The organism is Bradyrhizobium sp. CB2312 (assembly GCF_029714425.1).
GTDB lineage: Bacteria > Pseudomonadota > Alphaproteobacteria > Rhizobiales > Xanthobacteraceae > Bradyrhizobium.
Window position 1 is genome coordinate 3117512 of record NZ_CP121668.1, and the last position, 53375, is coordinate 3170886.

At 60.6% G+C, this 53375-nt stretch carries 63 protein-coding genes and 3 pseudogenes (2 of these 66 running past the window's edge); 23 read left to right on the forward strand and 43 right to left on the reverse strand.

Annotated features, from left to right (window positions below; genetic code table 11):
- Nucleotides 1-219, reverse strand: partial view of a hypothetical protein gene (locus tag QA642_RS14870; RefSeq protein ID WP_283085319.1) — the 5' portion only. It extends 132 nt beyond the left edge of the window; 219 of the gene's 351 nt are visible here — the first part of the coding sequence; the start codon lies at nt 217-219; its stop codon lies off the left edge, out of view.
- 466 nt (nt 220-685) lie between these two features.
- On the opposite strand from QA642_RS14870, the gene QA642_RS14875 reads away from it, so the two are divergent.
- Entirely contained in the window at nt 686-1285 is a 600-nt protein-coding gene (locus tag QA642_RS14875; RefSeq protein WP_283085320.1) for an RNA ligase family protein, read from the forward strand.
- 64 nt (nt 1286-1349) lie between these two features.
- On the opposite strand, the gene QA642_RS14880 is transcribed toward QA642_RS14875, so the two are convergent.
- The 3 genes from QA642_RS14880 to QA642_RS14890 form a co-directional block, all read right to left on the reverse strand.
- On the reverse strand, nt 1350-1541 hold the full coding sequence (locus QA642_RS14880) for a CsbD family protein (RefSeq protein WP_283085321.1): 192 nt from the start codon (nt 1539-1541) through the stop codon (nt 1350-1352).
- A gap of 200 nt (nt 1542-1741) precedes the next feature.
- Complete coding sequence (locus tag QA642_RS14885) at nt 1742-3061, reverse strand: GAF domain-containing sensor histidine kinase (RefSeq protein WP_349253840.1); 1320 nt, start codon at nt 3059-3061, stop codon at nt 1742-1744.
- Between the two features lie 874 nt (nt 3062-3935).
- The gene (locus QA642_RS14890; protein ID WP_283086894.1) at nt 3936-4115 is read right to left on the reverse strand and encodes a hypothetical protein; all 180 of its coding nucleotides are present in this window, start codon (nt 4113-4115) and stop codon (nt 3936-3938) included.
- Nucleotides 4116-5008: 893 nt separating this feature from the next.
- Here QA642_RS14890 and QA642_RS14895 point away from each other — a divergent pair.
- Both QA642_RS14895 and QA642_RS14900 read left to right on the forward strand, forming a co-directional pair.
- Entirely contained in the window at nt 5009-5146 is a 138-nt protein-coding gene (locus QA642_RS14895; protein ID WP_283085322.1) for a hypothetical protein, read from the forward strand.
- 22 nt (nt 5147-5168) lie between these two features.
- Nucleotides 5169-5399, forward strand: a complete 231-nt coding sequence (locus QA642_RS14900) for a hypothetical protein (protein ID WP_283085323.1) — start codon at nt 5169-5171, stop codon at nt 5397-5399.
- A gap of 271 nt (nt 5400-5670) precedes the next feature.
- Here QA642_RS14900 and QA642_RS14905 read toward each other — a convergent pair whose 3' ends face one another.
- The 3 genes from QA642_RS14905 to QA642_RS14915 all read right to left on the reverse strand — a co-directional run bounded on the left by QA642_RS14905 (nt 5671) and on the right by QA642_RS14915 (nt 8423).
- Nucleotides 5671-6432: an outer membrane beta-barrel protein gene (locus tag QA642_RS14905; protein ID WP_283086895.1), complete on the reverse strand. Its 762-nt coding sequence runs from the start codon at nt 6430-6432 to the stop codon at nt 5671-5673.
- Nucleotides 6433-7241: 809 nt separating this feature from the next.
- Nucleotides 7242-7646: a nuclear transport factor 2 family protein gene (locus QA642_RS14910; RefSeq protein ID WP_283085324.1), complete on the reverse strand. Its 405-nt coding sequence runs from the start codon at nt 7644-7646 to the stop codon at nt 7242-7244.
- Between the two features lie 294 nt (nt 7647-7940).
- On the reverse strand, nt 7941-8423 hold the full coding sequence (locus tag QA642_RS14915) for a hypothetical protein (RefSeq protein ID WP_283085325.1): 483 nt from the start codon (nt 8421-8423) through the stop codon (nt 7941-7943).
- Between the two features lie 86 nt (nt 8424-8509).
- On the opposite strand from QA642_RS14915, the pseudogene QA642_RS14920 reads away from it, so the two are divergent.
- Both QA642_RS14920 and QA642_RS14925 read left to right on the forward strand, forming a co-directional pair.
- Nucleotides 8510-9393 (forward strand): annotated as a pseudogene (locus QA642_RS14920) (IS5 family transposase); the annotation flags it as partial.
- Nucleotides 9394-9626: 233 nt separating this feature from the next.
- Nucleotides 9627-9836: a hypothetical protein gene (locus QA642_RS14925; RefSeq protein WP_027562369.1), complete on the forward strand. Its 210-nt coding sequence runs from the start codon at nt 9627-9629 to the stop codon at nt 9834-9836.
- A gap of 130 nt (nt 9837-9966) precedes the next feature.
- Here QA642_RS14925 and QA642_RS14930 read toward each other — a convergent pair whose 3' ends face one another.
- The 5 genes from QA642_RS14930 to QA642_RS14950 are packed head-to-tail and all read right to left on the reverse strand — an operon-like array spanning nt 9967 to nt 13623.
- The gene (locus QA642_RS14930) at nt 9967-10314 is read right to left on the reverse strand and encodes a hypothetical protein (RefSeq protein ID WP_283086896.1); all 348 of its coding nucleotides are present in this window, start codon (nt 10312-10314) and stop codon (nt 9967-9969) included.
- A gap of 28 nt (nt 10315-10342) precedes the next feature.
- Nucleotides 10343-11137, reverse strand: coding sequence for a pentapeptide repeat-containing protein (locus QA642_RS14935; RefSeq protein WP_283085326.1), 795 nt, complete (start codon nt 11135-11137; stop codon nt 10343-10345).
- Between the two features lie 48 nt (nt 11138-11185).
- Nucleotides 11186-11914 (reverse strand): ABC transporter ATP-binding protein, encoded by a 729-nt coding sequence (locus tag QA642_RS14940; protein ID WP_283085327.1) that lies wholly within the window; start codon nt 11912-11914, stop codon nt 11186-11188.
- Nucleotides 11904-12641, reverse strand: a complete 738-nt coding sequence (locus QA642_RS14945) for an ABC transporter permease subunit (protein ID WP_283085328.1) — start codon at nt 12639-12641, stop codon at nt 11904-11906. Before QA642_RS14945 ends, QA642_RS14940 begins: the two co-directional genes overlap by 11 nt.
- Before the next feature lies 1 nt (nt 12642).
- On the reverse strand, nt 12643-13623 hold the full coding sequence (locus QA642_RS14950; RefSeq protein WP_283085329.1) for an ABC transporter substrate-binding protein: 981 nt from the start codon (nt 13621-13623) through the stop codon (nt 12643-12645).
- A gap of 87 nt (nt 13624-13710) precedes the next feature.
- Here QA642_RS14950 and QA642_RS14955 point away from each other — a divergent pair, with 87 nt between their 5' ends.
- Nucleotides 13711-14070, forward strand: coding sequence for a hypothetical protein (locus QA642_RS14955; protein WP_283085330.1), 360 nt, complete (start codon nt 13711-13713; stop codon nt 14068-14070).
- A gap of 264 nt (nt 14071-14334) precedes the next feature.
- On the opposite strand, the gene QA642_RS14960 is transcribed toward QA642_RS14955, so the two are convergent.
- Together QA642_RS14960 and QA642_RS14965 are read right to left on the reverse strand one after the other, a co-directional pair.
- Nucleotides 14335-14910, reverse strand: a complete 576-nt coding sequence (locus QA642_RS14960) for an SLATT domain-containing protein (protein ID WP_283085331.1) — start codon at nt 14908-14910, stop codon at nt 14335-14337.
- Nucleotides 14911-15031: 121 nt separating this feature from the next.
- A complete protein-coding gene (locus QA642_RS14965; protein WP_283085332.1) occupies nt 15032-15772 on the reverse strand; it encodes a nucleotidyltransferase in 741 nt (246 codons plus the stop codon).
- 114 nt (nt 15773-15886) lie between these two features.
- Here QA642_RS14965 and QA642_RS14970 point away from each other — a divergent pair, with 114 nt between their 5' ends.
- The 4 genes from QA642_RS14970 to QA642_RS14985 all read left to right on the forward strand — a co-directional run bounded on the left by QA642_RS14970 (nt 15887) and on the right by QA642_RS14985 (nt 17221).
- On the forward strand, nt 15887-16279 hold the full coding sequence (locus QA642_RS14970; RefSeq protein ID WP_283085333.1) for a hypothetical protein: 393 nt from the start codon (nt 15887-15889) through the stop codon (nt 16277-16279).
- Nucleotides 16280-16355: 76 nt separating this feature from the next.
- Nucleotides 16356-16670 (forward strand): hypothetical protein, encoded by a 315-nt coding sequence (locus tag QA642_RS14975; protein WP_283085334.1) that lies wholly within the window; start codon nt 16356-16358, stop codon nt 16668-16670.
- Between the two features lie 159 nt (nt 16671-16829).
- Nucleotides 16830-17039 (forward strand): hypothetical protein, encoded by a 210-nt coding sequence (locus tag QA642_RS14980; protein WP_283085335.1) that lies wholly within the window; start codon nt 16830-16832, stop codon nt 17037-17039.
- Complete coding sequence (locus QA642_RS14985) at nt 17039-17221, forward strand: hypothetical protein (RefSeq protein ID WP_283085336.1); 183 nt, start codon at nt 17039-17041, stop codon at nt 17219-17221. The genes QA642_RS14980 and QA642_RS14985 overlap by 1 nt, the downstream gene beginning before the upstream one ends.
- A gap of 2 nt (nt 17222-17223) precedes the next feature.
- On the opposite strand, the gene QA642_RS14990 is transcribed toward QA642_RS14985, so the two are convergent.
- The 4 genes from QA642_RS14990 to QA642_RS15005 all read right to left on the reverse strand — a co-directional run bounded on the left by QA642_RS14990 (nt 17224) and on the right by QA642_RS15005 (nt 19020).
- Nucleotides 17224-17787 (reverse strand): hypothetical protein, encoded by a 564-nt coding sequence (locus QA642_RS14990; protein ID WP_283085337.1) that lies wholly within the window; start codon nt 17785-17787, stop codon nt 17224-17226.
- 97 nt (nt 17788-17884) lie between these two features.
- Nucleotides 17885-18379, reverse strand: a complete 495-nt coding sequence (locus tag QA642_RS14995) for a hypothetical protein (RefSeq protein ID WP_283085338.1) — start codon at nt 18377-18379, stop codon at nt 17885-17887.
- A gap of 31 nt (nt 18380-18410) precedes the next feature.
- Nucleotides 18411-18545, reverse strand: a complete 135-nt coding sequence (locus QA642_RS15000) for a hypothetical protein (RefSeq protein ID WP_283085339.1) — start codon at nt 18543-18545, stop codon at nt 18411-18413.
- A gap of 322 nt (nt 18546-18867) precedes the next feature.
- Nucleotides 18868-19020: a hypothetical protein gene (locus QA642_RS15005; protein WP_283085340.1), complete on the reverse strand. Its 153-nt coding sequence runs from the start codon at nt 19018-19020 to the stop codon at nt 18868-18870.
- Between the two features lie 568 nt (nt 19021-19588).
- Between QA642_RS15005 and QA642_RS15010 the strand changes: the two genes are divergently transcribed.
- Genes QA642_RS15010 through tnpB (QA642_RS15020) form a run of 3 tightly spaced genes read left to right on the forward strand, consistent with a single transcriptional unit; the run spans nt 19589 to nt 20640 of the window.
- On the forward strand, nt 19589-19963 hold the full coding sequence (locus QA642_RS15010; protein WP_283085341.1) for a response regulator: 375 nt from the start codon (nt 19589-19591) through the stop codon (nt 19961-19963).
- Nucleotides 19964-19987: 24 nt separating this feature from the next.
- On the forward strand, nt 19988-20386 hold the full coding sequence (locus QA642_RS15015; protein WP_283085342.1) for a transposase: 399 nt from the start codon (nt 19988-19990) through the stop codon (nt 20384-20386).
- Nucleotides 20383-20640, forward strand: coding sequence for an IS66 family insertion sequence element accessory protein TnpB (gene tnpB, locus QA642_RS15020; RefSeq protein WP_283085343.1), 258 nt, complete (start codon nt 20383-20385; stop codon nt 20638-20640). The genes QA642_RS15015 and tnpB (QA642_RS15020) overlap by 4 nt, the downstream gene beginning before the upstream one ends.
- A gap of 254 nt (nt 20641-20894) precedes the next feature.
- Here the strand turns inward: tnpB (QA642_RS15020) and QA642_RS15025 are convergent, their stop codons facing one another.
- The 3 genes and pseudogenes from QA642_RS15025 to istA form a co-directional block, all read right to left on the reverse strand.
- On the reverse strand, nt 20895-22001 hold the full coding sequence (locus QA642_RS15025) for an IS110 family transposase (protein ID WP_283085344.1): 1107 nt from the start codon (nt 21999-22001) through the stop codon (nt 20895-20897).
- Nucleotides 22002-22164: 163 nt separating this feature from the next.
- Nucleotides 22165-22977, reverse strand: coding sequence for an IS21-like element helper ATPase IstB (gene istB / locus QA642_RS15030; protein WP_283085345.1), 813 nt, complete (start codon nt 22975-22977; stop codon nt 22165-22167).
- Nucleotides 22974-24523 (reverse strand): annotated as a pseudogene (gene istA / locus QA642_RS15035) (IS21 family transposase). The gene istB and the pseudogene istA overlap by 4 nt, the downstream one beginning before the upstream one ends.
- 179 nt (nt 24524-24702) lie before the next feature.
- On the opposite strand from istA, the gene QA642_RS15040 reads away from it, so the two are divergent.
- The gene (locus tag QA642_RS15040) at nt 24703-24852 is read left to right on the forward strand and encodes a hypothetical protein (RefSeq protein WP_194483008.1); all 150 of its coding nucleotides are present in this window, start codon (nt 24703-24705) and stop codon (nt 24850-24852) included.
- 70 nt (nt 24853-24922) lie between these two features.
- The gene (locus QA642_RS15045; protein ID WP_283085346.1) at nt 24923-26551 is read left to right on the forward strand and encodes an IS66 family transposase; all 1629 of its coding nucleotides are present in this window, start codon (nt 24923-24925) and stop codon (nt 26549-26551) included.
- 468 nt (nt 26552-27019) lie between these two features.
- On the opposite strand, the gene QA642_RS15050 is transcribed toward QA642_RS15045, so the two are convergent.
- The 3 genes from QA642_RS15050 to QA642_RS15060 form a co-directional block, all read right to left on the reverse strand.
- Nucleotides 27020-27769 (reverse strand): hypothetical protein, encoded by a 750-nt coding sequence (locus QA642_RS15050; protein ID WP_283085347.1) that lies wholly within the window; start codon nt 27767-27769, stop codon nt 27020-27022.
- 361 nt (nt 27770-28130) lie between these two features.
- Nucleotides 28131-29348: a hypothetical protein gene (locus QA642_RS15055; protein WP_283085348.1), complete on the reverse strand. Its 1218-nt coding sequence runs from the start codon at nt 29346-29348 to the stop codon at nt 28131-28133.
- Nucleotides 29349-30513: 1165 nt separating this feature from the next.
- Nucleotides 30514-30741, reverse strand: a complete 228-nt coding sequence (locus QA642_RS15060; protein WP_283085349.1) for a hypothetical protein — start codon at nt 30739-30741, stop codon at nt 30514-30516.
- 650 nt (nt 30742-31391) lie between these two features.
- Here QA642_RS15060 and QA642_RS15065 point away from each other — a divergent pair.
- Both QA642_RS15065 and QA642_RS15070 read left to right on the forward strand, forming a co-directional pair.
- Nucleotides 31392-31829, forward strand: a complete 438-nt coding sequence (locus QA642_RS15065; protein WP_283085350.1) for a hypothetical protein — start codon at nt 31392-31394, stop codon at nt 31827-31829.
- On the forward strand, nt 31826-32092 hold the full coding sequence (locus QA642_RS15070) for a hypothetical protein (RefSeq protein ID WP_283085351.1): 267 nt from the start codon (nt 31826-31828) through the stop codon (nt 32090-32092). The genes QA642_RS15065 and QA642_RS15070 overlap by 4 nt, the downstream gene beginning before the upstream one ends.
- 46 nt (nt 32093-32138) lie before the next feature.
- On the opposite strand, the gene QA642_RS15075 is transcribed toward QA642_RS15070, so the two are convergent.
- A complete protein-coding gene (locus tag QA642_RS15075; RefSeq protein WP_283085352.1) occupies nt 32139-32321 on the reverse strand; it encodes a hypothetical protein in 183 nt (60 codons plus the stop codon).
- 784 nt (nt 32322-33105) lie between these two features.
- Here QA642_RS15075 and QA642_RS46525 point away from each other — a divergent pair.
- The 3 genes from QA642_RS46525 (at nt 33106) to QA642_RS15090 (ending at nt 33918) form a co-directional block, all read left to right on the forward strand.
- The gene (locus QA642_RS46525) at nt 33106-33312 is read left to right on the forward strand and encodes a hypothetical protein (protein ID WP_349253841.1); all 207 of its coding nucleotides are present in this window, start codon (nt 33106-33108) and stop codon (nt 33310-33312) included.
- Between the two features lie 218 nt (nt 33313-33530).
- Nucleotides 33531-33728, forward strand: a complete 198-nt coding sequence (locus tag QA642_RS15085; protein WP_283085353.1) for a hypothetical protein — start codon at nt 33531-33533, stop codon at nt 33726-33728.
- Between the two features lie 13 nt (nt 33729-33741).
- The gene (locus QA642_RS15090) at nt 33742-33918 is read left to right on the forward strand and encodes a hypothetical protein (protein ID WP_283085354.1); all 177 of its coding nucleotides are present in this window, start codon (nt 33742-33744) and stop codon (nt 33916-33918) included.
- 804 nt (nt 33919-34722) lie between these two features.
- Here QA642_RS15090 and QA642_RS15095 read toward each other — a convergent pair.
- The 6 genes and pseudogenes from QA642_RS15095 to QA642_RS15120 all read right to left on the reverse strand — a co-directional run bounded on the left by QA642_RS15095 (nt 34723) and on the right by QA642_RS15120 (nt 40554).
- Entirely contained in the window at nt 34723-35325 is a 603-nt protein-coding gene (locus QA642_RS15095; RefSeq protein ID WP_283084040.1) for a plasmid pRiA4b ORF-3 family protein, read from the reverse strand.
- Nucleotides 35322-36886: pseudogene (locus QA642_RS15100) on the reverse strand (IS66 family transposase). Before QA642_RS15100 ends, QA642_RS15095 begins: the two are co-directional and overlap by 4 nt.
- A 50-nt stretch (nt 36887-36936) precedes the next feature.
- The gene (tnpB, locus tag QA642_RS15105; RefSeq protein ID WP_271597244.1) at nt 36937-37281 is read right to left on the reverse strand and encodes an IS66 family insertion sequence element accessory protein TnpB; all 345 of its coding nucleotides are present in this window, start codon (nt 37279-37281) and stop codon (nt 36937-36939) included.
- Nucleotides 37282-37283: 2 nt separating this feature from the next.
- Entirely contained in the window at nt 37284-37706 is a 423-nt protein-coding gene (locus QA642_RS15110; protein ID WP_283079831.1) for a transposase, read from the reverse strand.
- Nucleotides 37707-38005: 299 nt separating this feature from the next.
- Complete coding sequence (locus QA642_RS15115; protein ID WP_283085355.1) at nt 38006-38527, reverse strand: Phasin protein; 522 nt, start codon at nt 38525-38527, stop codon at nt 38006-38008.
- A 521-nt stretch (nt 38528-39048) separates the two neighbouring features.
- Nucleotides 39049-40554, reverse strand: coding sequence for a tetratricopeptide repeat protein (locus tag QA642_RS15120; RefSeq protein WP_283085356.1), 1506 nt, complete (start codon nt 40552-40554; stop codon nt 39049-39051).
- A gap of 483 nt (nt 40555-41037) precedes the next feature.
- On the opposite strand from QA642_RS15120, the gene QA642_RS15125 reads away from it, so the two are divergent.
- Nucleotides 41038-42297 (forward strand): serine hydrolase domain-containing protein, encoded by a 1260-nt coding sequence (locus QA642_RS15125; protein WP_283085357.1) that lies wholly within the window; start codon nt 41038-41040, stop codon nt 42295-42297.
- A gap of 419 nt (nt 42298-42716) precedes the next feature.
- On the opposite strand, the gene QA642_RS15130 is transcribed toward QA642_RS15125, so the two are convergent.
- From QA642_RS15130 to QA642_RS15160, 7 genes are all read right to left on the reverse strand, one after another.
- Nucleotides 42717-43442, reverse strand: coding sequence for a Crp/Fnr family transcriptional regulator (locus QA642_RS15130; protein ID WP_283085358.1), 726 nt, complete (start codon nt 43440-43442; stop codon nt 42717-42719).
- Between the two features lie 278 nt (nt 43443-43720).
- Nucleotides 43721-43927 (reverse strand): ABC transporter substrate binding protein, encoded by a 207-nt coding sequence (locus QA642_RS15135; protein WP_283085359.1) that lies wholly within the window; start codon nt 43925-43927, stop codon nt 43721-43723.
- A gap of 73 nt (nt 43928-44000) precedes the next feature.
- Nucleotides 44001-44219 (reverse strand): hypothetical protein, encoded by a 219-nt coding sequence (locus QA642_RS15140; protein ID WP_283085360.1) that lies wholly within the window; start codon nt 44217-44219, stop codon nt 44001-44003.
- Between the two features lie 359 nt (nt 44220-44578).
- Nucleotides 44579-44728 (reverse strand): hypothetical protein, encoded by a 150-nt coding sequence (locus tag QA642_RS15145; protein ID WP_283085361.1) that lies wholly within the window; start codon nt 44726-44728, stop codon nt 44579-44581.
- Nucleotides 44729-45042: 314 nt separating this feature from the next.
- Nucleotides 45043-46401, reverse strand: a complete 1359-nt coding sequence (locus QA642_RS15150; protein WP_283085362.1) for an integrase arm-type DNA-binding domain-containing protein — start codon at nt 46399-46401, stop codon at nt 45043-45045.
- A gap of 326 nt (nt 46402-46727) precedes the next feature.
- Nucleotides 46728-47546: a quinoprotein dehydrogenase-associated SoxYZ-like carrier gene (locus tag QA642_RS15155; RefSeq protein ID WP_283085363.1), complete on the reverse strand. Its 819-nt coding sequence runs from the start codon at nt 47544-47546 to the stop codon at nt 46728-46730.
- 74 nt (nt 47547-47620) lie between these two features.
- On the reverse strand, nt 47621-48547 hold the full coding sequence (locus QA642_RS15160) for a quinoprotein relay system zinc metallohydrolase 2 (RefSeq protein ID WP_283085364.1): 927 nt from the start codon (nt 48545-48547) through the stop codon (nt 47621-47623).
- 127 nt (nt 48548-48674) lie between these two features.
- Here QA642_RS15160 and QA642_RS15165 point away from each other — a divergent pair, with 127 nt between their 5' ends.
- Together QA642_RS15165 and QA642_RS15170 are read left to right on the forward strand one after the other, a co-directional pair.
- The gene (locus tag QA642_RS15165; protein WP_283085365.1) at nt 48675-49559 is read left to right on the forward strand and encodes a substrate-binding domain-containing protein; all 885 of its coding nucleotides are present in this window, start codon (nt 48675-48677) and stop codon (nt 49557-49559) included.
- Nucleotides 49556-50113, forward strand: a complete 558-nt coding sequence (locus tag QA642_RS15170; RefSeq protein ID WP_283085366.1) for a PQQ-dependent catabolism-associated CXXCW motif protein — start codon at nt 49556-49558, stop codon at nt 50111-50113. Before QA642_RS15165 ends, QA642_RS15170 begins: the two co-directional genes overlap by 4 nt.
- Nucleotides 50114-50241: 128 nt before the next feature.
- On the opposite strand, the gene QA642_RS15175 is transcribed toward QA642_RS15170, so the two are convergent.
- The 5 genes from QA642_RS15175 to QA642_RS15195 form a co-directional block, all read right to left on the reverse strand.
- Nucleotides 50242-50541, reverse strand: a complete 300-nt coding sequence (locus QA642_RS15175) for a copper-binding protein (RefSeq protein ID WP_283085367.1) — start codon at nt 50539-50541, stop codon at nt 50242-50244.
- A gap of 137 nt (nt 50542-50678) precedes the next feature.
- Nucleotides 50679-51293: a hypothetical protein gene (locus QA642_RS15180; protein ID WP_283085368.1), complete on the reverse strand. Its 615-nt coding sequence runs from the start codon at nt 51291-51293 to the stop codon at nt 50679-50681.
- Nucleotides 51290-52138 (reverse strand): ABC transporter permease, encoded by an 849-nt coding sequence (locus QA642_RS15185; RefSeq protein WP_283085369.1) that lies wholly within the window; start codon nt 52136-52138, stop codon nt 51290-51292. Before QA642_RS15185 ends, QA642_RS15180 begins: the two co-directional genes overlap by 4 nt.
- Nucleotides 52135-52941 (reverse strand): ABC transporter ATP-binding protein, encoded by an 807-nt coding sequence (locus tag QA642_RS15190; RefSeq protein ID WP_283085370.1) that lies wholly within the window; start codon nt 52939-52941, stop codon nt 52135-52137. Before QA642_RS15190 ends, QA642_RS15185 begins: the two co-directional genes overlap by 4 nt.
- A protein-coding gene (locus QA642_RS15195) for a YVTN family beta-propeller repeat protein (RefSeq protein WP_283085371.1) crosses the window boundary here: on the reverse strand, nt 52938-53375 show its 3' end. It continues 510 nt past the right edge of the window; 438 of the gene's 948 nt are visible here — the last part of the coding sequence; its start codon lies off the right edge, out of view; the stop codon is at nt 52938-52940. Before QA642_RS15195 ends, QA642_RS15190 begins: the two co-directional genes overlap by 4 nt.

Below are 53375 nucleotides of genomic sequence, written 5' to 3' on the forward strand. Positions count from 1 at the left end.
CTTGCCGGGTTTCAGCGGGCCGAGCACTTCCTTCCAGTCTGCAGAGCCGGACTTGGTCGCCTCTAGCTGGATCAGATCCGCTTTGCGCGAGTTCGTCACTGTGACGGTGACCGCGCCCGCTTGGTTCGCCTTCGCCTTCGGTTTAGGCGCGGCGTGCGCGGCGCTAAAGCCGAACAGAGTTGCTCCCACGAGCGCTGCAGCAAGTGTCCGAGTGTACATCGGATTGTCTCCGTTTGGCCCCCAGCAGCGACGGTCTCATTCTTCAACGCGAAACGGTCCCGACTATGGCCAGTTCGCGTGTTTCATAGATCAAGGTGAAGAAATCCCTTCACCCAGTAGTCCAGCGCTCCCGGCGCGCAGTGCGGCCTTCCTGCGGGCCTCTGACCTGCCCATCGCCTGTCTCGCCGTGATGGGAGCTGCGCTCGATGGTGACGCCGTGAGACGAGATAGCTCGATCCAGCTACGTGCGTTTTGTCGGCGGTGCAGAAATTTCTTGCTGATGCGACCCTTTCGCCATGTACTCGTCCCGGCACACACAAAAAATGGGAACCGCACCAATGATCGATCCAGCGCGGCACTACCGTTGCAACGTGCAGGACTTCGTGTTCGATCTGACCGACTTCGTCAAAGAGCGGATCGGCCGGGCGCGTTGCGATGTCCCGCCCCGGTACATAGATCGCGGCTTATGGTATCGCGTACTGAGTTCGCCCTCCCGGTCAAGGGCATCAAAGTCCCGACTGGTGACAACTGGCTCCACGAGATCAAGCACGACGGCTACCGCATCAAACTGATGCGGGAGGGCAAGCGCGTGCGCCTCATCACCCGGGGCGGCAACGACTGGACCGACCGCTATCCCTGGATTGTCGAGACCGCGCTGACGCTCCGCAGCGAGCAGTTCATTCTTGATGGCGAGGCGGTCGTGCTCGGCGTCGATGGCAATTCCGACTTCAGCGCGCTGCATTCGCGCAAGCACGACCACGAGGTGCAGTTCTACGCCTTCGACATCCTGAGCGCCGATGGTGACGACTATCGCCTCTTGCCGCTCTCACTCCGCAAGACGAACCTTGCGCGGCTGTTGCGCAACCGAGCCGAGGGCATTGCCGCCGCTCCGTTCGAGCAGGGCGGGATCGGACCCGACCTGTTCCGGCACGCTTGCATCATGGGGCTGGAGGGCATGGTCTCGAAGCAGGTTGATCGCGCCTATCGCGAGGGCCACTGCGACCACTGGATCAAGAGCAAGAACCCGAAGCATCCCGCCTACCGCCGGGTGCAGGATCAGTTCTGATCTAGGGCGAAAAGAAAAGGCCGCCCCGAGGCGGCTAGTCCAAGATCGATCTTCCTTCTTCTACTTATTTCTTGAGGGCGTCAGCGGCGTCCCGCGCTGCGTCCTTCACATCTCCTGCAGCCTGGTGGGCCGATCCCTTAGCCTTATCCATCTTGCCTTCGCCTTCGAGGTCCCTGTCTCCGGTAAGCTTGCCAGCGCCCTCTTTGATCGCGCCTTTTGCCTTGTCGGCAGCGCCCTTCACATGTTCGCGGTCCATGATCGTGTTCCTTTGCCGTTCTTAAGACGGCACAACGAAAGCGTAGCAAAGAGGTTCCTTGAGAACGTGCGCCGTGGTGGTCTGCTGCTGGCCTGAGCCCAAAGCCGGACGCAGGGCAGCGTACCGTCACAAGCCCCCTCGTGACCGAGGGGAAGTATTGGGTGAATGCTCACTCTTCTGCGACGAGAGTGGCTGCGCCTTCATCGCTTCTGTTGGTCGGTGCGTGCTGCAAAGGTTGCCGTGAAAATCGTGCTGTCGTCCGTCGAAGTGGCAGAGATCTGTCCACCATGCGCCCTTGCGATTTCCTGTGAGATATAGAGACCAAGCCCCAATCCCTTCTGGTTAGGCAGAACGTCACCTCGGTGAAAGGCGGTAAAAAGGTGCGGCATCGCTTGCGCTGGGATCGGCGGTCCCTTGTTGATCACCTGGATCCTAAAGCCCGCATCACTGGACCTCGCAACAATATTGATGGGCTCGTCGGGCGCACCATAGGTAATCGCGTTGCCGAGCAAATTGGATATCATCTGACTCAATCGACCCGCGTCAACGTTTACCGCCGCTGGTGCGTCAACATCCAACAAAATGCGGCGCTCTGAGTGCACGCTTTCGAACTCGGATACGATCTGAATTATGATGGGTCGCAAGTCCTGGCGTTCGGACCTCAGTTGCATCCCGGCACCCAGGCGGAAGCGGGCGAAATCCATGACGTTGTCTATCAAACCCGCCATCCGATTGACGCTGCCCTGCAAAAGCGCGATCCAATCTTTCCCTTCCTGATCGACCTTCTTGTTTAAGAGCCGCAGGCCGCCCTGAATCGAGGCAAGTGGATTTCTGAGGTCATGGCCGAGGACGGCGATGAATTGCTCACGAAGCTCCGCATTCTTCCGTTCCGCTGCAAGCTTGCTTTCGGTCAATTCCATTCGTTCGGCTGCGTCGAGATGAGCTGCAATCAGCTCCGCAAACAGCTTGAACATGCCAACGACTTCAGGGGTATTTAGCTTGCGCGGTTTCGGGTCGATTGCACAGAGCGTTCCGAAGAATGAGCCATCCGGAAGAACAATCGGGACCGAGATATAGCTCTGAAAACCGTACTGAGCCGGAGTATGGTGGTTGCAGTACTCTGAGTCCTCGCTGACATTGTCGATGATCACAGCCTCGCGGCTTTGGCGAATTTCGTGGCAAATCGTGCTCTCGATCTTCAGCTCGTCGCCCGGCTTCAGCCCGAAGGCGAGGTCGTCTCGCGATGCACAGGTGATCCATCTGTCCTCGGTGACGCGGGCAACTGCGGTAAACCCCATGCCCGTCGTTCGACTCACCACGTCAAGAATGGTCGAGACAGCGGCAATTCCGCTGACTTTCGTGATGTCATGTTCGAATTCCATCCAGTCCCCCACGCACAGGAACTCTTTGTTCCAGTCTGAACGCTGCTTCAGCCTAACCAAATAAATACCCGTCTGCACAGCGCGAAAAGTGCCTGGGGTGCCGTGCCTGCCATCGAATTGTGCCCGCTGCTTGGCCATCGGACCAAGTTTTGCTTGTGCCCCATCGGCGAAGTTGCGCCTCGTCTGCCGAAGGTCCGCTAACTGCGCCCGCGCGGACCGGATTTGCTCAATCTGAGTTCTTCGCACTTGACCCAAAGCAGTCAAATTAGGGCCAGACCACCCGTGGCTGGGCCGATGCTCCACCGTCGTGCTTAAGAACATTTCTCCCGTCGCAGCGTTAGCCGTCAGGAGCAATCATGAATCATCAGGACTGGCGCTTTTACGGATTTGTGGGCGGATGCCTACTGGCCGCCGTCATATTCGTCGCAGCGGTTGTCGGCGGCCAGGTTGGTGGAACACGAGTGGCTGAATTGCCTCAAAATTCGTACAGTAAGCCGAGTCAGAACCCGGGAATGTAGTGATGAATTACGGCGCGCGATGCAATCTGCGGAAATAGTAGTAAGGTTGTTAGGGCTGTCCGGCCAATGAAGATGCTGAAAATTCAGGTCAGCTTTTTGGGGTAGATCGGACGCAACTAGTCTTCCTTTCCGAGGGGCGCTCGTGACCCGAAGCGGTCCTGACCCACTCGCGTTGCAGCGTTCGCACCTGTGCAACTACCGACGACCCTCAGTTTTTGATGAGGATCGAACGAACCGGCGGGATTTTATTGCGGGTAGTGCGGCACTGCTTGTCTCGCCGCGCATTCGTGGGCAGAGGGGCCGACATCGCCGGATTGGCTATCATGATGGTGCGACCCTGTAGTTGCCACTCTTCAAAGGTGTGGCAGTGAAGTTTGCGCGATCATGGTCGGATTGAAGGGAAGAACCTGATCATTGACTACAGATCGCCTGTCGCGATTAGACATACTCTCCGAGCGTCAATGCAAGACGCGGGAAAGGCTCGCCGATGCACACTACCAGTTAGACCAGTCCTGACGCTCTTCGATGGCGAGTTCCACCTTGGTGGTGAGCCACAATAGGTTTGAGGAGAGATCAGCAAACAACTCCTTCTTCGATTGGTCGGCTGCATGGCGTCTGCTGATAAGCGCGCACTCCTCCGCTTCGGTGAGGAGTTTTTCTAGGTGGGTTTGCATGTCGTGCAAGGCTGTACCCTTGCGGCACTAACGTGTCGGCACGCCAGCGTGTCGCGGAACTGACGTCGCTCATCTTCAATCGGCCGCCGGGTTGGTCGTTCCTAAAGTGAATTAGGAATTCGGGAGGATCTTGTGTGCGATATGACACCAATGCCGCGTAGTTCGCATACTTGAAAGACAGCTTATGGCCCTTCAGCGAAGTTGTGCCTCGTCTGGCGGAGGCCCGCTCCTTGCGGATAAGCGGAGTGGATTTGCTCGCTCTGAGTTCTTCGCATTTTTGGGGGGCGCCGAGCGCCGCCCTGGTGCTAGGATCGACCGAGCAGACCACGGTTCCCGGAAAGTATACCTGCCTCACCGTGTGGATCACGGGCGGTACGCACTGCTCTACGCTCGCTACGTTAGGGCCTACCGGGAGAGCCTTGAGACGTTGAAGCTCCCCAAGCCTGACACTTTCCTAGGCCTGAAGACACAAGAGCCGTTCCCGCTGGAACCGCAACCGGCGGAGCCAGCGGACAGAGGCTTGAAGCCCAGCAACTAATCCTCAACGCGGCTGGTCCTCATCACCGGCTTCGGCTCTGCCCGTAGGTGTCGGTGGCTGAGAGACCCAGCGCGCTCCCGCCTGCTAACAGGGGAGTGCTGCTATATCGGAGTATTCTCGAAAAATTTCAGTTCAGACCGCCCTCATCGCCGAAGAGATTGAGCGAACCAGGGAAATATGTGCGCAGTCGCTGGCGCTTCTCCGGTTGCCCATTCCGAGCACGTTTCTCGGCAACAAACTGCACCCACCGCCTAAGACGGAAGAGGACGAGTAGCCGCCTCAGTCTGCTAAGGTCGAGCGTAGTGTAGGAACGACTTTAACTGCTGCTCTGTTGCACACCCGCTGGGAGAACTTCATGTGCGACAAATGCGTAGAACTCGACATCCAGATTGCTCGCTATCGCCTGCTCGACCGGAAGCTGGAGGTGGCGGCAATGGAAATGGTAGCCGACCTCGAGGCGCAAAAGGTCGCGCTCCACCCCCTCAGTGAGTAATGACCCGAACGAGGGCCGATTGATGCCGAGATACTTCTTCAACGTCCACGATACAAAACCAATCATCGACACCGAAGGGGAAGAGTTGCCGGATGCTGAGGCTGCTTGGCGGGAAGCAATAAAGTTTGCTGGTGCAATCTTCCACGACGTGGACGGAAAGTTTCGACCTGGGCAGGAGTGGTCACTCGAAGTTGCCGACGAAGCCCGGCGGCCGGTCTACTTCATCGTCATAAGCTCAAAGAGAATGCAGTAAAGCGTCTCAAACGCGACTTCGATTGGCCTCTTGGAGGCCGCGCGGCCCTAGCGGGCGGCTTCGTTCTTTCGAATGTCTCCTGATGGCCCGAGGCTGACCAAGCCCAGGGCGTAGCGACGTCTGCTTGCCGAAGGAAAGCTGACCACTGTCGGACCGGCTTCGAAGGCAGCCTTTGACCCAACTCAGACATCGCAAATGCAGCAATCGCGAGCAGTTCATAACCAAAAAAGCCCCGGCGCGCCGGGGCTTTGGTTGGCGCAGACTGAAGCGATTAGTATCTGGTCGGAGAGCCGTAACCGCCGAAGCGATAGTTCAACCGGACGGTGACCATGTCGACGTCCTGGCTGAACCTTTCGCCAACGAGAGTGACACCACCGGGCGTGACCAAGCCTGCACCCACGAATGTGCGGGTGTCATTCCCCATCCAGAGGTGGTCGTATTCAACACCAACCGTCCAGTTGGGCGTGAAGCCATATTCCCAGCCGACGCCCAAGGCGCCGCCCCAGCGCGTATGACTTGCCGAGTCCAGGCCCACTCCGGTGAAGTTGTTGAAGACATCAAGACGATTGTGGGTCACGGCCGCACCACCCTTCACGTAGAGCAGCGAGGCGTTCCACGCCCAACCGAGTTGAGCCGTGAACAGCCCAATAGCGTCGGTTTTCCCTGTGGTCGAAATGAGCGGATCGACTAGGCTCACGCGCGTGTTCGTGATGTCGGCCCAATCGCCCTGCGCCTCCAATCCGAAAACGAACTGGTTGGTTTGCCAGCGATACCCGATCTGTCCGCCGACAAGGCCGCCGGAGCGATCCGCGCAACGACCTGCGACTGTTCCGAGAGCAGTTACGAAATCCACGCAACCGCGGCTTTGGCCCCATCCGCCGTTGGCGCCAATGTAGAAGCCAGTCCAGTCATAGACTGGAGAGACCATCGGGGGCGCCTTGGTGTAGGGGCGTGCCGCCATGTCAGCCGCCGACGCAGGAGCAGATAGACCCACTGCCATCATCCCCGCGGCGGCAATTAAGAGCTTTTTCATTACGAGAAATCTCCCCAGAAAGAAGTTCGAAAAAGGCACGAGGCCCACGCGAGGAATCAATGCTACCCGCTTCGCCTGCAGGTTGATGTAACCGAGGCGCAACACTCGAGTCGAATGCGGGGCAAGAATTTCTTAATTTTATTAACGACTTACGGGGAACCAAATGCACGCCAACGTGTACATCGCGGGAAATGAAAAACCGCGGACCTTGAAGAGCCAGCGGGTTGAATTGGAGATTGCGAGCTGACCTCCAACTTAGCGCTGCGGCACGGCAGACGCGTCACAAACCTGTGGCATGACCGTTGCACAATTGGAGGTAGCTGGTATTTTGGCACCCAGTTAGAGAATAGGCGCGGCCGGGACGCATATTTCGAGCCCGGCGACGCTTCACTTCCTTTCCCCTCGCGCCATCGCTACGGCGCATATTGTTTCGACGACCGGGATATTTGGCGCATGGCATACGACACAGCGACAGTAGATATGCTCCGCAACGTTCTAGATGATGTTCTTTCCCACCCGTCGTTCACTCGTCAGCAGCAGCGATCTGCCGTGGAAGTGGCCGAGCGCGTCCTCTGGCTCGCTTCGCAAGGGGAGCGTGAACCGATTAGGATCAAGCGGCACCTGCTGAATGAGTTCTTGGTGTCTGGATCGACTGCTAGCGACTAAGCTCAAAGTCCGTTTGTGGCTCGCAACTGAACACCCGACTGGCCGTGGCAACGTCGCCTGTGGAGGGTCAACCAGACCATAAGAATTCGCGGCCGACCGCTGCTTTTGACTCCGAAGGGAGGCCGGAAAGGAGAGCCAGCGTCTCAGGACCAGAACCGGTCCTCCCGCTGCTCATCGCCTTGATACTCGCGGAAGTCGGTCGCCTTTCCGTTCTTCATCCGCCAGACGTGGATCTCCGGAAACGACGCGGAAAGCCCGTTTCGTTCTGCTTTCACAGTGACCAAGGCGACAACGAGATCGTGGTCAGCCAGCACATTGTGAACATCAATTCCGAACGCGCCTCCGGAAAGCTCCATCGTGCGTTGAAAGAAGCCTCCGACCTGATCGTGGCCGGTATAGTTGCCTGAGAGCAGACTATGACCGGGAACGTGCCAGGTGATGCTCGCGTCGAGGACCGCAAATACGGAAGGAATGTTTCCTTGCGCAAAATCTTCACAATCACCGAATTCGGATCGCTCATTGTTGCCTCCTACATAAGGGTTAAACACCTCTTCGGGACTTATCGTGATCGCTGATTAGCGCGGAATTATAGCAGGCGAGGGGCCACCTCGAAATGTCTCCCCTTGGCCCGTTGCTGACCACCGCTCTCGGCCTCGCACCGTCCGCTTCCGAGGGTTGAGCGGAAAGTCATCCTGGAGACGCCGGGCCAGCCTTTGACCCTAAGCAGACTTAGGTGCTGCCCGGTCTGGACTTCGTGCGCACGATCATACTTGCCTGCCAATGGCCCAGGAAGTTGCGGATGCGCTGCATCGGCTTGCCCGATGCAGCGCCAGGCACGTTCCTCACTGCCTTTCGTAGATGGCAACGCTGCTAATGGGCTGACCGTTGGCGCCGGTGCCCTCGGTAGTAACTGTGAAAGTCTTTCCGTCGGGCGAAATCTCGTTGGAGCCGGTTTGAATCGGCTTTTCGGCTTTGGACCGGACCCACTTCACGTGGTGATCATCGACTGATGTGTAGGTCGTCGCATCAAACAAGGGATTGCCCGTGGTGGGGTGAGGCTTCCCATCGTAGATGTGCATGAACACGATCTTTGAGGCGTGACCCTGAGCATCGATCGTCTCGGCAGTATTCTGGAGATCTTGCCCGACCCTCTGAAAATTTAGCGTTTGGCTCTTGGGTGGTGGGCCAGGACTAAATTTTGATTTTTCGACGTTGAGCCTCCAGGTCCCTATCAAGAGATCGCTCTGTGCGAGCCCCATCTGGGGTCCTGCACAGGCGAATGCAGCAGATAGCAGCCCCAAAGCCAGGACAGTTCGTCGGTTCATGCTGTTCCTCCCTATAGTATCATCAACGACCTCTGATGCGTTTCCGTTGAAAAATGACGAGTAGTGGCAGCTAAGCCAATGCGGCTCTGGATCGGCTGGCAGGCTTGGTCAAATGGTACCGGTTCGAGAAGCTGATCGGCCATTTGCGAGATGAGAAGGGACCAGGCCAGCCGGGTTACCCAGTGTTGGTGCTGTTTCGCGCGCTGTTGTTGCAGTCACTCTATGGTCTTTCGGAGCGCGAGCTCGAGGAGGCGCTGGGCGACCGGCTGTCGTTCAAGCGCTTCGTCGGCCTGAGCCTTGAGGATGCGACGCCCGACCATACGGTTCTGAACCGCTTCCGGAACCAGCTCGTTGAACAGGGCCTTCTGGAGAAGTTGTTTGGCGAGCTGGATCGCCAGCTTGAGAATGCTGGTGTCATCCTCAAGCGCGGCACGATGCTGGATGCAACCTTGATCCAAGCCGTCTCAGTTCCTCCGAAGGAGGATCGTCCGTCAAACGACCCAGATGCCCGGTTCACCAGCGACAGGGCAAGGGTGGTTCGACCTTCGGGTACAAGGCTCACATGGGTGTCGACGAGGGATCCGGCCTGATCCGCGCAGTCCTGACCACGCCCGCCAACATCAACGACACGACGCCGGCCGACGAACTGATCCGCGGCGATGAAGCCGTGGTGTGGGCCGATGCGGCTTACGACACCCATGCCCGGCGGGCTCGGCTGAAAGCGGAAGGCAAGAAGCCCCGCATCGCACGTCGTCCGAACCGGCATCACCCGCAGCTGCCGCCGAGGCTCAAGCGCTACAACCGCCTCATCGCACGACGACGGGCAACGGTGGAGACGACCTTCGCTACCCTCAAACGCCGGATGCGGCTCACCTGCATCCGCTACGTCGGTCTCGCCAAGGCAAGCGGACAAATCCTGCTTGCCTCTATCGCGTTCAAGATGAGGCGCTGGGCCGCAATCGCCGCGTGAGACGCCCGCCAAGGGCACCAAACTACCGTCTCGCCCCCAAATCGGGCCGAACACAGCCTCTCTCTTTACGTCTCCTGTCGCAAAAGGCAGTAGCGCAACAGGCCCACAAGGGGAGAAGGGAAGAGGAATGTGGATCGCCAGTTCCGCATCCCTCACGCCGGTTTGAAACTTCCCCTTCCGTGGAACGTAGCCTTTCATGCTAACCTTGATTGCCCCGCGCGAGAGGACCCGGCATGAATCCGATCGACCTTGTGGTGACTGTGTGTGCGGTGCTCTCGCCTGCGACCTGCGAGGAGCAGCATCTGGTGTTCAACTATGCGGGTTCGCCGCGGCAATGCGCGATGGCTGCGCCGCCCTATATCGCGCAATGGATCGGCGATCACCCGAAGTGGCAGGCGGTGCGATGGCGCTGCGAATATCCGCATCCGAACGACAAGGCGTAAGCTGCCCGCACAGACTTAGTCCCTCATGGTGAGGCGCCGCGTAGCGGCGTCTCGAACCATGCAGGCCCCGCTACTGCAGCCGGGCCCTTCATCCTTCGAGACGCCTGCTCCGCAGGATGAGGGAGAGCCACTACTTCGTGCAGTCCTTCAGATCCTTGTCGGCGATCGAGAACACCGCATCGGCCTTGATCTCGATGTCGCGGACGATGCACTGCCGCGCATTGGGATAGCTGACCTTGGCGTCGTAGCGGCCGGGCTCGACGCCGGTGATGCGCAGCCGCTCGTCGTGGTCGACTTCCTTGTCCTTGTCGTTCAGGCACTGGTTCGGGCCCCAGTCGGTCTTGCCCGCGGGCGAGAGCTGGAAGCCGGAGATCGTCTCGGTCGTCAGATTCCAGAGCCGGATGCCCTTGCCCTTCGTTTGGGCGGCGGCTTCACCGGCACACACCAACGCCGCGATCAAGACGAGACACCAACGCATCATTTCGCACTCCCCCAAAGCGGCGCCGCTATTGTCTGATCAGGCGCTCGCGGTTCTTTGCCTTGTCGAAATTCTTGGCGCGGTCAAGGCCGATCGGCGCGATCAGCCTGGTCGAGACGAGATCGGCGCCCTCGAAATCGGTGCCGATGACGGTTGCTCCGCTGAGGTCGGCGCCACCGAGCTGGGCGCCCTTGAGCGAGGCGGCGGTGAGATCGGCGCCTTTGAGGGAAGCAAATTCGAGATCGGCGCGCGAGAGATCGGCGTCGCGCGCGTTCAAGCCGGTCAGATTGGCCGAGCGCAGGACGGCGCGCATCAGCCCCATCGACTGGTTGCGCATGTCGGCGCCAAGACGCGCCTCCGCGATCGAGGCGCCGACGAGGCTTGCGCCGGTGAGATCAGCGGCGATGCGAGCGCCGGTCAGATCGGCGCCGTCAAGCCGGGCACGTACCATTTGCGCAGCGAACAGGTTCGCGCCCCTGAGGCTTGCGCCGATGAGATCGGCCTCCAGCAGCCAGGCCTGATCGAGGATCGCGCGATCCAACTGGGCGCCTGCGAGCTTGGTCTTGTTCAGCCGCGCCGCGCGAAGAATGGCGCCGGACATGTTCAGGCCCGACAGGTCAAGGCCCGAGAGCCGCTTGCCGGTGAAGTCGGCGGGCGCAGCCGCGCTCGCTCCCGCGAGCACGGTTTCGACCTCTGCCCGGCTCATCTCAGCCGACGTCATCGCAGGCGAGGTGAGGTCAACGTCGCGCATCATGTCCTGCGCGTTTGCCGCTTGTGCGGCGAGCACGACACCGAGCGCTGTCAGGACAACCGTTGCCTTCATCGTCAGGCTCCGCTTCACGTCTGTCTAGCACGCAGGCGGCGCGGGTGCCTATGAGATATCCCGCCCGGCGTGCTCGCTTTGCGTCCACCGCACCAGGCTGGCCTTGATTGCGGCGATCTCGGCTTCGCCCCGCGCAGCGCGCGGGGTCGTGATCGGCACTTCGGCCAGAATCCGCGCTGGCCGCGGCGACAGGAAGAACAGCCGGTCGCCGAGGCGGATCGCATCGTCGAGGCTATGGGTGACGAGCAGCGTCATCACCGGGCGGCTCGCGACCAGCGTGGCGATTTCGTCCCGCAAGCGGCCGGCGAGCGCATCGTCGAGCGAGGCGAGGGGCTCGTCGAGCACGAGCAGGTCGGGCTCGACCGCAAAGGCGCGGGCCAGCGCGACGCGGCGGGCGAGCCCCAGGGACAATTCGCCGGGAAAGTGGCTGCGATGCGCCTCCAGCTCGAGGATCCTGAACAGCTCCGACAGTTTTGCGGCGGTGACATCGGGCGCCGGAAGCCGCACATTCTGCTCGACCGAGCGCCACGGCAGCAGCCGCGGCTCCTGGAACACCATGCCGATCCGCGCCTCCGGCGGGCGCGCGATGTGACCCTGGAAGTCGTGATCGAGCCCGAGGATGATGCGCAGCATCGTGCTCTTGCCGCAGCCGGAGGGGCCGATCAGCACGCCGACCTCGCCGGATTGAATCGCGAACTTGACCGGCGCGAGCACATCGTGCGTTCCGCCCGCGGCGCTCCTGAAGGTCTTGCCTGTGATCCCGACCTCAAGCCGCACGGGGGCGCCACCGTGTTGCGCGGGCTTCGAACGGCTGCACCAGCAAGGTCTCGATCACGAGCACGACCGCGGCGAAGGTCAGCGAGTAGGCCAGCAGCCGCGGCGTGTCGAACAGCTGGAAGGCGACGCCGATCTCGAAGCCGACGCCGTTGGGCCGGCCCAGGAGTTCAGCGACCAGCACGATCTTCCACACCAGCGACAGTCCGGAACGGGCCGAGGCGGCGATATAGGGCGCAAGCTGCGGCAGCACGACATGGCGGAAGGCGCGCCAGCGCGGCATCGCGAACACGCTCGCCATCTCGTCGAGCGAACGGTCGAGCGCGCGCGTGCCCTCGCGCAGGGTGACGATCGCGGTCGGCAGCTTGTTGATGGCGATTGCCGCGATCGCGGCGGCCTCGGTCAGGCCTGCCCAGATATAGGCCAGTACGATCACGACCAGCGCCGGCAGATTGAGCAGCAGGATCAGCCAGGGATCGCCGAGCCGGTCGGCGAGCTTGACCCGTCCCATCAGGTAACCGATGGCGCTGCCAACCGACATTGCGAGCGTGAAGGCGAGCGCGACGCGCGCCAGCGTCGCGCCGAGATGCAGGAACAGCGCGCCGCTCGACGCCTCCGCGATCATCACCTGGAGCACGGCCGGCGGTGAGGGCAGCTTTGCACCGCCGACGAACAGCGCGGCAGTCCACCAGATCGCGAGAAACAGGGCGAACGAGAGAAGACGCAGCACCTCAATCTCCGGGGACCGCGTGATAGAAGGTACCGGGATCGAGCTCCGCTGTGGGGCCGACGAGGTCCCGCCCGCCGATCTCGGCCAGCACGCGGTAGAGCACGCGTGCGTCCTTTTCCTCGTCGTCGATGCTCCGCCGCGGAATGCCGTCGCGATAGCGCTCGCGGTAGGCCTTGAGCATGGTGGCATCGCTGGTGCCGGTGAGCGGCGCGATCTTGTCCCAGGCTTCGTCCGAGCTGGTCAGCAGCTGCTTGGCCTTCCGGGTCATTGCGATGAAGCGCGCCACGGCGGCCTTATGACTGGCCGCCCAATTCTCGTCGAAGACATAGCCGACCGCAGACACCGCGCCCTCCGCGCCCAGCTTCGGCAAAATGTCTTCGATCCCGGCAAGGCGGCGAAAACCCTTGGCTTCGAGCTGCGCGCAGAAATTCCAGAAATTGAGGCTGGCATCCATCTCGCCGTCGAGCGCCTTGGCGGCGATCAGCGGTGGGGCGCCATAGACGATGGTCGCCGCCGACTTGAGGTCGATGCCATCCTGCTTCATCCGCGCCTGCAGCAGCAGCCAGCTCTTGTCGATCGCGCCGCCGCCAACGCCAAGCTTGCGGCCCTTCAAATCGGCCAGCGTCTTGAGCGGCGATGCGGCCGGCACCATCACCGCGCCGAGTGCGCTGGAATAGGGGTAGAAGGTCAGCTTGGCGCCGAGCGCACGCTCGCGCGACACCCACAGCCAGTCCGACAGGATGATGTCGGCATTGCCGGCGCGCAGCGCGATCTTGCCGGCTTCGGGGCTCGCAAGCTCGGTGACCTCGAGCGACAGGTCGGCCTCCTTGTCGAGCCCGGCGCTGCGGATCGCGGCCAGCTCCCAGGAGAATGTTCCGGTCTTCTGCACCGCAAGGCGGATCGTGTCGGCGGCGCGGCCGGGCGCAACCAGCGTCAGCGCCAGCGTAACCGCGAGCGCCAATGTTCGACCAAATGCTCTCATCACCTTGTGAGCCGTTTCCTCTGACAGAGTGCTTTTCAGGACAATACGCATAGCATAGCTTTGGTCGCAACCAGCGGGAGGACGCGCATGAAAATGGCCGGGCAGCTACGACCGATTGTCGCCGCATTGGCGGTATTGGCGGCGACCGCATGCGTGGCCCAGGCCGAGGAGGCCAATGATTATCCGACGTCGGCGCGCGCGGAATATGTCTATGGCTGCATGAAGGCCAATGGCGAGAGCCGGCAGTCCATTGAGCAATGTTCCTGCTCGATCGACGTGGTCGCCTCGATCGTGCCCTATGCGCGCTACGTCACCGCCGAGACCGCGCTCAGCATGTCGCAGGTCCGCGGCAATCTCGGCGTCCAGTTTCGCACCTCGGAGCAGGCGAACACGGCCGTGAATGATTTGCGCCGCGCACAGGCCGAGGCAGAGGTGAGGTGTTTTTGAATTAGTGCCGCGCAGACGGTGCTCTGTTCCTTCTCCCTTGTGGGAGAAGGCGAGATCTAGATAATAAGCAGTTGAAAGCAGGGTCTTTTCCCAATACTGGATTTGCGCGCGTACTGTAAATTCGTACTGTGAACCGGCCCCGTTCTGGCCCCAAAAAAATACACAAAAAATGTGCCCCCGGGGAGGCCCAAACGGCTCCGGAAAGGCCCGAAATGGCGTCACGGCGCTCAGTTCGCGCGCTCGGTTGGCCGACTAGCCTTGCGATCAGTCTGACCTCTTTAGCGTGGTTGGCAGCATCGCATCGATTTCTGTGTCGGAAAAGGTTAGGTCTTCCTTGTTTTTCAGCCTGTCCTGAGCTTCGACATAAGCCTTGCCGTCGGTATGGGGCGCGGTTCTGTATATCTGGTGAAGCTGGTCCTGCAGCTTGTCCCGGCGCTCGCGCAGACCCTCAAGCGGCACGCATTGAGATCGAATATCTGTGAGCAGACTGAGGTACGATTCGCGGATGTTCCACAGGTCAGCCGCTGTCTCGCGGTGCTTTTGCGCAGCCTCGCCGGGGTCGAGGTCCTTCATGTAGCTGTTGAGGGCCAAGCTAACGAAGGAAAGCGCGGCTGTTGCGTAGGCATAATAGGCCCCGTTTTGCGTGAAGATGACACCAAGGGCACCGCCGGCGGTCAGGGCAGCCAGAACGATCTGGGTCATCTTCACGCGCCCGAGCCATTTCGCATGCCGATCGGCCATGCGCTCGTGCGTCTTATGGGAGTAAGCACAGCGCCCGTAGCACTCGCGGACCTGCGATTCTAGCGTAGTGTGCTCCTCATCCGGGGTAAGATGGGCCAAAGACTTCTCTCCATTTCTGGCGACGCGACCACTGGCGGCCCGCAGTATCGTCAACTATGGCTTCGCGCGCGCGCAACTCGGCGCTTCGGGCCTTAAACTCAAATGTCCCGGTGCGATAGACTTAGGACGCGCTCCCCGGTGCCCGCCATACGTTCTGTTGCTGATTCTGACCAGCCACGTATTCGAAGAAGTCGCGGAAAAAGAGATCGTGATAGAGAAAGCTCTTGTCGCGGTGAGCATAGCGCTCAATGAACTGATAGGCCAAGGTATCGATCAGCATGCCGCTCATCGGGACGGAGCAGTAGTCCCGCCAGACCCGCGCCATGCGGCAAATGCGCTTGAGATTGCGGTTCGTCAGCTGATTTCTGGTTTCGACTGCCGAGATTTCTGCTCGGGGGTTGCAGACCTTCCACGATCCGCCTCCGTTGGCGTCTGGGTAGGTCCAACTGCTCCCGTCGCTGTTTTCGAAGACGGGCAAGACCTCGAACGTGATGTTGTCGTCGAAGTTAAGGACGACGACCTGTCCGTCACCGGCCACATCGGATGTCGGATACGTGTTCCGCATCGATTGTCTTACGGCCTGCAGCAATGCAGATTGTCCATTGCCGATGTAGGAGCTGTATTGAAGGTAAAGGCCGGTGGGCAGAACGAAGCCCATATCAAGGTCGCTGATGCCCTTTGCCGCGGTGTCGCGGCCATAGGAGCCGGTATAGAGGCTGTGCGCGGTTGGGGACTCAGTGTTCCAGAAATCGCGATTGAGCTGGCGCGTGATTCGCTGGTAGCGATACGCTATCGAGCTTATCTTGTCGGTGGGGATTTTGCAGGCGTCGTTGAACGCGCTGAAGTCGTCGGCAATGGTCATTAGGAAATGCCCCCTCTGTTTCCGCATACGGCATCCTGAGGTAGAGAGCCAGCGGATTCACAGGGTATTCAGCGCTTGCAAACAGCTAAGGCCGGCGGAGAAAGGGGAACGGCGATGAACGCCAAATCCCATGTCGATTTGGTCCGCGTCGTAGGCCCGGACTTCGTTGCCGGGTTCGAAAGCGACGGCACGGTGCGCCGCGCCGCGCCGATCCTCAAGGCGCTCGTCGGCATGACCGACGATGAGGCGCGCGCCTACATCAAGGCGAAGGGCTGGACCGCGAGCATCGTTCCGGACCGGCCGAGCATCGAGCACCACTATCACAACTTCGGAGGCTTCAACGCCGGAAGCTTCGAGGTCCGCCATAGCCGCGGACGGAAGTATTTCTATTATGACGACAACGCCGGAAGGCGTGCCGTCACCGGCAAGGATTCGAAAGAGACGGAATTCGGCAAGGCTCAAGCGTACCTCCAGCAAATACAAGGGACCGGCAATGAGCCAACCTGACGGCACCCGACGACCAAAGCGCCCTCATTCGCCAGACCTTCGCAGCGCAGATTTACGGCAAGTTGAGAGGATGATCGTGGTGAAGCTTTCAAAGACACGACTGGTTCTCGCCGCCGCGTTCCTCGCGATCACGACGCACGCACATGCAGGCGCGCTGATCGCGAACTGCAAGCTGAAGCCCAACGCCACCGTCAAGACCATGCCATCGCGCGGCACTAAGCATCTGTCGTTCGCGCCGACCGCGGCCGGGATGGACGTCGAGGTGTACGACCAACATGGCGGCCAGTGGGCCTATATCGAGGGCGAGCACGCCGCGTCCAAGATGCGCATCAAGGGCTGGATGCTGCGCTCATCGCTCGACACCTGCCAGAACATAAAGCCATGGGAGTAACGAATGAAGGCGGCAAAGTGACTCCCCTCGTCCTGCCACAAGTCAATCAACAACGCCACCGACGAACGAGCTGCCCTATCTGTCGCGGCGGCTGACGCGCGATCTGGCCGAGCGGATCGAGCGGGTTTTGCTGGAAGAGCGCAGCGAGGCAGCGCGGCCGTGACCCGGGATGCTATCGAGGCCGAGCTGCTCGAGATCGAACTGATCCTTTCCGACGACCAGCTCAGGGACGAGGACCGCGCCGCGCTGTTTGGCGCGCAGCAGGCGCTGCTCAACGTGCTTGACCCCGAGACATGGCGATCCGGTAGCCAGACCTTCTACCGGGTGGGCGCGCGGCCGATGGAAGCCGCCAGCAGACTGCGGCATTGATGTGCGCTGCAGCCGGTTGGTTCGCCCTCGTTCCGTTCGTTATCACCTTCGCCTTCGGGATGGTGCTCGTGCGGTTCCGGACGCCGCGATGGCTCGGCGACGGCAACGCCGCCGCCCTCCTGATTTTCTGGGGTTGCGCGCTGGGCGGCCTGATCGTCCTTACGAGGTTCTGCCCGCACTGAGGCTACTTGAACAGGTCGAGCTGCCTTGTATCGGGCGGCTTCCTTGGGAGGCGCTTTGGGGGACTGAGCGTTTTGGTCGCCTCTCGAATGAGCCGCACAAAAACCTGTGTGTCGAGAAAGTAATTCGGATAGGCCTTTCGCACCGCGTCGAGGGAATCGACCGAGACAAGAACGGCCTCCGCGCCGGGGACGCCTTTCAGCCTGCGCTCTGTTTCGAGATATTTTTCGTTCGCCAGCGTCGATTCACCAAACTTAAAGGTGGTGACCTGGACCGACATCAACGCGGGGTTCATCTCCAGCAGGAAATAGTGATTGTCGCCTCTGCTGTGCCGCGGGCTAGACAACAGGTTCATCGCGTGCCCGTAGGCCTGCAGCCGCTTCGCCAGGTCGAGGCGACGCACATAGTCGCGCATTTCGCGTACGAGATCACGATAGACGTTCGGCGTTCCCGCAACGGGCGGCGTGCCTTCCCGCAACGCAAAAGCGCTGCTGGCCAGCGCAAAGAACCGCAGCCAATCTTTCTCGCCTTGGCTGGACTTGAGCGCCTGCTGCTGCAGGGTACCCACAGTCTCGACGGCCGTTGCCCACGCATGCTGCAGTTGCGACCGAATCTGGATTTCGATCTTTAGCGTGTTGTAGTCAGCTTTGCGGTCCGAGAAGTATTTATAGCCGGACCATGTGCGCGAGCGTGCTGCGCCTGTCTTTGGCCTCGCTCTGCTCGCCGAGCCAAGCAAGGCCTTTCGGCGTGCGCAGCTTCTGAGTGCTCATGAATGTCATGAGATTCTGGAACGCGGGTCCGTCAGCTGAGGGATGTTCGAAAGCTTCGAAGTAATCGATGGCCCGCCGGCCTCTATTGTCGATTGCTCCGAAAAAAATGCGCTCGATATCCCGCACCTCCTGTCCGCCGAACTGCCTCGTGTATAGATCGACTTCGGCGAAGCAGTAATCGAAGCCAAGCCGGCGGAGGTCCTTGCGCGGTTTGACAAGTCCGTTGGGCGTGGTGAACGTTCCCGGCTTCAAATCGAGATAGAATAGTTCCTTGTCCTGCTGACCTGCAGGCAGGAAGCGCCGCTGATGCCAGACCGGCACATAACATGGTTGTTCTTGTACTCGGTTGACATCCCAAAATGGTAGCACCACGGAACCGTGGGGGACCACCAACGGCCGCCGTTATCAACATGAGAGCGGTTTAGAGCAGCGAGAGCTGGACATCGACGTGCTGGCCGTGCCGGTCGAGGAAGTCCTCTAGCGACCTCTCAGGATCGAGCGCAGTCAGCGCAAAGACGAAGGCCGCAGCGAACTCGATCGCTGCGGCCTCTGTCATACCAAGAAAGACCCGGGTGAAACGACTTTACGTGAACCTATCCGCCAGCCCCGGTTTGCCAAGTTTTCCCGATGCCTGCCGTTCCCGCTACAACATACGTGAATCGCCGGGTGCGAAAACGCAAAAGCATTCCTGCCGGACGGTGCGAAAGCGAACAGAGCGGCCCTTCGTCTGGGAGTAGCCTTACCTCCGCTTGGTGCAACCGACCAAGCACCCCTCCAGTCACGACCTCGGTCAGTCGGTCTGCCAGCTGCATTGACTGGGGTCGTTACAGGGGGCGTTTCCGGACCGCGCACAAGGAGACCCCGCCCTCGGGCGGGGTCTACTGCGTTCCAGAAGCGAGCCTGCTGCGGTCCGGACGGCCGTGGTCGCGGTAGAGGGCCGGGGCCGCCGACTTGGCATATGCCGATGCCACGGTCGCGGCCAAACGTTCAAGCTGCACAGCTCGCTCCAAATATTCGACCAGAAGCTTCATCCCGCTCTCCCTCTATCGTCCTCCCCTTACAATACGAAACCTCGGAGCCGCCAGCTTGTCAGGCGGAACGCGAACGGGCGTGAACTTTGTATCGGTTCGCTGAGCGCGCTTGCAATTGGGGCAGAGGAAAAGGTGCGCGATAAAAGGTCCCTCCGCGTCTTGCACCAACTCCGAGCGAAACCATCTCGTCGGGACACGACAATTGGGGGCAGTCCGGTATTTCGAGGCACTCTAGCATTTTCCTTAGACGATCCATACCTGCTCCCAATGTTTCGGGAAAAAGTAGCAAGGAACTCGCCGTCGGAATGTATCAAAAGATACGCTCGACCATGTTAGGACGACTGAAATAACAACTTCTCCTTTTTGGCCCGGGGTGCAGTGCCACCTTTCTTACACCGCCACCGGGTTGCCGCGCTGATGATACGGGCAGGCCTCATACGCCGCAGGCAATGCCTAGCGCCCAATCAGCCCTCTGCTCGACGGGGAACTTTGAACAGCTTCATGGAACGCTTTTGTTGGTCGGCGTTTGGCTGAATAAGGCAAATTGAAGCACGGAGGGGTGGAACAGATGGCCCACCAACCGTCTATTGAAAATTGCCGCGTTCTGATTGTTGAGGATGAGTACCTTCTCGGAGATGACCTGGCGAAGGCGATTCGGGGTTCGCTCGGCGTTCAAGTGATCGGACCCGTCGGCCAATTTGCCGACGCGATGGCTCTACAGCACGATAGTTTTGATGTCGCCGTCATCGATATCAATCTGCGAGGAAGTTCGGCCTACCCACTAGCGGACGAACTCATGCGTGTCGGAAAACCGTTCATTTTCACGACTGGCTATGCTGCTGAGACCATTCCCGACCGCTTCCAGCATGTGCGGCTATGGGAGAAGCCTTATGAACTTGAGAAAGTAGGTCTCCCTCCGGTGAGGGCCGCCTTGTCGGGTTAATACCAGTGCTGTGTAACAGCCCTTATGGACAGCAATAAGTTCAGTGCTCAGATTGAACGGTTCGAGGTTGTCGAGACTGGCCGTCGCCGTCGCTGGACCGATGATGAGAAACTCAAGATCGTTCTGGAGAGTTTACAGGCCCCGCGCGCGGTCTCGTCGACAGCACGACGATACGGCATCTCGCGCTCGCTCCTGTTGACTTGGCGACGATCGTTCGGGACGCGGACGAGCGAACAAACTCAGCCAGCCTTTGTGCCAGCGATGGTGATGCCGGACCAACCGCCGGCGCCGCCAGTAACTTTAGCGGGGCCAGCGAGCGGACGCATGGAGATTGTCGTCGGCAAGGCCTGTCGGGTGATCGTGGACGCCGGCGTTGATATGACCGCGTTGTCTCGCGTATTGGATCTGCTGGAGCGGCGATGATCCCGATCGCGGCAGGGGCGAGGATCTGGATCGCAACCGGTCACACTGACATGCGCAAAGGCATGCAGGGTCTGGCATTGCTGGTGCAGGAGGGGCTGGGGCGGGATCCTTTTGCCGGCGACGTCTTTGTGTTCCGTGGTCGTGCTGGCACCCTGATCAAAGCCCTTTGGCACGACGGGATCGGGCTGTCGCTCTACGCCAAGCGACTGGACCGTGGCCGCTTCATCTCCTATGGCCTTTGTCAACCGTTTTGAACACAGCTTTCCGACCGCTCCTTTGGGGACGGGGATATTTTGATGCATACGATCCGCATAGGTGAGGACGCCGAGTGTTCTCGACGATCGCTCAAACTCCTATGCGGGGATTGGTTACCCCATGATGACGGTGCGTCGGAGGGCTGCCTCGCTCTGGCCACGGACGTAGGCGACACGGCTGTCCAAGATGAACTCGAGGATTCCCTCTCCGCGCTCGGCGTCCTCGCTGATGCGGATCGTAGGATGCTGGTCGATCACACGCCTAGCGGGACGCGCTGGCCGATTGACCAAATGAAGCCGAGCAGCTCCCGCGCAACTGCAGCGGTCGCGACAACTGAGCGTTTCCCGCGCGCGGTTAACTTCCGATAGGTCTTGTGTAGACGTAGCTGGGCCTTCCAGGCCAGAGCAGCGATGTCTTGTGAAACCGGCGGGCAACGCTCTTTCATCCACTGCCCGACCTTCGGCGTCGTTCGATAACTCCAGGCGGCTTCACATAGCACCGCCCGTGCAATCGAGCTGCCGGCCTTGGTAATACCGCGCGGCCTTGCCGTCCCGCCGCTGCTGTGCTCACCGGGAGCGAGGCCGAAGTAGGCAACGAGCTGGCGCGGATGAGCGAACCGGGAGAAGTCTCCGACCTCAGCGAGCACAGTGGCAGCGACGATTGGACCGACGCCTTTCAATGCTTGCAGAGCCTGCATCTGCTTGGCCCACGGAGAGTCGGTGATCACTTCTCGGATTTGCTGCTCGATTCCTGCCTTGCGGGCCTCATTATGCTCGAGCGCGTTGAGGTAGGTCTGGAACGCAATCTGTTGTGCCGGATGAGCGAACGTTCTGTTGCAGAGCCACATTCGGTGTCGGCGACTCCAGGCCTTACCTTCGAAGCGCAAGTCGCAACGGAGCATGAACGACTGGATGCGGATGCGGTCCCGGCGGACATCTTGACCGGCTGCGTGTCGCGCCCGTATCAGGTCGCGCAGCGCTTCATGAAGCGCGTCCGGCACCCAGACATAGCTGAGCTCACCGGCCCGGTGCAGACGAGCGAGAGCGATAGCGTCGCGCCGGTCATTCTTGATCCGATCGCCCGGCTTTCGTGGCGTCAACGAAGGGGCGCACACTCTGCAGATCATCCCCATCGCCGAGAGTTGACGTTGAACGTTGTAGCCGCAAGACCCAGCCTCGTAGACGAATTCGATGACACCGTGTCGCCGCGCCAGACTCCGAGCGAACTTTCCGATTGCTGCCGGTTCGTTCATGATCGTGCCGACATGCCGAACCTCACCGGCTCGTCCAGCGTCCGCCACCGCGACAGAAATTGTCTCCTTGTGTACGTCGAGACCAACGAAGGCACAAACCCCTTGCATTGCATTCTCCTTCCTTGCCGGGTCCATCCCCGGGTGTAGCGCGGCAATCTGGGTAGGAAGTGCGCGGCGATCAGGATGGCGAGGCAGTGTCGCGGCCTGATGATGATTGCCGCGATGATTGTCGCGCGCAAGAGTTTTGTTGAACTCTGATTGTCGCGCAGCGTCAATCAGCCACGGTTTTAGGTGTCGCGTGCGATGGCGGCCGTCCTGGACCGCGTTTTCGTTCGAGGGCGGTCCGTCTGCGATAGCTCTCGACGTTCATCTCGACGATCGTGGCGTGGTGAACGAGGCGATCGATAGCGGCGAGGGTCATGGCGGGATCCGGGAAGACCCTGTTCCATTCGCCGAATGGCTGATTGGCGGTGATCAGCATCGAGCGGCGCTCGTAGCGTGCACTGATGAGCTCGAACAGCACGCTGGTCTCGGCCTGATCCTTGGTGACGTAAGCGAGATCATCAAGAATCAGGAGATCGAAGCGATCGAGACGATTGATGGCCGCCTCGAGGTTAAGCTCGCGTCGCGCTAGCTGGAGCTTCTGCACGAGATCGGTGGTCCGGGTGAAGAGGACGCGCCATCCGTTCTCGATGAGGGCCAGGCCAATCGCTGCCGCCAAGTGGCTCTTTCCGCCGCCGGGCGGGCCGAACAACAGCAAATTGGCGCCCTTGCCCAGCCAGCTGTCACCGGCGGCGAGCGCCATCACCTGCGCCTTCGAGATCATCGGCACGGCTTCGAAGTCGAAGCTGTCGAAGGTCTTTCCGGCGGGCAAACGTGCTTCGACAAGGTGTCGTTCGATCCGACGGCGGCCGCGTTCGGCGATCTCGTGCTCGGCGATGGTCGCGAGGAAGCGGCCGGCCGGCCAGCCTTCCTTGTCGGACTGTTCGGCAAATTGCGCCCACAGCACCTTGATGGCAGGCAGCCGGAGCTCATTGAGCAACAGATTGAGGCGCGCGGTATCCACCGTGTTCGTTACGCTCATGCGGCACCTCCGGTCTCGGCGGTACCGATGAGGCATTCGTAGGTCGCAAGCGGCACGAGCTGCACCACGACGTTCGGCAGGTTGGCGGGATCGGGGGCGAAGTGAGCACGTAGCCGGTTGAGGTCGGGCAGTCGGCCGGCCTCGAGGTCGGCGGTGAGCTGATCGGCGAGTTCGGTCTCGCAGCCGCGTTCATGAGCGAGCGCGAGGAGATCGACCATGATCCGGCAGGCTTTTTTGTCCGGCAAGCGTTCGCGCAAGCGATCGAAGGTCTTCCGATAGGCATCGCGCGGGAACAGCCGATCTCGGTAGACCAGATTGAGAAGCGCCATCGGCTTGCGCCGCAGGGAATGGATCACGTGCCGATAATCGACGACCTGGTCGTACTTGCCATTGGGATGCGGCCGCCCACGCGGCAGGGTGACGAGATGGGTGCCGCCGACGAACACGTCGAGACGATCATCGTAAAGGCGCACCCGCAGCCGGTGACCGATCAGGCGCGATGGCACCGTGTAGAACACCTTGCGCAGGGTGAAGCCGCCGGACGATGTCACGCGGACGATCACCTCTTCGTAGTCGGAGGTGCGCCGATCGGGCAGCTCCTGCAACACCACGCGCTCGCTATCGATCCGCTTGGCGTTGCGGGCATTACGGCGGCTGACGATCTCGTCGATGAAGCCGCGATAGGTGGCAAGATCATCGAAGTCGACAGTTCCGCGCAGCAGCAAGGCATCCGCGATTGCTCGCTTGAGATGACCGTGGGGCCCTTCGATCGAACCATTCTCGTGAGCAACACCTCGATTGTTGCGGGAAGGCCGCATGCCGTAATGGGCACAAAGGGCCTCGTATCGCTGCGTCAGATCGTCCCGTGCATCACGATCGAGATTGCAGAATGCGGCCGACAGACTGTCGGTCCGATGCTCCCGCGGCGCCCCACCGAGCGACCAGAGGACATTCTGCAGGCCTTCGGCCAAAGCAACAAAGCTCTCGCCGCCAAGCACGACATGGGCGTGCTCGAACCCGCAATAGGCCAAACGGAAGTGATAGAGACGATGATCGAGCGGTGCACCCGCAATCGTAACACCCAACTCGTCCATGTCTGTGAAGTCGGAGAGGCCGAGTTGGCCAGGCTCGTGGGTTTGGCGGAAGATCACCTCCTGCTCCTCGCCGTGGATCGCCCGCCATGCACGGATCCGACGTTCCAGGGTACGACGGATACCGCTGCCGAGATCCGGATGACGCCGTAGCATCTCCTCGAACACCGCCACCGGCCGTAAGCCAGGTGCCGCCTTCAAGATCGGGACGATCTCGGTCTCGAACACGTCGCTCAGCGGGTCCGGCCGTCGCCGGCCGCGGGGCGCCTTCCTTGCGATGGAAATCGGGGGTCTCTCTCGATCCGATAGGCGGTCGACGCACTGAATGATGCCTTGGCCGCCGCCACTGGCGGGCTATCGGTCTGACGGTACTTCATGTAGAGCCTCATCTGGTGATCTGTGATGTGTCGGCCGGGCACGCGAGTGATTCCTCTTGGCGGAAGAACCACTTGCATAACCCCGCCGGCCGCGATCACCAGTCGGCGCGGTCCTCCTCGGGATCGCGCCGACGCTGGGCTCGTAACTCCGGTCGGGCTACGCCCTCCCTACGTCACGAGCCCAGCGAAACTCTCTCACCTTGATTGACGCTGCCTTCCATCCTGATCGCCGCGCGACACCCCGGGGGACGCGCAGGATGCGATCCCGAGCAGGAAAAGGCCATGTCATCTGGCCGGCGACGGTGGACGGCGTGGTGTCGCTGACGGCAGCTCAGATGGGCTATTTGCTGGAGGCGATCGACTGGCGCAACCCCCAACATAGTTGGCGGCCGCAGAGCGCAGGATAAGCAGCGCAATAGTCCCGTGAGATTGCAAAAAGGTCGCGCCAAATCGCGGCTTTTGTGATTCCATCGGTGCATGGGTGATGGTCCCGAAAATCTGCCGGAAGATATAAAGGCGCTGCAGGCGGCGTTACTGGCCACGCGGGCCGAACTTGCCAGCGTTCGCGCCCAGCAGTCCGACGACCAGGCGCTGATCGTGCACCTGAAGCTGCAGATCCAAAAGCTGAACCGCGATCGTCATGGCCCTCGCTCGGAGCGTACCGCAAGGCTGCTGGATCAGCTCGAACTGACGTTGGAGGAGCTCGAGGCTTCTGCGCCTGAGGACGAACTCGCTGCCGAAATGGCCGCGGCCAAGACGACGAAGGTGGCCTCGTTCACGCGCAAGCGGCCGTCGCGCCAGCCGTTCCCGGACCATCTCTCTCGCGAGCGGGTGCTTGTGCCGGGACCGACGTCGTGCATCTGCTGCGGCGGTATGCGGCTGTCCAAGCTTGGCGAGGACATCACCGAGACGCTGGAGGTGATCCCGAAGTCCTGGAAGGTGATCCAGCACGTCCGGGAGAAGTTCAGCTGCCGTGATTGCGAGAAGATCAGCCAGTCCCCGGCGCCGTTCCAAGTCATCGACCGTGGTTGGGCCGGCCCCAGCTTACTGGCGATGGTGCTGTTCGAGAAGTTCGGCCAGCACCAGCCGCTGAACCGTCAGGCCGAACGCTATGGCAAGGAAGGCGTGCCGATCAGCCTGTCGACCCTCGCCGACCAGGTTGGTGGCTGCACTGTTGCGCTGACGCCCTTGTTCCGGCGCCTCGAGGCCCATGTGCTGAGTGCCGAGCGATTGCACGGGGATGACACGACGGTGCCGGTCCTGGCCAAAGGCAAGACCGACACCGGCCGCATCTGGGTCTATGTACGCGACGACAAGCCTTTTGGTGGGCAGGCCCCGCCGGGGGCAGTGTTTTATTACTCACGCGACCGCGCCGGCGAGCATCCCCAGGCCCATCTGGCCGGCTATAGCGGCATCTTCCAGGCCGATGCCTATGGTGGCTACGGCAAGCTTTACGAGGCGGGCCGCAACGCAGGTCCGATCCTGGAAGCCGCGTGCTGGGTCCATGCCCGACGGCCGTTCTTCGTGATGGCTGATCTGGCAGAGAATGCGCGCCGCAAAGTGCAGGGCAAAAAGCCGGCGGTGATCTCGCCTCTGGCGCTGGAAGCAGTGCGCCGGATCGATGCCCTGTTCGAGATCGAGCGCGGCATCAACGGCGAGACGCCCCAGCGGCGCCGGGCCGTACGCCAGGAGCTCAGCGCCCCACTGGTCGCTGATTTGCAAACCTGGATGCGTGAGCAACGCGCCAAGCTCTCACGGCGCAACGATGTCGCCAAGGCAATGGACTACATGCTCAAGCGCTGGGATGCGTTTACCCGCTTCCTCGACGATGGCCGCATCTGCCTGTCGAACGACGCCGCCGAGCGAGCCCTGCGCGGCATCGCCCTGGGGCGGAAGTCTTGGCTGTTCTGTGGCTCCGACCGCGGCGGCGACCGTGCCGCGATGATGTACAGCCTGATCGTCACAGCCAAAATGAACGACGTGGATCCACAAGCTTGGCTCGCCGACGTCCTGGCACGCATCGCTGCACATCCCGTACAACGGCTCGACGAACTTTTGCCCTGGAATTGGCGCGACCGAAATAAGCAAGTCAACCAAGCAGCCTGAGTGACCGCTACGCGGTCCTCACCGGATGCTTACGAAAGTAGCGGCTAAACGTCGCCGAATTGTGTGGCCGAGTGCCACTTCTCGCGGCGTAACGACGTCGCCCGATGCTCGTGATCAATGCACGCCACTTTCCACGCTGCCGTCGAGGTAGGACCGACCACTCGCGTGGTTCGGGCGACACCCATCATCCGCTACATGATCGGCAGCGCGTGCCCGGATACGCCAACCACAAGGGTTGGAGCGCGAGGTGGGTCGATTGTCCCTGCCGGAGACCATCGATTGCTAAGGTACTTTGGGAAAGCCGTAACGGCGCGGGACCGCGCGGCCTTCATTTTGTATTTGACCCGGGTGAGTTTTGGCTTTGCGCCGGGGCGGCTTCTCGAGATTTGCCGCCTAACCCATTGCTGTTGCGCGCCCGATTGTTGACGACCCTGGCTGAACGATGAGCGGTAGCGTTCGCATCTCGCGTCAACGAAGGTCCACAAATTTGCAACCGGTCCACAGCGCCTCAGCGTTGCGCTGATCTATCTCCTGCGAATTCTCAAATGAGAAGCTCGTGCCGTTCACCCAGCAGTAGAGTTGTTCGACGATTGGGATCGACGCATTCAGCAATTTGGTTTCGTCACCATGCTTCATCGGCTGAACGGGTCCGTTCTTCTCGCGGCGCGTTGTTTCGAGCGAGTGCGCAAGATGCTTGTCGCGGATGTTCATGATCGCGTTCAATCGCGTTGAACTGAGAACTGTGCGAGCGGATTTGATTGCGTGTTCCAGTCCAGTCAGAGCCAGCGACGCGCGCTCGTCTGCGTATGCGTCCGCACGCCCGAACATGTGACGGCCGCGCTCCTCCTCAGCCAGCATTTCGATGATCTCGGCATCATCGATCAGTTCGACGACGGTCGGAATGTTCTCCTTGTCAAGATCGATGCCGTCCCAGATTGCGCAAAGGCGCACGATCTCGATCTGGAGCATGCTGCGCTGAAACGCATTGAACGCGTTCGCCGCATAGGAACGGGGAATTTGAGAAGCAAGCAGCGGCGAGAACACAACGAACGAGTTGTTGGCGTGAAGTTCGATCACATAGAGGAAGTGATCGATGATCTTCGTCATTTTGGCTTCGGCAAGCCTGATCCGTTCTGGTCTCGGCAGGTCGTTAATTTCGATCTTCTTCTTTTTCTGCTTTTTCTTCTGCTTCATCTTGACCCGGCTTTGCTTGGACATGGCGCAATGGGGCCTAAGCCCGGAGGGCTGACAACAGACCAGCACGGTTTATCCCCGCGTTTCTAGCCTCCGTTGTGCTCGCCACGTCATCCACCGCAATCTGTAGCGGCTTGCCTGTTCGGCGCGGCCCAGCGATCTTGTCCCGTATGGGCACCAAGTCACGCGAGAGGATTACGGCCCGTCCGTCCGGGCAGCGGGCGCGTAGAGCACGAGGGTGACAAGGAGACCGCAGCACCGTTCACCCAGTAATACCAAGCGTCCAGCACGTGGACGCCGAGCACAGAACATGAGCGGTGATTCTGAGCAGGAATTATTTTGCTGATGGCATGGTCGGTTGCTTGGGCACTTTACATCTCTGCCCTCATGAGCGACCGAATGTACGGCGCGAGTAGCTTGAGATTACAGACGTGACCCGTCTGCGAAACTCTCGCACGTCGGCGGGTTCCCTGAAATGCGCATCCTTGATCACGGGCGTCAGCTCGTTGCGAAGGGCTTCAGGCAGTGCGGCCATAAGTTCGTTCAGCGGTCCGTGAGGTGGAATTCGGACTAAATGTCCCCCAATTATTGCTACCCCGGGACCGCAGTTGATCACGCCCCAGAGGATGATCGCGATAATATCGTCCCGCTTGCCGCGCGGAATTCGGAGAGGTGGGGGGCTCAATAAGAATCCATGTCCGGCGGAGGAACCAGCATTGGTATGTAGTTCACCCCAGCCGACAATTGCCCCGGAATCATTCATTTGAATTGCAAAGTCTAGACTCCAACCGGATCCGGACGGGAAGAGATCGCTTACCGCTGTGATAAACCCTCCGCTTTGAAGATAGTAGTTAAATTCGTGCTCAAACAAGATTTGACCGTTAGCATTGAGGTCAAGAATTTGGCCATTTGAGAATGGCGTGAGTGTGTTGGTGGTGGCATCGTAAATTGCCTGTACTTCGGGGCCGCCCCGACCAAAAAACCAAACCCACAGCTTGTCGTCGTTGGTGATGCGAATTCCATTGGACTCGACGATGGGATTTGCCACCGCGTGCAGATTTGCACCATCGTAAAAGACGGGCACTTCGAGCTGATCGAAGCCTAGTACCCACCCTTGAACTCCGATTGCGTGGCCAAGATCGTTGATATCTTTCAATTCAAGGAAGGCCGTCGATCCGGGTGGTTGCGACGGTAACGTTGGCAACACCCAAGTAACCGCCTGGGTGTTGTGGTTGAAGATAAAACCTCTCTGATCATCCAAGACGCTCCAGCTTTTTGCCGCTGTTCCCACCACATCGCTGGAATTGTTCAGCGCCAGGGGTCCAATTGCGGGATAACCCGGAATTGCGATCGGCTCGGTCGTATTCGTTTGAAGATTGTAAAGCGCGTATTCCCGCCCGGTGGAGCCCTGCACTCTGGCGAGGACAACGCGCTCGTTGTTGATGGCCAGTACAGCTATGATCTCAGATGGAAGAGTGATGAGTGTGCCGTCCACGAGGCGGACAAAGTTTGGCGGGTTCAACCCGGAGCCCAGGATGACGTCGCCTCGATTGCTTATTCCTTGTGGCCGCATCGGACCAAGATCTACGACAGAATAGCCCATGGGGTGTCTCCTGCAGATTGCAAGTGTTTCTTAGCACGGTCTGGTCGAGGGCACTTTGGGATCGTCTCCTATTGCGTGTTCGCGGTCGCGGTGCGGGAGAACGACCTCGCCCCTTCGTGCGTATTTGATCCGGGTAATTTTGGCTTTCCTTGGAACTTACGTGGACTGTATCTCAAGTAGGGGCCATAGTTTGGCGGCGTGTTGCCGAGGAGGTGCCTCTGTTCGCTTGAGCACCTTGGCTGTGAAAATCACCAGCCGATGCGCGACCAGAGGCTCAAGAGCACGTTCGCCATCATCCCTTGAGCAGTTCTTACGTCCCCGCAAACTGGACGGGCTCCAGCCTCTGGATGATGGCTGGAGCCCGCAGAGCCGCCGTTGGGCTTAAGCGGCTCGACCGGGTGAACCGGATGGGGGACCCCGGTCGCGTTAAATCATCGGCATTGCCAGAACGTCGGCTTGACCTAGGTCAATCGCGCCGCGTGCGGTCCTAAGTTTTTCACCGATCGCACAGGGGACGGCCCCAGCCAATGGGGCTTGGCCGGGGTCGGATTCCAAGAGCCGCGCATCCTAGCAGCTCTCACCGGGTTCGAGCCCGGTGCAGCGAGGATTCAAATTGCGAGATGTTCCCGCTATAACTTATGTGCAAAATGTAAGTTCGTTTTTTGCTGCTCGGTCGCCGCCAAACGTTCAAGCTGCACAGCTCGCTCCAGATATTCGACCAGAAGCTTCATCCCGCTCTCCCTCTATCGTCCTCCCCTTACAATACGAAACCTCGGAGCCGCCAGCTTGTCAGGCGGAACGCGAACGGGCGTGAACTTTGTATCGGTCCGCTGAGCGCGCTTGCAGTTCGGGCAGACAAAGAGGTGGGCGATTAACGGATCCGGAGTGTCTCGCACCAACTCCGAGCGAAACCATCTCATGGGTGATCCGGCAATTCGGACAGTCCGGGGCTTCGAGATGCCCCAGCGCGTTCCTTAGACGATCCATGCCTGTCCCCAATTGCTCCGGGAAAAGCTAGCAAGGAACTCGCCCTCGGAATGTATTAAAAGATACACTCGGCCGGATTAGGACGGCTGAAATAACAACCTATTCTTTTTGGCCGGGGTGCAGTTCGGCCTTTTCTTCAAATGATATAGATGTTCTTAGTTGAAAATCAGAAGCCCTCTTACTGTTTCGGCACTCTGATTTCCCGGACTGTCATCTCGGCCAGAGCGACGGCGTCACTAACGCCGCGCATGTGAATGTCGATCATCCTCTTGGCGACGAGATCACAAATCGGATCGCTTCGATCCACCAAGTCGAGCTTGCGCAGGGCGTGGTTGAAGGCGAGTTCAAGAACGTGTTCTTGTTCGTGGGTAAGATCGATATTCGCAATCAGCCGTGAAATCGGCATGACCATTGCTCCCTTGTTTAGGCGGGAGCGCAAACGGGTCTCTCAGTCACCGATTGAAGCCACGGACCGGGCGGTGATGAAACTACGCTGTTCCTTAGCGGCTTAGCAGTCAATGCCCTGAGAGTGCCAAAAAGAACACAATTAGGGCTCTCTCAACGTCCTGTCTCGGTAGGGTGTTCGCTTTGGGCTTCGAGGCTGTCGGCGCGTAACCGGGACTCTTCCACGATTTCGAGCAAGGCCGCCCCAAGCAGCCGCCGTACCGCATCATGGTTGGCCGATAGCGCGCGTCGTCCAAAAAACGGCCCCAACTCTTCGCATCCAAAGTTGGGGCCGAAAGCACAGGGCCAGCATTGGGCTCTTCGCCAGCCCAAGGTCAGCATGCACCGGCACCGAGTCGATTGCGATATAGCGAACGGATATCTGCGAACCGCCCGCGCGGCGAGATCGAGGACGCGGCCGAACGCGAGTGCTAATCGCGGATCGAAAAAACGGCCCCAACTCAGGGGGCGCTGAGTTGGGGCCAACACACGCAGGTACCAGCCAGATCATGCTGGTCACAAGCCCAACGTGTACGGGGCTCGGTAGTTCGGGCGATAGGGCAATAGATGTATGGGTGGCGCGATCGGTTCCGTTCCTGCTAATACGCCGCCATGACCGATCTGACGCGTCGCCGAAGCGACAACGACCGACACGAGACCTGGCACATCTATTTCGGCGACGTCCTCATCGGAACGATCGGCATCCGCGCTGGCGTTCCGACAAGCGGTGATCAGTGGGGCTGGAAACTTGGGTTCTATCCGGGCATGGAACCCGGCACGCAGCGCTCCGGCTCGTCCGCGACATTCGATGAAGCCCGCGCCGCATTCGAGCGCGCGTGGCAGGACGTAGAACCGACGCTTCGCGAGGACGATTTTGAAGCTTGGCGGCGAGACCGCGACTTCCACGCGTGGAAGTATCGCATGCAAGCTGGGGGGTACCGGATGCCAACGCAAAGCGCCAACGGCTGGTCGAGGTGCTTCTGCGGAGAGCTGATCCCGATTGCCTGCGAGTTGCACGTTCACACCGCTCACCGGGGGATCGGCGCATGAAGCGCGTTGGGGACCGTCCCTACGCCGACCCGGAGGCAGCCGCACGCAAACTGATCGAGCTTGCCGCCAGCATCCCGCCGGTTCAGGATGGGCGCATTCACATCGAGAAGATCAACGCGCCGTTCCTCTTCCAGCTCAAGGCGAGCGGTCCGGAGTTCGGCGCTGGGATCAAGTATGCAATCGAGAAGGGCTGGCTCGAATTGCACGAGAGCGGCACCTATGTGCGGCTACGCCATAAGCCTGACGACCCAGTCATCTTCTGAGCCTTGCAGACATCCGATGTAGCGTGATCGCCAGTCCGATCGTCACCTAGCGCTCCGTGAGAAAAATCACTGATCGGTCCTCGAATTCACTGACTGGGAGATGGCCTGCGGCTGCTGTTAGTGCCGCAACAGATATCGTTCTCGCAGGCACGGCGCGGTGAACAGGAACCATGGCCGCAGTCACGGCGGCAGCAATAACGAGAGCAAAGGCGGCAATTTGCTTGGTCATGGAAACTCTCCATCCCAGCCCCTCGGACGTAGGTCTCGCGGACGCCCTGCGGTGGTTCAAGAATGGGCGATCTTTTTTAACGTCAGCGGATCTGACTGGGACAAGGTAACGCGGTCAGAACGGAGATAGGAACGACGCACAAGGATCGCATTTTTTGCTCAACTGGCTCGCCGCTAAGCCAGCAAGCGCGGCCCCGGACCGACAGATCTGTCCCCTCCAGTCATGGCGGCCGGGGCCGCTTCAATCACATCGCGCTGTTCTTCATCGCGCCCAGCAGGAACAACACACGGGCGGAAAAATTTGGTTGCTCGTTAGCCCTTCACGCGGGCTCGCATGAAGGGTTGGCGGCGGCTCCGGGTCCTTGCCGGATCAACCGGAGCCGTCCTCAAAGCCGGTCGCCTCGAATTTAATTTCCAATCCGGTCCATTTCGTACAGACGAAGAGAACTCTCGGGCTGAGATTACCGAGCTCATAGCATTGAAGGGAGGTCCGACATGACTTGCGCGCGCTGCGACGGCACGCACTGGGTTTGCGAGAACCACCCCGAGCGCCCGTGGGAAGGGCCCAACGCCTGCGGCTGCGGCGGCGCGGGTGTGATCTGCCCCGTCTGCAACAGGGTCGGGCCCGACGAGTTGCCATTGCTGCCAAACGGGTTCGAGACCGGCTTTACGACCACCGACGTCATGCGTCCATTTCTACGCAAGGCCACGAAACAATAGCCGAGCTTGACGCATCTGGCGCGAACCGCTTGGATCGATCGATCTCGCCTCGGTGGAGCTGTGTTATGCGTTCTTCCCCGTCGATTGTGCCCGGCTCCGACCGGGACATCTATCTCGTGCTCGATGACTTCGGCGGCCACCTTGGCCGGGCATGGACCGAGACGGACGAGGAACACACCGACCGTGAGACGCTGCTGCGGCATCTCATGGATGGGCAATACAGCAACCCCATCCGCATCGTCTGCTTCAACACGGGCGAGGGACGCCTCTGAGGACATCGCCGAGGAACTGCAACAGCGCTGCGCCGACCGCGCCGAGGTTCCGTCCTCTCTTGAGGAATTTCTTCAAACCCACGGACGGCAGGCGGATATTCAATTAACGCTCCTGTAGCGCGCTGTTCTGCCGCAACTTCACCCCCGCTCGCCCATGTTGTAAATTCCGTGACATTACACCCGGAGCGCGAATTTCCAGATGATGGGAGAAACGGAGGATGCCCCTGTTCGAGGTCAGCATTTGCTTTTGCACCCCCGGCAAAACATGGCACGAAGACACATCGAGAGACGTCACCGCCCTCATCGAGGCGCGCAACGGCGTGCTTGCAGCGAAGACCGCCCTAGACGGACTTGAGTTCGACGAGCGCGCCGAGCTGGTTCATTTCATCCATATCGGGCATCCGAAGAATGCCTAGCGGCAGAGCGGCGATGACGTCGTTTGGCCTGCTGGTCGTCACCATCATCGGTGTCCTGTGCGCCGCAGCGCTCGCAAAGCCAGCTGCCCGACACGCCGTTCTGGACCGAGCCCGCCGCACGGTCGGCATCCTGTTCTGGCTCACCGTGTTCGTGCTGCTGGTAGCCCTCTGGTCGCGGCTCGATTGGTGATTTTCCTCGACAAGGTGCTCAACCGAACAGAGGAACGGCGCGCGGGTCCAGTAGGCTTCGAGCTACTTGGCACTGGCACTGGCAATGCGCCAAGTCGGCGGTCCCGGCCTCAAACCCTCAACCGCGCCCACGGCCGGGACCGTTCCAGTGTCTTGCGATGTCCAACATAAAGCCTGATGCGGGAGAACGCGCGCTCACTTCAAAGGTCGAAGGCCGCAGCGAAACCCCGGACGCTTGCTGTCCCCGTTCTAACCTAGGTGAATCGCGTCGCACGTTCCTTCGGGGGACAGTGCACAAGTGAACAGAGCGGCGCTTGGATCTGGGAGTAGCGTGATCTTGCTTGGCTGCAACCCAAGCACCTCGCGTCGCGGCCCCGGCACTCTCCTTCAGCAGCATTGTCCCTGCGTTGGCCGGGGCCGTCGTCGAGATGAAAAAAGGGCCGCCGTTGTGAGCGGCCCTCTGTCAGTCCAGCGCCTCGATCTCGCGCATGAAGCGCATCACGTTCTCGCTGAAGCCGTCGATACGGGGTGCTAGACCTCACGCGCCGCCGGTCAACAACGAACAACATGACCAAGATCACGGCGATCGGAAGGACGACGCCGAGTGCTACAATCCAAAACGTTGGCAAATCATACTTCGTCATCATGCATTGCGGAGTTCTTGCGTTCCACCGGACAGCCCCAGCCTCTGGATGATGGCTGGAGCCCGCAGAGCCGCGGCTCGACCAGGCGAACCGGATGGGGAGTCCCCGGTCGAGTTGAATGTAAGCGTAGCTCTGCGGCCCTTTTGATTGATGCTTGACGCCTACTTTGTCCGCGTAGCGCGTCGTCGCGGCTTCCATATGTCGGACAATGCGTTGACCGCCGCCTCAAGCGCCTTGCGGTCGATGACGTTGGGATCGAACTGCTCGGGGCCCCAGAGGCGCATTTGTTCGTGCTCCGGATGGGTGGGCTCGCTGATGGCGTCGAGGTATTCGGCATAGCCTGACGCACCACCGACATCTTCCGGAGGACAACGGCCGGCGGCCTCGAGCAAGAGGGGAAGTCCTTCCGTTGTCGTGTTGTCGAACCACTTTTCAAGCTTGATCACGTGATCCCAGCTGTCGCCGAAGTCGTAGAGATAATGGATCGTCTTGGCGCCGGTCTCTTGAACGATATTGGAGAGCCGCGTCTTGCGGGCATCGATGGGCTGAGGGTCAAAATCTCCATCGGGATCAGGGATACCCCAACGGCCGCCGCCGGCTAGGAACTCGAAGAGATGGCTATTCGTCCAGCCAAACGCCGCCTGAAGCGTCAGATGCAGCCGGTCAAGACGTAAAGTGATCGGTACGACAAGACACCGCATCACCTCCGGTTTCACGTCCTTGAGGGTTACCCTGATCCGGACGACGGTCGTGTTAAGGCTCATGCTGCCAGTCTCGGATCGAGCGCATGCATCGTATAGGTCGATGCCCAGGGAAGCAGTTCGTCCAGTCGCGCCGCAGGCCAGCCATTAACGAGCTTCGCGAGAACATCAGCGAGCCAGTGCTCGGCACTGACGCCATTGAGCTTACAGGTCTCGATTAACGAAGCCAGAACTGCCCAATTCTCGGCGCCCTCGTCGCAGCCGGCAAAAAGGAGTTCTTGGCGTTGAGCTTGATCGGCCGCATCGCTCGCTCGACCGCATTGGTATCCATCTCGATGCGCCCGTCATCAAGGTATAGCGTCAGGCCGTTCCAATGCCGCAGCGCATAGCGCAAAGCCTTCGCCGTGTCGCTCTTCTGTGCAAGGTGATCAAGCTTGGCCTCAAACCACTGCTTCAAGGCTGCAGCCAGAGGCCTGGCATGCGCCTGCCTGCCGGCGTGGCGCTCGTCCGCAGATCGGCCGCGGAGAGCCTTCTCGATCGCATAAAGCTGGGCGATACGCTCGAGAGCCTCGCGGGCAACCGGAGCTGGCGCTGGCGCCACCTCCCGTTCGATCTTCACAAACTGCCGCCGCAGATGCGACCAGCAGAAGGCGAGCGTCCCGGACAGGGCGTCCGCACGCGTCTCTCGGGTCATGGTCTTGTAGGCCTGATAGCCGTCGCAATGGATGATGCCGCGATAGCCCTCAAGCAGCCGCAAGCCATGAACGGCGCCGCGGCCCGGTGCATAGGCATAGACCACTCCAGGTGGATCAGGCCCGGCCCAGGGCCTGTCGTCGCGCGACAGCGCCCAGAAGTAGCCGGTTTTCGTTCTGCCGCGGCCCGGGTCCAACACCGGCGCCGGGGTCTCATCGACGCAGAGTTTCGAGGAGGCGAGCAGAAGCTGGCGCAGCCGATGCCACAACGGCTTCAGTTCCTGGGCGGCATAGCCGACCCAGAAGGCGAGCGTGGAACGGTCCAGCGCTATTCCGTGCGTCGCCAGCATCTGCGCCTGGCGGTAAAGCGGCAAATGCCAATGATACTTCGCGTCGATCACATGCGCGACCAGCCGCTCGGTGGGCAATCCTCCCCTGATCAGTCGCTCGGGAGCAGCATACTGGAGGACGACGCCGTGACAGGCGCGGCAGGCGAGCTTAGGCCGGCGGGTGACGATGACGCGATACTGCGCCGGAACGACGTCCAGCCTCTGGCTCTCATCCCGACCAATCTCAAAGAGGTCGCCCGCGCAAGACGGGCAACAGGTCTCGGCCGGCATCAGGGTTTCCACGATGCGCGGCAAATGCTCCGGCAGCTGACCACGGTTGGTTCTGCGCTCGGCCGTCCTCTTCTCGCAAACTCTGGGATTGGCGCGATCCTCGGTGGCTTCGAGGGCCGCGACGGCCTCTTCGATGTCCTCCAGAACAAGCTGCAGCTGATCAGCGTCCAGCTTTTCCGAGGATCGACCGAACTGCGCATCTTTCGCAAGCTTGAGTAACCGCTCGAGCCTGGCGCAGCGATCCAGCAGAGCCGCGGCAAAGACACGCAACTCGGCTGGATCGCTCGGCAGCTCATCGGGCAAATCACTCATGGCCCGAGCTTGCCATGCTTCGCGCCGTGATGCAGCGAAGATTTGTATTTTTACGCAAGCGCTTTCGGCTGCGGGATTCGAGGCGCGTGCATGCGTGTCCAATCCATGCCGGCCAGAAGCGCCGACAACTGGGCGGCATTCATCCGCATCACGCCGGCCACGATGGGAGGCCATTTGAAGCCGCTGCCATCGAGCCGCTTCCAATACATCACAAGGCCGCTGCCATCCCAGACGACAATCTTCACCCGATCGGCGCGCTTCGCACGGAACACCACCGCTACGCCCTTCATCGGGTCATGGCCCAGCGTCTCCTTCGCCAACAGCGCCAAGCCCTCCGCACCTTTTCTGAAGTCCACAGGTTGCGTCGCCACGTAAATCATGAGGCTCGCGGGCATTGTCAGCATGGACGTGTCCGTCGGAGCGCTAGGAACACATCACTCAGCACAGCAAGGCCAGGCGTCCCGCGCACCTCTACGCGCGCCCCTTGGAACTCGACCGTCACAACGGCGGCTTCCGGCGACCCGGACGGTTCTGCGGTCGCCGGCAACGCCGATTCCGATACCACCGGCACGAACGACAGCGTGTCCGCCGACGCCGGAAGCACCAACTGGCCCAACCGCGCCCGGCGCCGCCAGTCATGCACCTGCTGGGGCCGGCAGCCATGACGACGGGCGACATCCGTGACAACCGCACCCGGCTCGAGGCTTTCGGCGGCAATCTGCGCCTTCAAATCGTCCGGCCAGCGCTTGCGACCTGCACCAGCATACACTTCGATACGTGGTGACAACGGTCGTCTTATGTCGTCAGATTGGTCGTCCATTATGAGCACCCTTGCAGAAGATGACTCTTCTAGCGGTGCTCTCAAGACTCCGTACAAACAATCCAAAGGGCCTCGGCGCTACGCTTACAGTTGAATCGTCGGGATTGGCAGAACGTCGGTTTGACTTAGGTCAATCGCGCCGCGTGCGGTCCTAAGTTTTCCACTGACCGCAAAAAAGGGCCCCAGCCAAATGGGGAATGACCGGGGCCGCATTCCAAGAGCCGCGCATCCTAGCAGCTCTCACCGGGTTCGAGCCCGGTGCAGCGAGGATTCAAATTGCGAGATGTTCCCGCTCTAACTTATGCAAAATGTAAGTTCGTTTTTTGCTGTTCCCGACCATCTCGTAAATCGCTAGAGGGCGGATTGATGCGCCAGAACGGATATGCCGCCAGTTCTTTCGAATGCTGCCCGAACATATGGAACCGCCTGTTTGTAAACTCCGTAATGACGCCGAAAAATTCAGTTGGTGCCCTGATCGACGCAAGTCTGAGGCCGAATTCAAAAGCTAATTGCGCGTTGGCCCCGGCAATCTCAAGAAGCTTCGCTTGATACGCCTGCATGTTTGCGGTCGCTAAAGCAAAGCCTTTCATTGGATCGCTACCCGTCATTCTCTGACTGAGGTCATCGGGTAAGGCATCCACCCGAGGCTCTTTAGAATCATCATGAAGCCCAAGAGGCGACTCAATCGGGACTGCCGCAACAGAGCAAAGTAAATCCTCTTTCTGGCTTCGAACAATGGCCTGCTTGTTCCGTTGGGCCCGAGCGGCCAATTTCGGATTGCGGGCGCGCTTCAGCGCTGTCGCCGGTTTGCGTTTGGTCATCTGACGCTCCAAGAAAATGGGGGGCGACTTCATTTCTGAAGGTCAACAGGCATTGTGATGAGGCGTTCCAAACCTGTGGATTGTTGGAGCTCCGCATAAACCAAGATCAATCGCGCGTTCTGCGATGTCGAGATGACCAACAAACGTCTAGCTAGCGATCTTCCAGATCTATGCTCAACGGCGTCAGTTTGAGAACAATCAGCCCTCCGCGCGTTGAGTCTCCAAAGGCCGTTTTATCGCCGACGTTCTCATCATGGACGTCAAGCTGCCGGAGGCATCGACGGATGGCTCATCGCCGAACGTTGCGGAGACCTGAACCGCGTCGGTTTTAAGCAGTGACGTGCTGCCTGTGAGTGGCGGCTCAGGGTCAAAACGCGAAGAACTCAGGTTGAGCAAATCTGGTCCGCTCTGGCTCAACGAGCGGACTTACGACCCGCGAGGCGCAACTTCGCCGATGCGCCAATAGGTGACATTCGAGATGAAAGAGGCCGTCCACGTCAGCAAGCGAATAGACTTGCATTTTATTGCTCCCGGACGCCTCCCTTCCTTAGCCCATCGACAATGTCATCGAACTCCCGACGAAACTGCGGGTTGCTTGAGATTGAGTAGCCAAGATCACGGTACCACTGGACCGTAAAGTCTGGTCGAAGCTTGTTCAATTCGGTCAAACTCTGCTGTGCCTGTTCCGATTGCCCCGTGGCTCCGTAAGCCGATGTCAGATCTACATAGGTGTAGAAGTACAAGTTGTTCAGATTGACCGAGCGCCTGCATTCCTCGATCGCTTCCTTGTATTGGTGCAGGTGCAAGTGTGCATGGCAGAGCCAGTAGCGCCAAAGGTGAGCAAAAGGATCTCTGGGACTGAGACGGAGAGCCAACTGGGCAGGCGAGAAGGCTTCGCGCGCCCGCCCGGTGACGACAAATACAATAGCTTTAGCACCGTAGACAGCTGGATTATTTGGATCAATTTCGAGCGCGGCATCGTATTCAGCCAATGCCTCCTCAGGGTGTCCAAATAGAAGAACGAGCCCCTTGGTCGTATGAGCACTCGCGCTTGCCGGGTTTTTTGACAGAACTCTGTCGATGAGGTCGATCGCTTGTTTTCTGTCTTCAACAACGGAAGCAGACCATCGATTGTTGACAGCAGCGGCCAAACACCGCGCTTTCCCAATCATGGCCTCAACGTTGTCCGGATCGAGGCCCAGCGCACTATCGAATAAGTCCCTTGCCTGAGCATTTTGGCTTTTCGACTGCGCCTCGTAGAACTTTGCCCAACCGCGCATCGTGAAGTCCATGGCATCTGGATTCCTCGACCGATCCATTTCGCTGCGACGGCTTTCGGCTTGGATCAGTTCAATGTTGAGCGAGCGGGCGAGCCGCGCTGTGATCTGGTCCTGCAAGATGGCGAGGTTCGCACGATCGCCGTCGAAACGATCGGACCAGACGTCCCGACCGCTCGCGATATCCGTAAGTGATACGTTGACTCGGACCTGATCCGCGTTGCGCCGCACCGCGCCCTGGACCGCCCAGCGGATGCCAAGGTCCTTGCCGAGCGTCCTGAAATCGATCTGCTTGTTCTTGTATGTAAAGGCCGTTCCGCGTCCGATAACGAATGCGCCGGGCATTTGCGCGAGGTCGGTTGTCAGATCGGTCGTAATGCCGTCGGCGAAATAGTCCTGCTCCGGATCGTTGTTGAGGTTTGCGAACGGCAGGACGACTAGCGACAAACGGGGAGCAATGTCGGGCCGGGCCGTCGCCTCCCTCTGCGTCTGTTGCTTGTCCGGAAACACGTCGGTGCGGAGCGTCTTCCACACCGTCCAGTAGCCGACGAGGCCGCCCGCGATCGCGCCGATAGCGGCAATCGAAGCGAGTGCCCCGCCGATCACCTGCAATCGCGCACGGAGGCGACCCTTAAAGTTGAGGCTCGACGCTGGTTTGTCCGGTTCTTTATCAGAAGCCGTTTTGTTCAGTGGGTCTTTATCGGATGCCGGCTTGTCCGGTAGGTCGTTGGAGACTTCCGAGTTGGTCACCGTCGCCTCCCCCGCAGGGGCCAAAGGCCCAGATTAAAATTAGCAGATTTCCGCGGCTCCGGGTTGGTCAAGGTCGCTGACTAAGTTCAGGTTTCTCTGAAAGGCGTTCCTTCGAAAATCGTGGGTTCTACCTCGTGCGAATAGATGTTCGGTTGGGGCCAAAACCGGAAGTGGTCCGTCTTTCGATCATGCTGCGCAACGGCAGTTATTTGGGAAGTCCGACCAGTTGCCACGTCTCGATCGACCTGTTGAGATTCTCTTGATCGCGATAATCCAGACGACAATGACGTCGGGTGCAGCGCATTCCATGAGGCGTCGAACGCGGTTTTCGTTGCTAACCTAGCCCAAATGGCAGAAGATTTGCACACAACCCCGCCATCCGGGAAGTACCAGCTGAAGCATAATTGACGGCGCGCTGCGCCAGGGGACCGGGCAATCCGGCTGCTCCGTCCTAAGTCGTTCTGCCGGGCGAGGGAGCGAACAATGACAGGGCTCACCAGACGTCAAGCAATCGGAACGATGGGAGCGGCGGCAGCATTCGCAGCAGGTCTTGGACGCCCGGTCTTCGGTGACACCGCAGCTGGATCGGCCGGCATTGATCAGGTGCTGACCGAGGCGGTCAAGTCCGGGAAAGCGCCTGGGGTTGTAGCGCTGGCGGCCAACGACAAAGCTACGATCTATTCGGGCGCGTTCGGCGTGCGTAACCTCGCGCAGCCGCAGGCAATGACGCTTGATTCAGTGTTCTGGATCGCCTCCATGACCAAAGCCGTGACGACGGCCGCGGCGATGCAGATGGTGGAGCAGGGAAAGCTGAAGCTCGATCAGCCCGCCAGCGAGATCCTGCCGGATTTGGCGTCGGCGCAGGTGCTGGAGGGGTTTGACGCGGTTGGCACTCCTCAGCTCCGCCCCGTCAAGCGGCCGATCACGCTGCGGCAACTGCTCACGCACACCGCAGGATACACCTACGACATCTGGAACGAGAATACCGGCCGCTACGAGAAACAGGCCAACCTGCCGAAACTCATCACCTGCAAGGACGATGCGCTCAAGACGCCCTTGGCTTTCGACCCCGGAGACCGCTGGGAATACGGCATCAATATCGATTTTGCGGGCAAGATGGTCGAAAAGGTGAGCGGCGAACGGCTGGAAAGTTATTTCCATGAGCACATTTTCGGACCTCTCGGCATGGCCGATACAAGCTTCAGGCTCAGTCCGTCGCAACGCGAGCGGCTCGTGGGGATGCACTCGCGTGGCGACGACGGCGCGTTGAAGCCGATCGAATTTGAAATGCCGCAAGAGCCGGAATTTTTCATGGGCGGCGGCGGCCTCTACTCGACCGGGCCCGATTACCTGAAGTTCGTGCGCATGTTCCTTAACCGCGGCAGCCTCGACGGCAAGACCTTATTGCAGCCCGAGACCGTGGCGACCATGGAACAGAATCAGATCGGCAACACCAACGTCACCGCGCTGAAGAGCGTCATTCCCGGGAGCTCGCGCGATGCTGAATTCTTCCCCGGGATAGTCAAAAAATGGGGGCTCGGCTTCATGATCAACACCGAGACTGCGCCGACCGGGCGAAGCGCCGGCAGTCTCGCCTGGGCCGGGCTCGCCAATACCTATTTCTGGATCGACCCGAGCAAGAACATCACAGGCGTCATCCTCATGCAATTCCTGCCGTTTGCCGATCCGCAGGCGTTGCAGACGTTCGCCGAGTTCGAAAGCCGCCTCTACAAGGTCGCCTAAGTCTCGAGGGTGGTCGGCGCGCCAAGCCGACCGCCGTTGCTACAGGAGAACTCGACCCAGCCATCGATCACAGGCTCGGCTAGGTCGGTGACAATTGCGAAATGTCCGTTCCGGGTCAAAGCGCGAAGAACTCAGATTGAACAAATTTGGCCCGCCCGGGCGCAATTAGCTTGGGCAGACGAGGCGCAACTTCGCAGATGGGCCAGCAACGGACATTCACGTGCGCCAAGCCGGAGGACGCTTAGGGCCAGAATGCGACATTCCTGCCTCGTCAAAGAGGTCGGTAGCTGAGTCGGCCTTGCGCCGCGTCGCTTCTCAGCCCACCGGCACCCCTTGCCCGCCTTGGCCGGTAATAGAGTTGCTATCGCGTTGTGCAAAGTTGCCACGGCTGGGCCTAGTCGGTACGTGCCAAAGCCGGACTAAATTCTGCGTTTGCCATCATCAATGTGCAAATAATCAGCATTGAACTCTGCAAGGACTTCTAGTTCTCCACGATTCAGCAGCATTACCTCGCCCTTTTCCCACTCGATCAAGCCACGGGATCGAAGCTCTTGGATCATGCGGTTGACATGCACAACCGATAGGCCGCATGCGTCCGCCACGTTCTGCTGTGTGAATGGGAACTCAAAACTGTTGTTGCGCATGAGCCCGACTACTTCTAGGCGGGCTGCAAGCTCACACAGAAGGTGCCCGATCCTCGGCAAGGCTGAACGCGCTCCAAGCGCTGCAACCCACTCCCGGAAGACAGCGCCATCCGTCAAAGTTTCGCGCCAAAAAACATGAGTAAGCGCCGCGGATGATGTCAGCAAGTTTTGCAGATCCGAGTGCGGAATAAAAGCCACTGTCGAGGGACCCACGCTGCAAAGATCATGATCCATGCGCGGGAGGTGCAAGGTGTGCAAATCGGGAATATCGCCTGGAACGTACAGTGCGAGAATTTGCGATCGGCTGCCAACTATCTTTTGGCGCGAGACATACCCGCTTACGACCGCGCCGCAGTTAGTGGCCGTATCTCCCTCGCGTAATATGTAATCGCCATCAGCGAACTGCTTTAACTTAACGGGTAGACCCAACAGTTGATCGCGCTCAACCGGGGACAAGCCACTAACAGCCTCCAAGCGGCCGATCAGCCTTTCGAGTGACATCTTGTAGTCCCACCTGAAGTTATTCAGGAAATTACCGTCTGCCACCACTGAAGCAAGGTAGCACAAGCAGCCGCGTGAGACAAAGTTCACCCAAAACTGGCCGAAACATTGGAAGAAACGCAGGCACCCTGGACTAAGTGGCCTTCCAACTCCAGAACGGGCGAAACGGGTCAAAAGCTGCCCTTGGCAGGCTGCTTCACCTTGGTCGGCTCATCTCCCGCAAGCAGACGTTCCGGCACTTCGAGCGCAGGTCGGCGACGGGCCATAACCGGACCTGTTCACTCGACTATCTTGTCGGCACTGGCCAAGAGTGCAGGAGGGACGGAAAGGCCCAGCTGCCGGGCCGTCTTCAAGTTGATGGACAGATCAAATTTGGTCACTTGGTAGAACGACGGAATATGGCCAGCCTTCGCTCCGCGCAAAATTGCGTCGATGTTGCTGGCAACGCGCTTATACAATTCGGCTAGATCAAAGGAGTAGGCCATTAAGCCCCCGGCCTCGACGAACGCGAAAATTAATCTCGGCCTGCGATTTCTCTTCGTCTGTACGTCCAACGGTTCAGGGCTGAAGCCTCGATAGAAGCCGTTGCCGATCGTGTTCGCGAAGGCGCTGATCCTTGCGCAGGGTTTCCAGCTCCTGTTCGGCGCGCTCAGTGCTTTGGCCGTCACGCTTCAGCTCAATGATCAGCCGTTCCTGTTCTGCGAGGCGGCGCTCTCCTTCGACTACGTCGCGTTCGACTTGTCTCAGCTCATCGAAGATCGAGCTGGTGTGGTCCATCGTCGGGCCCCTCCCTCAAGGGGAGCCGTTGTGCTCTGTCTGATCAATCGCGCCGACACTTCAAACGTTCCCGTCTACGCTGCCGCATGCACTGCGTGTTCCCGATTTCGTTCCTTATCCTAGGTGAAGGACGTTATGTGCACTTTGGTACATAGTGACAGCATGGAAGGTAGCCGCGCAGCTGTCAAAAATGCTTCGCGTTCGCGGCCGTGCTGCGCGATCTGCTCAGCCACGCCTCGTCTGCTGGAGGCGATGTAGATCCCCGCACCGGTAAGACGGTCCGCGTTTTCCAGTGCCAGTGCGGCGAACTGATCTGGCAGGGTTTGAAGGAATGATGGCTGACGAAGCAAGCTAGGTCATCAGCAAGTCTTTGCTTTCCGCCAGCAATCCTCGCTCGGCACTTCGTGCAGGATGCCCTCGTATGCTGCGCGGTTCATATCGATGAGGATGCGCATCAGCACGGCGCGTTCTGCGGGGATCGCGAGCGGCGGTGGCGTGGTCGTGTTCATGAGGCTGTCTCGTCTTCGTTTTTCAACTCGTTAGGTAGGGCCGCGCGGCGGCGTTCAAAACTGAAGGTTTGGTAACGGAGACATCACGATCCGGCGCGCATAGGAAAGTCATAGGAATTGCAGCGGCGCAGGTTACGGATGTGACAGGTGTTCGTCGTCAGGTAGAGCGCGGCGCGGGTGGAGCGGTATCTGTGCGTGCATTTGTATCAGCGCGCCCATGCAATCGCGCAGCATGTGAGACAATTTGTCTCTGCGCCCCGAGCAAAAGAAAAGCCGCCCTCGGGCGGCTTGTCTGTCTCTCTTGCGAGTGATTGTCAGGCGGCGAACGGCAGCACGACCGCGCCGTCGCGCATCGCGTCGAGCTTGTCGGCCCAGAACTGCATCATGTCGGCGCGCTCGGTCAGACGGCCGCCGCGATCATAGATGGCCTGCGTCGAGGCGTCTTCGTGGTCGAGCTGGACCTCGACCAGCGCCTTCTGATCGGGCCAGCGCACAGTCTGGTGCCCGTTGATCACGATCCGCTCGGCGTTGAGCATGGTCGAGGCGGACGAGCGGAAGCCGTGGGCACAGTGGATGCCCTGATAGCCGAGCGAGACGAGCGCATCGTTGAGCCGACCCTCGGTCAGTCCGATCTCGACCTCGGGGTCGGCCTTGCTGAAGCCCGGGAACAAGTAGCAGCTATTGCCGGTCAGCTTCCGCAATTCCATCAGCAGCGCGATGGCCTGTCGCGACAGCGGGACGACGAGGTCGCGCTCGACCTCACGCTTTTCTTTCCGCTGGCTCGCCATCTTCAGTTTCTTGAACGGGATCGTCCACGCCTTCGCCTCGAAATCGAATTCGTCCCATTCCGCCATCCCGACGTTGGCGGGGCGGACGAAGGTCAGCGCCAGCAGCTTCAGCGCGATCCGGTCGTGCAGATGACGCCGCGTCCCGCCGAGCTTGTAGGTCTCGATCTTGCGCAGCAGCTCGCCGAACGGCTTTGGCAGCATGATCGCCGGGCGGCTCGTGGTGACGTGATCGGCGAATCCCTTCGACGCGCTGAGCCGGTCGAACGGCGCATAGTCCTCAGGGACCATGCCGCGCGGCATCCCGTAGTCCATGATGTCGCGCGCGGCCGGAAGCAGGCGGCGGCGGGTCTCATACTGGTCTTCGAAGGCGACGAGGATCGGCGACATGTGCTTGCCCTTGACCTGATCGGTCGGGATGTCACCGAAGCCGGGGACCTTGATCCCGTCCAGCTCGACGCCGTCGCAGAGATAGTGGACCATCAGCTCCGCGCGCAGGCTGGTCTTTTTGCTCTTGCCCGCCAGCGTGGTCAGCCAGCCCTTGGCGACGTTGCGAAAGGGCGGATAGCCGTTCTCCTCGGATGCAGTCTCACCGAGCTGCCGGTGCTGCACTGGATCGATGCCTGACTTGACGAGGTCGCGCGCGTCGTCTCGCTTCTGCCTCGCCTCGGAAAGCTTGACCTCAGGATAGGTGCCGATGGTGAAGGTCTTGCGCCAGGGCTTGCCCGTCTTCGGGTTGGTGCCGAGCACGTAGTCCCAGCGGAAGATCTTCGAGCCGTTCGTACCGACGACAACGTACAGGCCGCCGCCAATGGTGACGCGATATTCCTTCGCCTCGGGTTTCTTGTTCTTCAGTTGCAGATCGGTCTCAATGGGCCGGTGTGCCATGGTGAGTCTTTTCCTCGTACGGTAAATGCGTACTGTGAATCGGCTGGATGCGGGCCGACAGTCGCTGACAGACCCTGAAGGGAAAATAGGGAAAAGCTGCTTATTCAAGATGTTACAGACGTGGAAAGACGGCCGGCTACAGGCGCTGACAACAAAAAACACGCCTCTGTCTCCCCTTGTGGGAGAAGGTGGCGCGAAGCGCCGGATGAGGGGTTCTATCCGCGAATTCTAGTGAGAGCGGCGTGCGCGGAGGGATACCCCTCACCCGTCTCGCCGCTCCGCGGCGATCTACCCTCTCCCACAGGGGGAGAGGGTAAGATAGCGACTTAGGTCCCCGGCTTCTCCACATCCCACTCATTGCGGAACACGTGTCCTTCCGTGTCCTTTGCTTCGGCGCGCAAACGCTTGGCGCCGTTGGAGACGTAGGTGAAGCGCAGATTGGGATCTTCCGAGATCGAGATGCCGCCTTCCATCGACAGCACGGGGCTGTCGTCCTGCGTCAGCTTCAGCTGGTTGATGAAGAAGGCGGGAATATAGAGCTGCGTGACCTGGTCCATCTGCAGGCCGGAATTGTTGGGATGGCCAATCATGATCTGCGCTTCGCGGACTCGGCTAGCGGGCGCGTCCTCGCGCGCGAACTGCCGGTAGCGCATCTGGCCGAGACGGTTCTTGGCTTCCTCGATGTTCTTTGCCGCCGGCGCGGAGCAGCCGCCGGACGCCTTCACATAGACTTTCGAGACGTAAAGCTGGCCGTCGCTGAGCTCGGCCACTGCATGCACGTCGGTGTAATTGTTGACGCGCACGCGTGTGGAGATCTCGGTGACGTTGGCATCCGCGCCGAGCTCGAACTTCGCCGCCATCGGTGCGGGGTTGCGGTCGATCACCAGCGTGATCGAGCGGATGCGGCGGCTGTCAGCCGGCGACAGCTTGCTGCGCAGGGTCACGGGCACGATGGCCGCGTCCTCGGCGCGATAGGGCATCTCGATGCCGATGACGTCGTTGCCGTCATTCATCGGACGGCTGTTGAAGATGTCCTGCACCAGGCCCGGCCAGGGATCGTAGCCCTCCTCAGCCCGCGCCGGCCCGGCGAAGGCGAGGCCGAGCAGTGCGGCGATCAGGGGCAGGCGGCGTGTGCATCCCGTCATGGTCGTGGTCCCGTGCGGACGAAGCTGTCCGGGTCAGGGGAGCTGATCCCGTCTGGCCCAGCGTAGCGCGCCCGTTACTCCCATTCAATTTCCGAAAATGCTGCGGTTGCGTTGCGCGCGTTGTAGTCCTCGAACAATTGCCAGTTCGGCCGCTCCTCAGCGGCGGCCTTGTCCGCGGCGGCCCGGATCGGCTCGCCCTTCTTGTTCGACGCCCGGACATCCGCCAGCAGTGTCGTGAGGTAACGCCGTTCGTCAGCCAATGCCGCAGGCCAGTCGCTCACAGGCCCGTGACCGGGGACGACGCGAACCGCTGGAATTGCCTCGAGTTTCCCGAGAATGCCGAGCCAGCCGCGGATGCTGCCGTCCATCACCGGAATATGGCGGAGGAAGACGAGGTCGCCCGCGAACAGCGTCTTGCTCGTCTCGTCGAACACGGTCAGATCGTTGTCGCTGTGCCCGGCCGGCCACGCTCGCAGCGTCAAGCGGCGCGCGCCTAGATCGAGCGTCAGCGTGTCTGAGACGAGCATCGTCGGCGCGACGATCTTGACGGGGTCGATCAGCTCGCTGCCCATGATCCGTCTAAAATTGTCGAGATAATACGGCCCGCGGCTCGCCAGCGCCTGCGGCAGCTTGCTGTGGCCGACGAAGCTCGTTCCTTCAGCCACAAAGGCAGCGTTGCCGAAGACATGGTCGGGATGGCCGTGGGTGTTGATGACATAGCGGATCGGCTTGGCTGTGCGGGCCCGCACCGCCGCCAGCAGCGCCTCGCCCTCGCGCAGGCTGCCGCCGGTGTCGATCACGGCCACCGCATCCTCGCCGACGATGAAGCCGACATTGGCGATGTCACCCTCGTTCTCGCGGGACATCAGGGCGATGGTCCCGGAGTGTAGGAAGATTCCCGGTGCGACTTCGCTTACAGGCAATTCGGCCGCTCCGGAGCGTGCTAGCGTCGGTATCCCCAGCAGGGACAAGGCTGCGATCACGAGAGCGATGCGAGACACTTTTCCGCCTCAGTTCAAAGGGTTTGCCGCATTGCACTGCAACAAAGTCAAGCCAACCAAAGTTTGGCAAACATGGCGCGTCATGCGTTGCATGAATAACATTCAAACAAAATGAGGAGGAAGCACGATGACGGAGGCCGGACGACATCGTCGCTGGTTGTATTCGCTGGTGTTGATGGCTGCATCTTGCGTGATGAATGGCATCGCCATCGCGCAGACGAACGAGACGGGCGATCTTTCGTTCGAGCTGGTTGATCCCAAGGTGCTGCGCGTCTGTGCCGACCCGCGCAATCTGCCGTTCTCCAACGAGAAGGGCGAGGGTTTCGAGAACAAGCTCGCCGAATTTTTTGCGGACAAGCTGCAGAAGAAGCTCGATTACGTCTTCTTCCCGCAGGCCACCGGCTTCGTGCGCATGACGCTGGGCGCGCATCGCTGCGACGTCATCATGGGCTTTCCACAGGGCGACGACCTCGTGCAGGGCACCAATCCCTATTACCGCACGACTTACGCGCTGGTTGCCAAGACCGGCAGCGGCCTCGAGGACGTCGACACGCTCGAGGATCCGAAGTTGAAGGGCAAGCATGTGGGTATCGTCGCCGGCACGCCGCCAGCGACAAACATGGCGCTGGCCGGGCTGATGGGCGATGCAAAGCCCTATCCGCTGATGATCGACACGCGCTTCGACAATTCGGCGCAGGCGATGATCGACGACCTCGCCGCCGGCAAGATCGACGCCGGGGTGCTGTGGGGACCGATGGCCGGATATTACGCGAAAAAGGCTGGCTCTTCGTTCCATGTCACACCGCTGGTGAAGGAAACGACTGGACCAAAACTGGTCTATCGCATCGGCATGGGCGTGCGTCCCGTCGACCAGAATTGGAAGCGTCAGCTCAACAAGCTGATCCAGGAGAACCAGGGCGAGATCAACAAGATCCTGCTCGACTTCGGCGTACCGCTGCTCGACGAGGGCGACAAGCCGCTCGGTGCGGAGACGGCCAAGAAGACGCCATGAGGCGGCAGCTTGCCGCTGCGCTGGTCACCGCCGTGCTGGTCGCGCCGGTGTGCGCGCAGCAGCAGGAGCCGTTCGAGCCCGAGGGTTATCGCACCGACAATTACCGCGCGCCGGTGCCGGCGACGCTAGAGGGCGCGCGCGTGCTGACCACAGGGGAGGCTGAAGCGATCTGGCGCGCGAAGAACGGCGCCTTCATCGACGTGATGCCGCGCGCCCCGAAGCCGAAGAATTTGCCCGCAGGCACGGTGTGGCGCGATGCCCCGCGGAAGAACATTCCCGGCAGTGTCTGGCTGCCGGACACCGGCTACGGCGCGCTGCCGCCGGCGATGGACGATTATTTCAAGCGCGGCCTCGCGAGCGCATCGCGTGACGACAAGGCCGCGCTGCTGGTGATCTATTGCCTCGCCGACTGCTGGATGTCGTGGAACGCCGCCAAGCGCGCGCTGGCGTACGGCTATTCCAATGTCGCCTGGTACCCTGACGGCACCGACGGTTGGGAGCGCGCGAAGCTTCCAACGGAAGAGGCACAGCCGGAAGCGCGGCCCGCGCAGTAGAAGATAGGACGTCATGCCCGGGCTTGTCCCGGGCATCCACGTTCTTCGTTCCGCGCGGCTCGACGTGGATGGCGGGACAAGCCCGGCCATGACGCCGCGTCACAAGCGGGGGAGAGGTGAAGACAGCCCTACTGCTTCTGTAGCTTGGTCAGCGTCCCCGTGCCGTTGGTGTCGGTCGCGGAGTAGCTCACCCTGTCGCCCGCATGAACTGCATCCAGCATCGCGGCGTCCTTGGCCTTGTACTCCTGCAGCGCGCCGGCGCCGCCTGCGCTGCCGCCGACGGTGCCCTTCTGCATCTGCTGGATCGAGATCGTGTTGTTGAGCCGATCGATCCGCGTGACCATTCCGGTCATGTCATCAGCAAGAGCGCTGGTTGCGAGCATGCCGAGGGCCGCAGCGCCCGCGAAGATGAATTTTGCAGTTCCCATCGTGGCCTCCCGACGTCTTGGAGTTCACTTCGACAAGACATCTTAAATGGGTTTGGTTCCGGCAGATAGCGGGGCAAAAGCGTAACGATCCCGAGGCGATCGCGGGAACTTTTCATGAGCCGTCAGCGGGGCTGACGCTATTCGATCTCCTGCTGGATCACGCGTCCCAGCGCGAACAGGCGCTGGTCGATCGTGGTGGGAACCTCGCAGACGAATCGCACAACCTTGTGACGGTCCTCGAAAATGCGGGTCTTCCAGATCAACTCGTTGCTGAGCGCCTCGACCTTGGCGTCGTCACGCGGCGTCGCCCCTTGCAGAGCCTGAAGCTGAAGCGTCTCGTCGCGGATCTTGTCGGCGGCGTCGCGCTGCTTGCGGCTGACGCGTTCGAGCCCGCTCATGACCTGGGAACGCTGCGCGTTGAGCGTGTCGAACAGGCCGGCGAACAGCAATTTTGCGTTCGCGGTCTTGTCGGCAGCGGAGCCTGCAAGAAACTCCTTCACCGACTTCTCGGCCTCGTCCAGCGGCGTCTTGCGCGCCGACAACTTTGCGACCAGCGCGCTGACCTTGGCGTCGTCCTTCCATTTGTTCTGGACATCGTCGAGCGGCGGACCGGCCCATACCGCGGCCAGCGAGATCTCCGGCACCTTGGCCTGCGTGCAGGGCCAGTCCGGGTAGCGCGGATCGGCCGCGCGTGCGGCCGTGCCCGACAGCGCGAGTGCCAGAACAGCCGTCGCCAGAACCCGAACCTTCATCCTTCGCCTCCCGCAGGGCCTCGCCGCGCCAGCCCACGCGAGGGATCATAGGCCAAAATCGCGCCGATCATGAAGATGATCGTGCAGGCGGCGACCACCGCCAGCGAGACCCAGTTGATCTGACCGTACAACGCGAAGCGGATCAGCTCGACCGCATGGGTGAACGGATTGACCTGGCAGAGATAGTAGAGATAGGGGCTGCCCTCCTGCACCCGCCAGAGCGGGTAGAGCGCGGAGGAGGCGAAGAACATCGGGAAGATCACGAAGTTCATGACTCCGGCGAAGTTTTCCAGCTGCTTGATGCCGGAGGAGATCAGCATGCCGAGCGAGCCCAGCATCAATCCGGACAGCACCAGCGCCGGCAGCACGGTGAGATAGCCCGACGGCGGCGGCGTGATGTCCCAGAACCAGGCGATCAGCAGGAACGCATAGACCTGGAGCAGCGACACCGCGGTGCCCGCGAGCAGCTTGCAGAACAGCAGGAAGCCGCGCGGCAAGGGGCTCACCAGCAGCGTGCGCATGTTGCCCATCTCGCGGTCGTACACCATCGACAGCGAGGACTGCATGCCGTTGAAGAGCTGGATCATCGCCATCAGCCCCGGCGCGATATAGACCTCGTAGAGGATATAGGTCTCGTAGGGCGGGATGATGGAGATGCCGAGCACCTGGCGGAAGCCGGCGGCGAAGATGAACAGCCACACCAGCGGCCGCACCAGCGCCGAGACGAAGCGCTCGCGCTGATGCAGGAAGCGCAGTCCCTCGCGCCAGACGATGCCGGTGAGGCAGGTCATGTACTCGCCGGCCGAGAAACCGCGCGGCGCGCCGTGCGTCGTGATGCTGCTCATGCCCCGCCTCCCGGCATCGTCTGCGCGCCGGTCAGGCGCATGAAGGCGGTGTTGACGTCCTGTGCGCCGGCCTCCGCGACGACGCGGCTCATCGGCCCCTGCGCCAGCACCTTGCCCTGGTGCAGAACCACGAGATCGTCACCGGGCATGATCTCGTCGAACAGGTGCGTCGCCCAGAGCACGCCGATGCCTTGCTCGGTCACGAGCTGGCGGACATGGCTGATGATGTCGGCGCGCGCCTTGACGTCGAGGCCGACGGTCGGCTCGTCCAGCAGAAGCAGGCGCGGCCGGTGCAGCAGCGCGCGGGCGATCTCCAGCCGCCGCATCTGTCCGCCCGAGAGATCGCGCACCTTGCTTGCTGAACGGTCCGCAAGCCCGATCCGGCCGAGCAGCTCGGCGCTGCGCGCGGCGGCCTCGCGGCGGCTGATGCCGTGGAGTGCGGCGTGATAGAGCAGGTTCTGCGTCAACGACAGGTCGAGGTCGAGCGTGCGCGGCTGGAACACGACGCCAAGCAGCCGCAACGCTTCGCCCGGGCTCTTGCTGACGTCATGGCCGAAGATGGAGACGCGGCCGGTCTGGATGCCGAACAGGCGCGTGATGAGCGAGAACAGCGTGCTTTTGCCAGCGCCGTTGAGGCCGAGCAACGCGGTAAAGCTCGCAGGCTGCACATTGAAGGACACGTTCACCAGTGCGCGACGCGGGCCGTAAGAATGGCTGACGCCGTCGATTGCCAGCGCCGGCACCGCGGCCGGATCTGGCTTCGGCGTCCCGCGCGGATCGGCGATGGGAGCAGGGCTGGTCATGGTGCGATCGTGATGCCCCAGGGCAGTTCGCCCACCTGAATGGTCTTGATCACCTTTTGCGCGGCGACGTCGATGACGGAGACGTCGTTGGAGACGCCGTTGGTGGTGAGCAGGTACTTTTCATCAGGTGTGAACGCCATGTGCCAGACACGCTGCCCAACCAGCAAATATTTCGTCACCTTGCGCGAGGGGACGTCGACGACGGCAATGCGGTTGGCGGGGCCGAGCGCGATGAAGGCGGTCTTGTCGTCTTTGGTCATGCCGATGCCGACCGGCTGGATCGCCTCCTTCCTCAGCCCCGGAATCTCGAACGTGACCTTGCCGATCACCTCGTGCTTTTTCGGATCGATCACCGACACGGTGCCGCCGATCTCCGAGGACACCCAAACTTCCGAGCTGTCGTGCTTGAATTCGGCAAAGCGCGGCCGTGCGTC

Excerpts from the sequence above, each read along its gene's own strand:
- QA642_RS14875 (WP_283085320.1), top strand. The coding sequence starts at position 686 with ATGGTATCGCGTACTGAGTTCGCCCTCCCGGTCAAGGGCATCAAAGTC.
- QA642_RS14880 (WP_283085321.1), bottom strand. The coding sequence starts at position 1,541 with ATGGACCGCGAACATGTGAAGGGCGCTGCCGACAAGGCAAAAGGCGCG.
- QA642_RS14885 (WP_349253840.1), bottom strand. The coding sequence starts at position 3,061 with ATGGCCAAGCAGCGGGCACAATTCGATGGCAGGCACGGCACCCCAGGC.
- QA642_RS14890 (WP_283086894.1), bottom strand. The coding sequence starts at position 4,115 with ATGCAAACCCACCTAGAAAAACTCCTCACCGAAGCGGAGGAGTGCGCG.
- QA642_RS14895 (WP_283085322.1), top strand. The coding sequence starts at position 5,009 with ATGTGCGACAAATGCGTAGAACTCGACATCCAGATTGCTCGCTATCGC.
- QA642_RS14900 (WP_283085323.1), top strand. The coding sequence starts at position 5,169 with ATGCCGAGATACTTCTTCAACGTCCACGATACAAAACCAATCATCGAC.
- QA642_RS14905 (WP_283086895.1), bottom strand. The coding sequence starts at position 6,432 with ATGAAAAAGCTCTTAATTGCCGCCGCGGGGATGATGGCAGTGGGTCTA.
- QA642_RS14915 (WP_283085325.1), bottom strand. The coding sequence starts at position 8,423 with ATGAACCGACGAACTGTCCTGGCTTTGGGGCTGCTATCTGCTGCATTC.
- QA642_RS14925 (WP_027562369.1), top strand. The coding sequence starts at position 9,627 with ATGAATCCGATCGACCTTGTGGTGACTGTGTGTGCGGTGCTCTCGCCT.
- QA642_RS14930 (WP_283086896.1), bottom strand. The coding sequence starts at position 10,314 with ATGCGTTGGTGTCTCGTCTTGATCGCGGCGTTGGTGTGTGCCGGTGAA.
- QA642_RS14935 (WP_283085326.1), bottom strand. The coding sequence starts at position 11,137 with ATGAAGGCAACGGTTGTCCTGACAGCGCTCGGTGTCGTGCTCGCCGCA.
- QA642_RS14950 (WP_283085329.1), bottom strand. The coding sequence starts at position 13,623 with ATGAGAGCATTTGGTCGAACATTGGCGCTCGCGGTTACGCTGGCGCTG.
- QA642_RS14955 (WP_283085330.1), top strand. The coding sequence starts at position 13,711 with ATGAAAATGGCCGGGCAGCTACGACCGATTGTCGCCGCATTGGCGGTA.
- QA642_RS14965 (WP_283085332.1), bottom strand. The coding sequence starts at position 15,772 with ATGACCATTGCCGACGACTTCAGCGCGTTCAACGACGCCTGCAAAATC.
- QA642_RS14970 (WP_283085333.1), top strand. The coding sequence starts at position 15,887 with ATGAACGCCAAATCCCATGTCGATTTGGTCCGCGTCGTAGGCCCGGAC.
- QA642_RS14985 (WP_283085336.1), top strand. The coding sequence starts at position 17,039 with ATGTGCGCTGCAGCCGGTTGGTTCGCCCTCGTTCCGTTCGTTATCACC.
- QA642_RS15000 (WP_283085339.1), bottom strand. The coding sequence starts at position 18,545 with ATGACAGAGGCCGCAGCGATCGAGTTCGCTGCGGCCTTCGTCTTTGCG.
- QA642_RS15005 (WP_283085340.1), bottom strand. The coding sequence starts at position 19,020 with ATGAAGCTTCTGGTCGAATATTTGGAGCGAGCTGTGCAGCTTGAACGT.
- QA642_RS15010 (WP_283085341.1), top strand. The coding sequence starts at position 19,589 with ATGGCCCACCAACCGTCTATTGAAAATTGCCGCGTTCTGATTGTTGAG.
- QA642_RS15015 (WP_283085342.1), top strand. The coding sequence starts at position 19,988 with ATGGACAGCAATAAGTTCAGTGCTCAGATTGAACGGTTCGAGGTTGTC.
- tnpB (WP_283085343.1), top strand. The coding sequence starts at position 20,383 with ATGATCCCGATCGCGGCAGGGGCGAGGATCTGGATCGCAACCGGTCAC.
- QA642_RS15025 (WP_283085344.1), bottom strand. The coding sequence starts at position 22,001 with ATGCAAGGGGTTTGTGCCTTCGTTGGTCTCGACGTACACAAGGAGACA.
- istB (WP_283085345.1), bottom strand. The coding sequence starts at position 22,977 with ATGAGCGTAACGAACACGGTGGATACCGCGCGCCTCAATCTGTTGCTC.
- QA642_RS15040 (WP_194483008.1), top strand. The coding sequence starts at position 24,703 with ATGCGATCCCGAGCAGGAAAAGGCCATGTCATCTGGCCGGCGACGGTG.
- QA642_RS15045 (WP_283085346.1), top strand. The coding sequence starts at position 24,923 with ATGGGTGATGGTCCCGAAAATCTGCCGGAAGATATAAAGGCGCTGCAG.
- QA642_RS15050 (WP_283085347.1), bottom strand. The coding sequence starts at position 27,769 with ATGTCCAAGCAAAGCCGGGTCAAGATGAAGCAGAAGAAAAAGCAGAAA.
- QA642_RS15055 (WP_283085348.1), bottom strand. The coding sequence starts at position 29,348 with ATGGGCTATTCTGTCGTAGATCTTGGTCCGATGCGGCCACAAGGAATA.
- QA642_RS15060 (WP_283085349.1), bottom strand. The coding sequence starts at position 30,741 with ATGCCGATTTCACGGCTGATTGCGAATATCGATCTTACCCACGAACAA.
- QA642_RS15065 (WP_283085350.1), top strand. The coding sequence starts at position 31,392 with ATGACCGATCTGACGCGTCGCCGAAGCGACAACGACCGACACGAGACC.
- QA642_RS15070 (WP_283085351.1), top strand. The coding sequence starts at position 31,826 with ATGAAGCGCGTTGGGGACCGTCCCTACGCCGACCCGGAGGCAGCCGCA.
- QA642_RS15075 (WP_283085352.1), bottom strand. The coding sequence starts at position 32,321 with ATGACCAAGCAAATTGCCGCCTTTGCTCTCGTTATTGCTGCCGCCGTG.
- QA642_RS46525 (WP_349253841.1), top strand. The coding sequence starts at position 33,106 with ATGCGTTCTTCCCCGTCGATTGTGCCCGGCTCCGACCGGGACATCTAT.
- QA642_RS15085 (WP_283085353.1), top strand. The coding sequence starts at position 33,531 with ATGCCCCTGTTCGAGGTCAGCATTTGCTTTTGCACCCCCGGCAAAACA.
- QA642_RS15090 (WP_283085354.1), top strand. The coding sequence starts at position 33,742 with ATGACGTCGTTTGGCCTGCTGGTCGTCACCATCATCGGTGTCCTGTGC.
- QA642_RS15095 (WP_283084040.1), bottom strand. The coding sequence starts at position 35,325 with ATGAGCCTTAACACGACCGTCGTCCGGATCAGGGTAACCCTCAAGGAC.
- tnpB (WP_271597244.1), bottom strand. The coding sequence starts at position 37,281 with ATGCCCGCGAGCCTCATGATTTACGTGGCGACGCAACCTGTGGACTTC.
- QA642_RS15110 (WP_283079831.1), bottom strand. The coding sequence starts at position 37,706 with ATGGACGACCAATCTGACGACATAAGACGACCGTTGTCACCACGTATC.
- QA642_RS15115 (WP_283085355.1), bottom strand. The coding sequence starts at position 38,527 with ATGACCAAACGCAAACCGGCGACAGCGCTGAAGCGCGCCCGCAATCCG.
- QA642_RS15125 (WP_283085357.1), top strand. The coding sequence starts at position 41,038 with ATGACAGGGCTCACCAGACGTCAAGCAATCGGAACGATGGGAGCGGCG.
- QA642_RS15130 (WP_283085358.1), bottom strand. The coding sequence starts at position 43,442 with ATGTCACTCGAAAGGCTGATCGGCCGCTTGGAGGCTGTTAGTGGCTTG.
- QA642_RS15135 (WP_283085359.1), bottom strand. The coding sequence starts at position 43,927 with ATGGCCTACTCCTTTGATCTAGCCGAATTGTATAAGCGCGTTGCCAGC.
- QA642_RS15140 (WP_283085360.1), bottom strand. The coding sequence starts at position 44,219 with ATGGACCACACCAGCTCGATCTTCGATGAGCTGAGACAAGTCGAACGC.
- QA642_RS15145 (WP_283085361.1), bottom strand. The coding sequence starts at position 44,728 with ATGAACACGACCACGCCACCGCCGCTCGCGATCCCCGCAGAACGCGCC.
- QA642_RS15150 (WP_283085362.1), bottom strand. The coding sequence starts at position 46,401 with ATGGCACACCGGCCCATTGAGACCGATCTGCAACTGAAGAACAAGAAA.
- QA642_RS15155 (WP_283085363.1), bottom strand. The coding sequence starts at position 47,546 with ATGACGGGATGCACACGCCGCCTGCCCCTGATCGCCGCACTGCTCGGC.
- QA642_RS15165 (WP_283085365.1), top strand. The coding sequence starts at position 48,675 with ATGACGGAGGCCGGACGACATCGTCGCTGGTTGTATTCGCTGGTGTTG.
- QA642_RS15170 (WP_283085366.1), top strand. The coding sequence starts at position 49,556 with ATGAGGCGGCAGCTTGCCGCTGCGCTGGTCACCGCCGTGCTGGTCGCG.
- QA642_RS15175 (WP_283085367.1), bottom strand. The coding sequence starts at position 50,541 with ATGGGAACTGCAAAATTCATCTTCGCGGGCGCTGCGGCCCTCGGCATG.
- QA642_RS15180 (WP_283085368.1), bottom strand. The coding sequence starts at position 51,293 with ATGAAGGTTCGGGTTCTGGCGACGGCTGTTCTGGCACTCGCGCTGTCG.
- QA642_RS15185 (WP_283085369.1), bottom strand. The coding sequence starts at position 52,138 with ATGAGCAGCATCACGACGCACGGCGCGCCGCGCGGTTTCTCGGCCGGC.
- QA642_RS15190 (WP_283085370.1), bottom strand. The coding sequence starts at position 52,941 with ATGACCAGCCCTGCTCCCATCGCCGATCCGCGCGGGACGCCGAAGCCA.